Here is a 57,671-nt window from a genome sequence, read left to right as displayed (position 1 = left end):
TAAAACGCGATCCAACCTTAATTATCTGAGACACCTAGTTGGTCGAGATATAGAATTAATGCTAGATGTGGCACTAGAATTCAATTCGTTAGCACAATTAAAACCCTTCCTTAGTACCTTAGAGGCATTAGATTTTAAATGGATAGAAGCGCCATTTAACTTAGAAAACCTTGAAGATCACATTGCCTTAAAGCAGCTAACTCATATTCCGATAGGCGTCGGTGACCTTGGCATGACAACCTGCAAAGAGTTTCTACCCTATTTAGAAAAACAGTCATTTGATATCGCTCAACCGGATATCACCCTATTCGGAGGAGTCAGCGAAGTCATCAAGCTAAGAGGTTTAATGAATAAACAGAACAAACGTATCGTGCCTCATGCCTATAACACAGACATCACAATTGCAGTAAACAGCCACTTTTTATCAACCCAGAACAAACAAGAGCCTCTTGAATATTCCACCAGCCCATCTCTGTTGCGCCAACACCTAATCAAAAATCCTTATAGCATTGATCAGGATGGCATGGTTACAATAGATAAAGAACAAGATGGCCTTGGCATTAAGCTAAACTGGGATATTATTCAATCATGCACAACCCGTTAGAGAAAAGAACGAAAGCAGAAGTTGCAGCAGAGAAGTTAGAAGAAGCAATTGTCGATTGCCTCATTGAACCGGGCTCTGTTATGACAGAAACCGAAATCAGTGAGTTTCTCAACTTAGGTCGTACACCGGTACGAGAAGCCTTGATGAAGCTGGCCAATGAAAACCTAGTCCGCTTATCCCGTGCTGGCGTTGTCATTCCTGAGCTTAATCCTATGACTATGCTCAAACTGCTGGAGCCAAGATCTCTAATTGAAAGTCTATGTATTGATAAAGCCATTGATAGAATGAACGAAGCTGACAAGAGGGAAGTGGAAAAAGTCATCATGACCCTCACCCAGCTCGATGCTGAAGACAGAAATGGTTTTATGGATGTCTTACGCCAAATGCACCATATCTTGGCTCAATCTTCTAAAAATGAATTTATTCTTGCCTCGATCAAAACCACCCAAGCGCTCTCACGACGCTTTTGGTGCTACTACGCCACAGCGAAGGACCAAGCCTACTGTACAGACCTTTATATCAGACAGATGAACGCCCTACTTCTCTCGGATAAAGACACGGCCTTGAATGCATCGGCAGAATTAATTAGCTACCTGCAGGACTTTACTAAAGCTCAGTTAGAAGCCTTCAAGTCCACCAATTAATTGATAGCACTTAGCCTACAAACTCAATTTCACCAAGATAATTCACGGAGACGAATATGACCCAGCAGCAAACCGCCGACGAGTTTCTTATTTGGCTAAAAGGACAAATTCCGCTGATTAATCATATGGGCTTTGGTGATCTTGTTTATGATGGTCAGTCACTGCAAATGCCAGCGGCATTAACACCTAATGTGAATGATAAAGGTACGGGCTTTGGTGGTTCTCTTTCTACGGTTGCAACCTTATGTGGTTGGGCGCTGGTTACTCTCTACCTACGTGAACAAGGTCGAGATTGTGATGTTATGATCCGAGATAGCCAGATCAACTATCTCGCCCCTATCACAGATGATTTTTATGCCGAGACTTGCCTTCCGGATGAAACAGACTTAACCACATTTATGTCTTTCCTCGACAACAAAGGTCGTGGTCGCCTCAACCTAGAAATCGAGGTCAAACAAGGTGATCAGGTCGCTATGACACTGAAAGGGGCTTATGTGGCGGTGGAGAGAAAGCCTGATTAGCTTAGCTTGCTCTTAATTCCTCATTAGTAATAAAAAAAACAATACCCTGTCGGATATTGGTTCAATACCTACAGGACTTTGACAAAGCAAAGTTGAAAGTATTTAACGGTCAATATTCAAGCATCATTGAAGATATTAATAACTGGTTTTATTATGACAAATGAACAATCACAGTTATCAAGTTTCACTCAGGTAAAAAAGTAAATGAGAAGTTTAAATTAACTTGTTTACTCTAAAGTCCTTACATCCTTGATACCCATCAGGATTCCAAACACTCCCATTAATTTTATTCGAAGTTACCTTCCCTATAAAGCCAATTGTTGTATACGAACTCTTAGGTTTTACAATAAAATCATCTGGTCCTAAAGGTTTTAAATCAACATTACCACTTCTTGGAAAATATTTACCTGAAACTTCAAAACTTCCGTGTCTAAGTGTGGCTCCATCAAATCGATCCTTTTCAGAAAATGCCGCTTCCATCGTTAAATTAAATTCGCCATTTTTCTCTACCACTTCTTTTGTATACAATTCAAGGTGAATCCTTTCTGAGCCGATACACTTGTAACTTCCAACCCACTTATCATCTTCAGTAAAAACAGAATCATTACCTGAAGCCCAAAAGTAAAATTCATTTGTATAATCTAACAAAGTTATCACTGCAGTAATAAGTCCTAAAAAGAAAGCTATATTTTTAACTTTACTCTTCAAAAAGATCATATTCCATTAACCCTTTCTTACTTTTAAATTCATTCACTAAGATTTATGCGTTATTTTTTCTAATTATAGAGGAGCTATAAAAACGGAGAGACGATAACTCCAAAACAAAATCACATTTCTCTTTTTTGGAAATCACTCTAACATAAGAGATCTCAGACAATTTATCTGAGATCTCTTAAAATATCAATCCAGATCTACTTTAAGAGATAATACCCTAGCATCCAAAGCGTCTGTTAAACTCTATTAACTTTTTAAACTGAGATTTATTACAAAACCCATTAGACTTCCCTAATACCTCTAAAGCTTCTGTTAGAGAATAAGGAGCTCTATTGCTATTTTGATCAACAATAAGATCTAATAACTCGAGGGTTTCTATTGGAAATTTTTCCGATGTTTTCGACTGGGCCATTAAGCTAATAACATAATCCGGCTGTTTAACTTTTCCAATATAATCTTTCAACAGCAAAAAGGCATTTGGAAACTCATCGCCAGAATCTAAACAAAATCTTATCAATGAGTCTGAGATCTTAGGTGTCAGCTTATCTTTCGATTTTGGCCAAGCACTTTTCCATAGAGGGAGTACTCTATTCTTCCAAAGCTCTTCTTTTCTTTCTGAAGCACTAAGAATTTGATTTAGAATATTTGCAGCATTTTCTAAGGACTTAAGCGATAGTTTATTAAATACAAGATGAACTTCTTTATCGTTTAAAATCGCATTTTTCTCTAAAGAAATATGAATTAAAAATTCTATATACCTCCTTTCACCACCTTCTAAAAAAGGGAGCCTCATTGCTGTATCAATAAATGAATCTTTCAACTCTTCCATTAGCGGGAGGTATATTCTCGCTCCCCATAAAAAGCCGTTCCAAACTATACTAGCCACCCTCTCATTCTTGTCCCAGTCAAATAAAGGGACTAAATTATCTTTCGTCCAAATTGGGTCAACACGATACAAAGCCATAGCCCGAGACGCTACAATTACCTTTCCCTGATCAAAAGCATTGGTTTTATCAATACAAATAAGATGGAAAATTTGAGAAAAGTTTCCATCGATTTTTGTATTATCCTGCAACCCAGTAGTAAACCAGTAATTAAATAATGCTTCTGTTGATATGCCAACAGGATGATTAATAGCAGAAGAAACAGTTGCAACATTTCCTGTATTCTCACTTTCAGGGTAAATCGTTAATACTCGCTCTACTAAAAGAAGAAATTTTTCAGCATGTAATGTTACATTTTTAGATACAGCTTGAAGCCACCGGCCAATACCATGAATACATGTTACAAACTGGTCATCAGAGAATGTGACTATAATTGGAGCAGCTAATATCCACGAATCAGCTATTGTTTTATCGCTACACCAAGCTGAAAACGCAACATTCCATCGATGTTCAGGAAATTTTTTTCCATTAAATAAATCATAAAGAGAGTTGAAGGCTAAACTCATATCTTCTATGCAAACATCTCTCCAATTATCTCCATGTTCGAACGAATAATTAGACTTACTCTCCATCAGCCATTCCATTAAATCTAACTTCTTTGTTGGTGCCAATTCGTATGTTCGCTTATCCTCATAATCAGGATCACCCGAACCACTCATCCAATGGGAAAACTCATCTTTTTGATATTTATTATCAAGCTCCCATTTTGGATTATTAGATGATAACTCTTTGAAGTATGCTTCTGTGTTGTCTGAAAGATTTACTCCACCACTATCAAGCTTAGCTAAATGTAACCATATGGTATGTTCATTCATTTCTTGAAATTGGCTTACTTCCAAATCTTCTCGGAACATCCGACGAGGGAGACCTGATAGAATAGCCTCCTCTAAACAGGATTGACTGTGTTGATCTAAATTTTCACCTTGAAGCACCAGTAGCCTCATAGTTTCACGCTGAGTTTGTGTATCCCACAACCACCAAGCATCATTTTGACATAGCCAATCACACCATTGTTTTGGAGCAATAACCTGATCATAACTTGCAGCAAATAAAGCAAGCCTTTTAAAAACAGGGTAAGGTTTTTGAAACCATAGAATAGCTTTTTCCCTAGCTAATAAAATATTTTTAGACAAAACCTCTAACCAAGAGTCCCTCAACAGCTCGATTAAAATTATCCAGTCATGATAACCTCGATTTTGCATATGATGAGAAATTGATGGCAAGTCCCAGTGGGAATTATCTATGAGGTTATCAGCCTCCCCCATCTCTTGGGCCAAATCTAATGCGTCAACAAGCAGCACTTGAAAATCATCAAAGAGTTCTGCTAAATTTTCAGGCCCTATTAATGAGGTTATTTTCTCTATATCGTGTTTTAAATTATATGTTAGCTTTAATTCCCAATCATAACGTCGTGTACTCAAGCTATATGGCTTCTTAATGGATATTTTTGGAGCTAATAACTCTCTCAGCTCTAGCTTTAAGAGCGTATTAAAGCCATGTTGCTTTACTCGGCCTACCCAGTTATACAATCGAGAATCATTTGATGCTGTATGGATTCTGCCTGCTAGTAGCATTTTCCAAAGAGACAACATTTCATCATCAGGGATAGCGTTCGGTGAATTCTCTTGTAAAATCAGCTTTTCATTATCATCAAGCTTGTTTAACGCAGACAGTTTTCTTTCAAGGGTACTTTTAAAACTACTAGTAAGCTCGCCTCTATATTTTATTAACCAATATACAAGTCTCGGGTCGTTTAGATGCCTTAAAAGCCAGTTGCAAATTTGAGACATTACACGGTCCCAATTACTGTTTTCATAATGCAAAGAACGAATAGAGTCGTATATACTTTCGCTAGGAAGAGAAGGCCTTTCAACTAAACTAAAACTTAAGTCTGAATTACCCTCTGTTAATGTAGAAATGCCAAGTCGAGGTAAATCTTTTTTTGAGTAGCGTCTCTCCGAAATTATCTCAAGCCAATCTATGTGAGGGCAGGGATTTAGCTCAGAGAATCGTTTAACAGGTAAGCCATTTGGCTCAGATAATGCCCAGATAACCCTTCCTGCAAAGTCATCATTTTGAGTACTCGCTGTAGGTGGGAACATTGCATACTTTGCTACAATACTTTCTTTACCTAGAGATCCTTCTGAGTATGTTTGAGCCCAACTATCTAAGGTGTCATGTAATTTTGAATGATCTTCGTAGAGAATCGGAATTACATTCTTAGCCTTCCACTCATTCGCTGCGACTTCCTCATTACCAGCTTTAAAATCAGCAAAAGCATAAGCATCTGGTAGATCTTCTCCTAGCATACGGTCTGCAGCTAGTGCATCCATCATATATCTAAGTACCGGATCATTAATGCTATATCCAACAAAACAAATAACATAACTTCGGAATAATTCAGAGACAAAGCGCGATGCCCAACGTTCTGTTAAATAAGCCAGCCCAAAGTCACCACTAGTGAAAACTAGGCGATTTAAATCTGAGTAGTTTTCTTTGTCTGGAATCAAACCATGTAAGTAGACCAATCCATCCCAACGACTTTTTTTAGGTATTGGCAGTAATGGTGCAACAAAAGAGTTTATATCAAGCTTCCGCTGCTTTATAACCTTCTCAAAAATCCTGTCAAAGTTTGTTGTAACTAAACGAGTCATTCCTTCATTGTCGCAAGAAAGCTTCAAAAGAGACTCATGGGTGCGTAAAGCATGCTTTTTTCTGAAGTTTGGTTTTAAGCTTTTTAATAACGCTTTTCTAACAGTCTGCCTTTCACCAACAACTCTTCTTTCAAGAAGATCAAGAGTGCTATCAAATTGCTCACGGTCATAAACATTTGATTCTATTTCATTCTTAGTTTCACCAACCTCAAGATATATTTTATCCACTAGACCCTTAAAGCCTGGTAAATCGGCAGGATAAGATATACCAGCTCCACAGAAGAAAATGACATTGCCATCTTCATGCGCCTGAAGGAGTTCATCAGGTATATTTGGTCCGTTTTTAACAAATTGCATAAGTCCCTGCCAATCAATTATCTAACTATTTCAATAACTTAAATCATACTATAAAAAACACTCTACATTGAATAATAGCGACCGTACTTTACGGGTAAGATTTCAGCTCTATTTACAGCCCAAAAAAAGCCCCGCTAATTTAGCGAGGCTTTCTGTATTTCAATCTAGACAATCTGTTCCTTAGAAAGGAATGTCATCATCAAAATCATCAAAGCTAGGTGCTGCAGGCTTAGGTGCTGGTGCCGCTGGGCGTTGTTGAGCCTGTTGCTGTGGCGCACGCTGTTGAGGCGCAGCTTGCTGTTGATTTTGCTGTGGAGCAGCTTGTTGTGGTTGCTGGCCCCAGCTACCAAAAGATTGCGGCTGAGCTTGTTGCTGCTGCGGCGCTTGCTGTTGGAAACCATTATTTTGAGGCTGTTGGTTTTGCTGCGGTGCTTGTTGTTGCGGTGCACGCTGTTGGAAACCATTATTTTGTTGAGGCGCTTGTTGCTGAGGTGCTTGCTGGAAGCCACCTTGGTTCCCCATATTGTTCATTGCTGGCGCTTGCTGCTGTTGACCACCAAAACCACCGTTTTGTGCATTGTTGTCAAAACCACCTTGGCCAGCTTGATCGCCACGACCATCTAGCAATTGCATTTCGTTAGCAATGATTTCTGTGGTGTAACGTTTAATGCCGTCTTTTTCCCACTCACGTGTACGAAGAGAACCTTCAACATACACTTTAGAACCTTTCTTGATGTAGTCACCGGCAATTTGACCTAGGCGGAAGTTACCACGGTCCATAAAAGAAACACGGTGCCACTCAGTACGCTCTTGCATTTGACCTGTTGTCTTGTCTCTCCAGCTTTCTGTTGTTGCTAGGCTGACATTTGCAACCGCGCCACCAGAAGGCATATAACGTACTTCTGCATCATTGCCCGCATTACCGATCAAGATGACTTTATTTATTCCACGTGCCATGACGTTCTCCAAGTTTTCCTATTCGTTTAGCGTTTTATGCACTTGCTGTTTGCAGCAAATGGACGCCAAATTCGTTTTTTCTAAATTCGTTTTAGGCCAAGGCCAAATATGTGCCCTAGTTTACACTGAAACAGTGGGTGCTAGCTGCAGTAATTTATCTTTATCTAAGAGTTTTTTATCCACCTTGAGATAAGCCGTTTTTTCGTCGCTAAAGATTTGCATGTCTTCTACTCCATCCACATCAGATAAGTCATTGGCAAGCTTATCTATTTGCGTAAGATCTAGATGCTGCAAGCTAAATGCAAGGCTGGTTAAATGACGCGTTGGTGCTTGTCTCGTTGCAAGGAAGGTCCAAATAAACATAATCACGGCCACGGCCACAAAAAGTGTTTGGCTAGAATAATTTTGTAGTATCCAACCGCCGCCAATGCCGCCAACAAAAGCACCTAAGAATTGGTGAGTTGAGAAAATGCCCATGGCTGTACCGCGAAAGCCCACAGGGGATACTTTACTAACCAAAGATGGCAAGGTGGCTTCTAAGGTATTAAAACCAACAAAATACAGCCAAAGGGTAATGGCGAACAAGCTAACAGAAGAGCTAAAGCCCATCAATAAGGTACCAAACGCCAACATTAGAATGGCATAGCTAACCACTTGCTTCATTTTACCTTTCGCTTCAGCCACTATCACCATAGGTAACATGCCAACAAAGGCAAGCCCCATTACTGCCAGATACAACCAGCTGTGATTTGCCAGCGCTAAATCAAACTTAGTTAGCAGCAAGCTAGGAATACTTACAAATAGCGCAGTTAAGCTGGCATGTAGTATAAAGATACTCATATTCATAAAGCGCAGTGGCTTATTAGCAAAGACTTGCGTGAGAGCTTGTAAGGAAGGCGTGGTATCTCGTTTAAAGGTATGTTGCTTCACATTAGGAACAGCGAACAGGATTAGCCCCATGCCGATTACTGAGAAAGCCAAAGACAAATAGAATAAACCTGCTAGCCCTATCATGGAAAATAGCCAAGGCCCCATTACCAGTGACAGCATAAAAGACACGCCAATACTGATGCCCACAGTCGCCATAGCCTTGGTACGATTTTGCTCTCGGGTGACATCACTTAGCAAAGCCATCAAGGTACTCGCTATCGCACCAGCGCCTTGAATTGCTCGACCAACAATCAAGCTTGTCATGCTATCGGCATTAGCACAGATTAAGCTACCTAAAGCAAAAATTGTCAGGCCAATCAAAATAATAGGTTTGCGCCCTATTTTGTCTGACATCATCCCCATAGGAATTTGTAACAAAGCTTGGGTTAGTCCATACACCCCAATCGCGGCACCTATTAGTGCAGCATTAGCGCCAGTTAAGTCGTCCGCAGCAATGCTGATAATAGGCATAATAAGAAATAAGCCCAGCATTCTAAACAGGTATACGCTGGCCAAAGCCAGGACAGATCGACGCTCAAGTGCATCCATAAATAGGGAGACCAAACAAAATTAATGACAAAGGTTGGCAATTTTACAAAAAATACCGTTGAAGCTCCATTTGAACTACTGTAAAAATAGACAGTAATTTAAGATGAGTAGTAGATTAGTTGATAATATTCACTCTTTTACGACCTGTGTGATGCGCAAGTACTGTTTTTAGCCTCACCCATCTCTCTAACATTCGCACTTTTGAGCATAATAGGCACAAGATTAATGGATACCATTACTATACGTGGGGCACGTACTCATAATCTAAAAAACATAGATTTAGATATTCCTCGAGACAAACTCGTTGTGATTACCGGCTTATCTGGTTCAGGTAAATCATCACTGGCATTTGATACATTATATGCTGAAGGACAGCGTCGCTATGTAGAGTCTTTATCAACTTATGCGAGGCAGTTTCTCTCCATGATGGAGAAACCCGATATTGATCATATTGAAGGTTTATCCCCAGCGATTTCTATTGAGCAAAAGTCTACTTCCCACAACCCTCGCTCGACAGTGGGAACCATTACTGAGATCTATGACTATCTTCGCCTATTATTTGCTCGTGCAGGCCAACCACGCTGTCCAGAACATGGTGAACCACTAGAAGCTCAGACTATCTCACAAATGGTAGATAAGGTTATCTCCTTACCTGAAGACAGTAAGATGATGCTACTCGCCCCTATCGTAAAAGATAGAAAAGGTGAGCACTTACATACTATCAGTGATCTATTATCAAAAGGCTTTATTCGTGCACGTATCGATGGCCTCGTAGTAGATCTAGATGACGCTCCTGCGTTAGAGAAGAATAAAAAGCATACAATTGAAGTCGTCATAGACAGATTTAAGGTTCGCCCAGACTTACAACTACGTTTAGCTGAATCTTTTGAGACTTGCTTAGCATTGTCAGATGGCATTGCGATGGCAGTGAACATGGATGATGAAAAAGATGTGCATATCTTTTCCAGCAAGTTTGCTTGTCCAGTTTGTGGATATAGTTTGACAGAGCTTGAGCCAAGACTCTTCTCCTTCAACAACCCAAATGGTGCTTGTGGTACTTGTGATGGCCTAGGCACGCATCAATTATTTGATCCTGAACTTATCATTGTTGATGACACACTTACTCTGGCGGAAGGCGCTATTCGCGGTTGGGGACGTAGAAGTATCTTTTATTTCCAACAATTAAACGCCTTAGCAGATCATTATGGTTTTGATATCGAACTGCCTTATAAAGATATTCCAGATAAATTCAAAAAACGCATTCTGGAAGGCTCAGGTAAAGAAGAGCTGTCATTCACGTACATTAATGACAGAGGCGACAAAATAAGTCGCTCGCATCCATTTGAAGGTGTCCTACCTAACCTAAAACGTCGTTATCACGAGACAGAATCAGATAGCGTACGCCAAGATCTAACTCAGTATATTAGCGTGCAACCTTGTCCTGACTGCAAAGGTTCTCGTCTAAATAAAGCGGCACGTAATGTCTTTATAGAAGAGCAAACCCTGCCAGAAATCACAGTCATGCCTGTGGCAGCTTGTTTAGAGTATTTTGAGAACCTGCAACTCGCTGGTGCGAAAGGTGAAATTGCTAGCAAAATACTAAAAGAAATTCGCGATAGATTAACCTTCTTGGTTAATGTTGGTTTGGATTATCTCACCCTTGATCGTAAAGCGGATTCCCTTTCAGGTGGTGAAGCACAAAGAATACGCTTAGCAAGCCAAATAGGCGCTGGCCTTGTTGGTGTCATGTATATCTTAGACGAACCTTCTATCGGCCTGCATCAAAGAGACAATGAAAGACTCATTGCTACCCTAACTCGCTTAAGAGACTTAGGGAATACAGTAATAGTAGTGGAACATGATGAAGATGCTATTCGTGTAGCTGACTTTGTCGTTGATATCGGCCCAGGGGCAGGTGTTCATGGCGGTCAAGTTATCGCTCATGGTACGCCGCAGGACATAATGAATAATAAGAATTCGATTACAGGTAAGTACCTAAATGGCACCTTAGGTATAGACCTACCTGCAACACGTATTCCTGCTAAAAATAACGAGTACTTGGAACTTTCTGATGCTACTGGTAACAATTTGAGAAATGTTAATCTCAAAATACCAGCAGGAGTAATGACCTGTGTAACAGGGGTGTCTGGTTCAGGTAAATCAACTCTTATTAACAGCACCTTATATCCATTAGCTGCAACAGCACTTAATGGTGCAACGACTCTTAAAGCCTCTCCTCATGGAGAAGTAAAAGGTTTAGACCTATTTGATAAGTGTGTAGACATAGACCAAAGCCCAATTGGTAGAACACCAAGGTCAAACCCTGCAACCTACACAGGTATCTTTACACCAATGCGAGAGCTATTCTCGGCGACACAAGAAGCAAGATCTCGTGGTTATAAACCAGGTCGCTTTAGTTTCAACGTAAAAGGCGGCCGTTGTGAGGCCTGCCAAGGTGACGGTGTAATTAAGGTAGAGATGCACTTCTTACCTGATGTGTATGTGCCTTGCGATGTCTGTAAAGGTAAACGTTATAATCGTGAAACCTTAGAGATTAAATATAAAGATAAGAACATACATGAATGTTTAGAAATGACTGTAGAGGATGCGAGAGGCTTCTTTGACGCTATCCCATCTATTGCTCGTAAACTTCAGACACTAATAGATGTTGGACTTGGCTATATTCGCCTAGGACAAGCAGCAACCACACTTTCTGGTGGCGAAGCGCAAAGGGTTAAGCTTTCTAAAGAACTTTCTAAACGAGATACAGGTAAAACCTTGTACATCTTAGATGAGCCAACAACAGGTTTACATTTTGAAGATATCAAACAGTTATTAAAAGTTCTGCATAGGTTGCGTGACCATGGTAATACCATAGTCGTGATCGAACATAACTTAGATGTTATTAAAACAGCTGACTGGATTATTGATCTCGGCCCAGAAGGAGGTAGTGGTGGTGGTTATATCATTGCCGAAGGCACACCAGAAACAGTTGCTATGGAAACAAAGTCCCATACCGCTAGATTCTTAAAACCTTTGTTGAAGATGGACTAAAGAATAGAAGTAACTAAAAGACCTCCTCCGGGAGGTTTTTTTATGCCTTTAAAACTCATAGATAATGAAGTTAAAGCCATAAGGTAAGCCTTAAACAAAATTTAAAGCAAAAAAAACCGGACTATAAAGTCCGGTTTTTCATGTTACATACTCGGCTTATTCAGCTGAGTCTGCCGCTTCGTCAGCAACTGGTCTGTCGACCAATTCAACGTAAGCCATTGGTGCATTGTCACCAGCGCGGAAACCACATTTTAGGATGCGGATGTATCCACCTGGACGAGCTTGGTAACGAGGACCAAGTTCGCCAAACAATTTACCTACAGCAGCTTTGTCACGTGTACGTGCAAAGGCTAAACGGCGGTTCGCAACGGAGTCAACTTTAGCCATTGTTATCAATGGTTCAGCAACTCGACGAAGTTCTTTGGCTTTCGGCAACGTAGTTTTAATAACTTCGTGCTCAAATAAAGAAGCAGCCATATTTTTGAACATCGCTTTACGATGCGAGCTAGTACGGTTTAAGTGACGACCACTCTTACGATGACGCATTTTAAATTCCTTACCGAACTACGGTGGTCAGGGAACAATGACCTAGCGAGCTAGTACCTTGCTATCGTCTTTCAAACTAGCCGGTGGCCAATTTTCCAAACGCATTCCCAAAGACAAACCACGCTGTGCTAAAACATCTTTAATTTCAGTCAACGACTTCTTACCTAGGTTAGGCGTCTTAAGAAGCTCAACCTCAGTACGTTGAATCAAATCACCGATGTAATAAATGTTCTCTGCTTTCAAACAGTTAGCACTGCGAACGGTCAACTCAAGATCATCAACCGGGCGTAGTAATATTGGATCAATCTCATCTTCTTCTTCTTCAACAACTTGCTCGCTTTCGCTCTCAAGAGCAACAAACACAGCGATCTGTTGTTGTAAGATAGTAGCCGCGCGACGGATTGCTTCTTCTGGATCGATAGTACCGTTAGACTCGATGTCAATGACAAGCTTGTCTAGGTCAGTACGTTGCTCTACACGAGCATTATCGACGCTGTAAGAAACACGACGCACAGGGCTGAATGAGGCATCCAGTTGCAAGCGACCGATAGGACGAGTCTCATCATCACTTGCAATACGAGCATCAGCAGGCTCATAACCACAACCACGAGCGACTTTGATCTGCATATTTAGTTCTGCAGTATCATCTAAGTGCGCAATTACGTGATCAGGATTCGAGATCTCAGCATCTGCAACAAGCTGAATATCGCCAGCTGTTACAACACCAGGTCCCTTTTTACTTAAAGTAAGAGTTGCTTCATCTTGCCCGTGTAGAGCGATCGCAACTCCTTTAAGGTTAAGAAGAATTTCAATTACATCTTCTTTAACCCCTTCAATGGCGCTGTATTCATGCAATACACCGTCGATTTCTACTTCAACAATTGCACAACCAGGCATTGAAGATAAAAGAATACGGCGTAGCGCATTACCTAAAGTATGTCCAAAACCACGTTCAAGCGGTTGAAGAGTAACTTTAGAGCGTGTTTTACCTGCTTCTTGTACTTCAATGTTGCGTGGGGTTAACAATTCGCTCACTGAACGCTGCATAGATCCACCTATATCTAATCCTAATAGCCAGAACTTACTTAGAGTAAAGTTCGACGATTAGGTTCTCATTAATTTCAGCTGATAAATCGCTGCGCTCTGGAGCCGCTTTGAATACAGCTTCCAGTTTAGTCGCATCAGTTTCTACCCAATGTGTAGAAGTGCGATTTTTAGATAGCTCAATTGCATTTTGAATACGCAATTGCTTCTTAGCTTTTTCACGAACAGAAACAACATCACCAGCTTTAACTTGGTAAGATGCAATGTTTACTGTTGCGCCGTTAACTTGAATGCCTTTGTGAGCAACAAGCTGACGAGATTCCGCACGTGTCGCACCGAAACCAGCGCGATATACTACGTTATCCAAGCGAGACTCAAGAAGTTGCAGAAGGTTTTCACCAGTTGCACCTTTACCACGAGCCGCATCTTTGTAGTAGTTACGGAATTGCTTTTCTAGTACGCCGTAGATACGACGAACTTTTTGTTTCTCACGTAATTGTAAGCCGTAATCAGAAAGACGACCGCGACGTGCACCGTGCACACCAGGAACTGTCTCTGCTTTACATTTCGACTCAAGAGCGCGTGAACCGCTCTTCAATTGCAAGTCGGTACCTTCACGACGAGACAACTTACAAGTTGGACCTATATAACGAGCCATGTATCTGTCTCCTCAGTTAAACGCGACGTTTTTTCGGTGGACGGCAACCATTGTGTGGAATTGGCGTCACATCCGTAATGTTATTGATACGCAGACCTAATGCATTTAATGCACGAACTGCGGACTCACGACCAGGACCAGGGCCCTTGATCATAACGTCAACGTTCTTAAGACCGAACTCTTGAGCAACAGCACCTGCGCGTTCAGCAGCAACCTGTGCAGCGAACGGAGTACTCTTACGTGAACCGCGAAAACCAGAACCACCGGCAGTCGCCCAAGACAAAGCATTGCCTTGACGATCGGTGATAGTCACGATTGTATTGTTAAAAGACGCATGTACATGAGCAACACCGTCGACAACCGTCTTTTTGACTTTTTTCTTGGTATTGCGCGTAGCTGGCTTAGCCATATTGCACTTTCCTATTTAATGCTCAGCTCTAATTACCTGTAACTAGAGCGAAACGCGTTAAGATTACTTACGAATTGGCTTACGAGGGCCTTTTCGTGTACGAGCGTTCGTTTTGGTACGTTGACCACGAACTGGTAAGCTGCGGCGATGACGAATTCCGCGGTGGCAACCCATATCCATCAAACGCTTGATAGACATGCTTAGCTCACGGCGAAGGTCACCTTCTACAGTATACTTAGCAACTTCGCCACGTAACTGGTCTAGCACTTCATCGCTTAGAGATCCGATTTTAGCAGACTCTGCGACACCTGTTGACGCGCAGATTGCGCGAGAACGTGTGCGACCAATTCCGAAGATGTAAGTCAGAGAAATGACCGCATGTTTATTGTCAGGAATATTGACACCGGCTATACGAGCCATTCAACTTTACTCCGTTGTTAGGATGATAATTCATCACTTGCTTTCATAAGGGCGGCTGATTATGCCTAACTCTAGGCGAAAAATCAACCACCTTCCCATCATCGAGCGAACCCGACTCTAAATTAACCTTGACGCTGTTTGTGACGAGGCTCAGAGCAGATCACTCGAACTGAACCGTTACGACGAACGATTTTACAGTTACGACAGATTTTCTTTACAGATGCACGTACTTTCATGTTCAACTCCAACCTATGCTTAGCGCATTAGGCCATTTGGACCATAACCAGTCAGATTAGACTTTTTCATTAATGACTCATATTGATGACTCATCAGATGACTTTGTATTTGTGTCATGAAGTCCATAACCACAACTACTACGATCAGTAACGATGTACCGCCAAAGTAGAAAGGCACGTTCCAGAACACAACAAAGAACTGAGGCATCAGGGACACTAGCGTGATGTACAAAGCACCAAACAGTGTTAATCGAGTCATTACCCCATCAATATATCGAGCGGTATGATCGCCTGGACGAATACCCGGCAAAAACGCACCGGATTTCTTTAAATTATCTGCCACATCTTTAGGGTTGAACACCAATGCTGTGTAAAAGAAGCAAAAGAATACAATTGCTATAGCAAACAACAGCACATATAGAGGTTGCCCAGGTGCTAGAGCCAACGACATACCTTGAAGCCATTCCATACCTTCACCTTGACCAAACCATTGGCCAATCGAAGCAGGAAACAACAAGATACTTGAAGCGAAGATTGGTGGGATTACACCCGCCATATTCACCTTCAATGGTAGATGACTCTTTTGTGCAGCAAACACTTTTTTGCCTTGCTGACGTTTTGCATAGTTAACTGTAATGCGACGCTGTCCACGCTCGATGAAAACAACGAATGCGATGGTCGCAATAGCTAAAATGCCAATCAACAATAAGGCAAGGATATTTATATCGCCTTGACGAGCCGATTCGAATGACATACCAAGAGCAGAAGGTAGCCCAGCCACGATACCTGCAAAGATAAGAATGGAAATACCATTACCAATACCTTTTTCAGTAACTTGTTCACCCAACCACATAAGGAAGACAGTACCAGCAACAAGAGTAATAACTGCAACAGCATAAAACTCTAAACCAGAACTGAATGATATCCCTTGACTGGCTAGGCCAACAGCCATACTGGCTGATTGGACTAACGCAAGAAGGACGGTGCCGTAACGGGTATACTGAGTAATCTTACGACGCCCAGCTTCACCTTCCTTCTTAAGCTGCTCTAGCTGCGGGCTAACTACCGTTAACAACTGCATAATAATAGAAGCAGAAATATAGGGCAGAATACCAAGAGCAAAGATACTCATTCGTTCCAATGCCCCACCTGAGAATACGTTAAATAGACTCAGGATTGTGCCTTCATTTTGATCAAATAGTGCTGACAAACGATCTGGGTTAATACCCGGAACCGGTATATGAGCACCTATTCTGTATACAATAATTGCTAAGAATACGAAACGGATACGCGACCAAAGTTCGCCTAAACCGTTTTGCATTCCAGCTGGTAGTGAACCACGCTTAGCCATCTATTCCTCGATTTTTCCGCCAGCTGCTTCGATAGCTGCACGAGCACCTTTAGTCACTTTAAGACCACGAACGGTAACAGCTTTGTCGATAGAACCAGACAAGATTACACGTGCAGTTTTAATTTGATGACCAATGATGTCAGCGCCTTTCAAAGAAGCTAAATCTACAACTTCAGCATTTACTGCTGCTAGTTCATTCAAACGAATTTCAGCAACAAATTTAGCTTGACGTGAAGTGAAGCCAAATTTCGGTAGACGTTTCTGTAAAGGCATTTGACCACCTTCGAAACCAGGACGTACTGAACCGCCAGAACGAGACTTAAGACCTTTATGGCCACGTCCGCCTGTTTTGCCCAAGCCGCTACCCATACCACGTCCGCGACGTTTGGCAGTAGGCTTGCTACCTTCGGCAGGTCGAATAGTATTCAAGAACATTTTATTCTCCTACCACTTTAACCATGTAATAAACTTTATTGATCATGCCACGTACAGCTGGAGTATCTTCCAACTCGCGACGTTGACCAACTTTACGTAAACCCAAGCCATTAACGCTTGCACGATGTTTCGGAAGACGACCGATCGGGCTACGGGTTAGTTCTACTGTGATGGTATTTTTAGCCATTTCACATTACCCCAAAATTTGATCGACTGACTTGCCGCGTTTCGCTGCAATCTGTTCAGGAGAGTTCATGTCTTGCAAACCTTTAATGGTTGCACGTACAACGTTTACTGGGTTTGTAGAGCCGTAGCACTTAGCCAATACGTTGTGTACACCAGCGATTTCAAGAACCGCACGCATCGCACCACCGGCAATTACACCAGTACCTTGAGATGCAGGTTGCATGTAAACTTTAGATGCGCCGTGAACAGCTTTAACAGGATACTGAAGAGTATCGCCGTTCAACTGAACAGTAACCATGTTACGACGAGCTTGCTCCATCGCTTTCTGGATAGCTTGAGGCACTTCACGCGCTTTACCGCGACCAAAGCCTACTTTACCATTTCCGTCACCAACCACTGTTAACGCTGTGAAAGAGAAGATACGACCACCCTTTACAACTTTAGCTACACGGTTGACTTGTACTAGCTTCTCTTGGAGGTCGCTAGTTTGTTGATCATTAACTGCCATTTGCTACCCCTTAGAACTCTAGACCGGCTTCACGGGCTGCGTCAGCTAAAGCTTGTACGCGACCATGGTATTTGAAACCAGAGCGATCAAAAGCGACCGCAGTGACACCTGCTTCTTTTGCACGTTCAGCAATCAAAGCGCCGACTTTAGCAGCCGCATCTTTGTTACCAGTTGCAGAAGAACGAAGGCTTTCGTCCAAGGTAGATGCGCTAGCTAGCACTTGGCTACCAGAAGCCGAAATAACTTGAGCATACATGTGACGCGGTGTGCGGTGAACAGAAAGACGATTCGCACCCAACTCACGAATATGCAGACGTGCGCGTTGTGCGCGACGAATTCGAGATTGTTTTTTAGTGTTCATGATGTCTACCTATTTTTTCTTAGCTTCTTTACGACGAACATGCTCATCAGCGTAACGAACACCCTTACCTTTATAAGGCTCAGGAGGACGGAAACCGCGGATTTCTGCAGCCACTTGGCCAACAGCTTGCTTGTCGACGCCTGAGATTACAACTTCAGTCTGGCCGTTAACAACAGCGCTGATACCTTCCGGTAGGTCGTATTCTACAGGGTGAGAGAAACCAAGAGTTAAGTTAAGTACTGTACCTTTAACGGCAGCACGGTAACCAACACCTTGAAGCAATAATTTCTTCTCGAAACCTTGGCTAACACCAACAACCATGTTGTTGACCAAAGAACGAGTAGTACCTGCTAAAGCACGGCTCTGTTTTGCACCATCACGAGGAGCAAAAGTAATAACCTTATCTTCAACAGTTAGTTCAACGCTTTGATGCGCATTCAACTCTAAAGAACCTTTACCACCTTTAACTACAAGGTTTTGTCCTTTAAGAGTTACATCTACACCAGCAGGAAGCGTCACGGGACTTTTAGCAACACGAGACATACTAACTCCTAGAATACTGTGCAGATTACTTCGCCACCGATGCCTGCAGCACGTGCAGCACGATCGGTCATCACACCTTTAGAGGTAGAGATGATAGCAACGCCAAGACCAGCTTCTACTTTAGGTAGATCAACTGATGACTTGTATTGACGAAGACTTGGGCGAGAAGCGCGTTTAATTTCTTCGATTACCGGTTTACCTTCGAAATACTTAAGTTCGATAGTAAGAGTCGGTTTTGTTTCTTCAGTTACAGCGAAATCGGTTACATAACCTTCTTCACGTAGAACAGAAGCAACAGATACCTTCATTTTTGATGAAGGCATGCTCACAGATGTCTTAGACGCCATCTGCGCATTACGAATACGTGTAAACATATCCGCAAGTGTATCTTGCATACTCATTGAAGAGCTCCTAATTAAAAACCATTGTGCAGCAAATAGAGCTCGCGCATAGTACACAGCAGCAGACAGAATGTCCAGAACTAATCCAGACACCCCACCCACTGCCGTGTATTATGATCGTGATCTACTTGCTTACCAACTAGCTTTCTTCAAGCCTGGTACGTCACCGCGCATAGCTGCTTCACGTAGTTTGATTCTTGACAAACCAAATTTACGATAAACACCATGTGGACGACCCGTTACTTGGCAACGGTTACGCTGGCGTGAAGAAGATGAATCACGTGGAAGAGCTTGCAACTTAAGAGTTGCTTCCCACTTTTCATCATCCGATGCATTCACATCGCTAATTATTGCTTTTAGAGCTGCACGCTTTTCAGCGAACTTAGCTACTAATTTAGTGCGTTTTGCTTCGCGTTGAATCATTGAGATCTTTGCCATGATTCCTACCTCTTATTTCTTGAAAGGGAAACTAAAGGCTGCTAACAAAGCACGACCTTCCGCATCGGTACGAGCAGTCGTTGTGATGGTAATATCCATACCACGTACACGGTCTACTTTATCGTAATCGATTTCTGGGAAGATAATCTGCTCTTTAACACCCATGCTGTAGTTACCACGACCATCGAAAGACTTAGGATTAAGTCCACGGAAGTCACGGATACGTGGAATTGCTACATCAACCAAACGGTCGAAGAAATCCCACATACGCTCACCACGTAGCGTAACTTTACAACCGATCGGGTAACCGTCACGGATTTTAAAGCCTGCTACTGATTTACGAGCCTTAGTCACTACAACTTTCTGGCCACTAAGTGCTTCAAGGTCATTTACCGCATTTTCAAGAAGTTTCTTGTCTGCGATAGCTTCACCAACACCCATATTCAATGTAATTTTTGTGATTTTAGGCACTTCCATTACATTCTTGTAGCTAAACTCTTCAGTTAGAGCTGCTACAACTTGATCTTTATAAACTTGCTTAAGTCTCGCCATGGCTATAATTCTCGCTCTTAGGCGTCGATCGCTTCACTGTTAGATTTAAAGATACGTACCTTAGTACCATCTTCATTCACTTTAAAGCCGACGCGATCCGCTTTACCAGTAGCACCATTAAAGATAGCTACGTTAGAAACCTGGATAGGTGCTTCTTTCTCGACGATACCGCCAGTAGACCCTTTCATAGGGTTTGGCTTCTCGTGTTTCTTCATCATATTGATGCCAGAAACAAGAACTCGGTTTTCGTCTACAATTTTAACAACTTTACCGCGTTTGCCTTTATCTTTACCGGCAATCACAATAACTTCGTCGTTACTTTTGATCTTACGCATTTACGTCCCCTCCCTCTTACAGCACTTCAGGTGCAAGAGAAATAATTTTCATAAATTGCTCTGAACGCAATTCACGGGTAACAGGGCCAAAGATACGTGTGCCGATCGGTTGACCTGCTGCATTCAATAGAACCGCTGAGTTTACATCAAAACGGATTACTGAACCATCAGGACGACGAACACCTTTCTTAGTTCTAACTACTACTGCGTTAAGAACTTGCCCTTTTTTAACACGACCACGAGGGATCGCTTCTTTAACAGTGACCTTAATAATGTCACCGATACCAGCGTAACGACGATGTGAGCCACCCAGTACTTTAATACACTGAACACGCTTTGCGCCGCTGTTATCTGCAACATCAAGCATCGATTCTGTTTGAATCATAACTGCTCTCCAATAAAATTAGATAACAAGTCTCACGATGGGGCAGCTTAGATAGCTGCCGCTTTGTTAACAACTTGAACCAGGTTCCAAGTTTTAGACTTGGAGTAAGGACGTGTTTCCACAACCTTTACTGTGTCGCCAATGCGACATTCGTTGTTCTCATCATGAGCGTGTAATTTAGTAGAACGACGAATAAACTTGCCGTATAGAGCGTGTTTTTCAGTACGTTCTACTAGTACTGTGATGGTTTTATCCATCTTGTCGCTTACTACTTTACCAGTAGCTGTGCGAGCTTGAGTTTCTGCATTTGCCATTAGTTACCTGCCTTATCATTTAGCACGGTTTTAACACGTGCGATATTGCGGCGAACTTGAGGAAGCAAATGAGTTTGCGTTAGCTGGCCAGTAGCCTTTTGCATACGCAACGTGAATTGCTCTTTTAGCAGTTCAATCAAGCTTTCCTGTAGCTCAGCTACAGACTTTTCTTGTAAATCTTTTGCTTTCATCTACATCACCGTACGCGTCACGAAAGTTGTGGCCAGAGGAAGCTTAGCGGCTGCTAGTGCGAAAGCTTCGCGAGCTAGCTGCTCTGAAACACCCTCAACTTCATAAAGCATTTTACCAGGTTGAATCTGTGCAACCCAGTATTCTACGTTACCCTTACCTTTACCCTGACGAACCTCTAGAGGTTTCTGAGTAATCGGCTTATCAGGGAAAACACGAATCCAGATTTTACCACCACGTTTGATGTGACGAGTCATTGCACGACGCGCCGCTTCAATTTGACGAGCCGTAATACGACCACGTGCTGTGGATTTCAAACCAAATTCACCAAAGCTAACTTGGTTACCGCGTAATGCAAGACCACGGTTACGGCCTTTCTGCATTTTACGGAACTTAGTACGTTTCGGCTGCAACATATGCTACCCCCTACTTAGACTTCTTCTTTTGTGCGCCTTTATTAGCTCGCACTTGCTCAATACCGCCCAAGATTTCGCCTTTGAAGATCCACGTCTTAACACCAATGATGCCGTAAGTTGTGTTTGCTTCATAAGTAGCGTAGTCAATGTCAGCGCGTAGAGTGTGTAATGGTACACGACCTTCGCGGTACCATTCTGCGCGTGCAATCTCTGCACCACCCAAACGACCACTTACCTGAACCTTGATACCTTTTGCGCCTGCGCGCATTGCGTTTTGTACAGCACGTTTCATAGCACGGCGGAACATTACGCGACGCTCTAGTTGACCAGCGATGTTCTGAGCAACAAGTTTAGCGTCTAATTCAGGCTTACGAATTTCTTCGATGTTGATGTGCACTGGCACACCCATCATGTCAGAAACTGCGTTACGTAGCTTCTCTACATCTTCACCTTTCTTACCAATCACAATGCCTGGACGGGCTGTGTGGATAGTGATGCGTGCAGATTGAGCAGGACGTTGAATCTCGATACGAGAAACAGAAGCCTGAACTAGTTTACCTTCTAAGTACTTACGTACTTGAAGATCGTTTAATAGCAACTTAGAGTAGTTTTGATTATTCGCATACCAAGTAGAAGTATGGTCTTTAACTATCCCTAGGCGTATTCCAGTTGGATGAACCTTCTGACCCATTGGGTTTCTCCTAATTAGTCAGCGACTTTAACTGTAATATGACAACCGCGCTTCAAGATGCGATCTGCACGGCCTTTAGCACGTGGCATGATGCGCTTATACGTTGTAGCTTCGTCAACGTATACAGTTGAAACACGTAGGTCATCTATATCAGCACCTTCGTTATGTTCAGCATTTGCAACAGCTGATTCTAGTACTTTTTTAACTAGTACTGCTGCTTTTTTAGGGCTGAACGCCAAGATGTCAAGCGCCTCGCTAACAGATTTGCCGCGGATTTGATCTGCAACCAAACGGGCCTTCTGCGCTGAGAGGCGAGCACCTTTTAATGAGGCTTTAACTTCACTCATATTTATTACCCCTTATTACCGTTTGGCTTTCTTGTCCACGACGTGACCGCGATATGTGCGGGTCGGAGCGAACTCACCCAATTTATGACCTACCATGTCTTCAGTTACTAGAACTGGGACGTGTTGGCGACCATTATGGACAGCGATAGTCAACCCTACAAATTCAGGGAAGACAGTAGAACGGCGAGACCAAGTTTTGATTGGACGTCGATCATTCTTTTCTACCGCAGCCTCTACCTTTTTCAACAAATGAAGGTCGATGAAAGGACCTTTTTTTAGTGAACGTGGCACAGTCGTTTCCTCTTATTACTTAGTACGACGACGTACAATAAGTTTATCGGTACGCTTATTACTGCGTGTCTTGTAACCTTTGGTTGGCATACCCCAAGGACTAACTGGGTGGCGACCACCTGAGCTACGACCTTCACCACCACCATGTGGGTGATCTACCGGGTTCATCGCCGCACCGCGAACGGTAGGACGAACACCACGCCAGCGACTAGCACCAGCTTTACCTAGCACGCGTAAGCTATGCTCGGAATTGGATACTTCACCAAGAGTTGCACGACATTCAGTCAATACTTTACGCATTTCGCCTGAACGTAGACGAAGAGTAACGTAACGACCTTCACGAGCAACAAGCTGAGCAGAAGCACCAGCAGAACGTGCTACTTGAGCACCTTTACCTGGCTTAAGCTCGATACAATGCACAACACTACCAACAGGAATATTTTGCAATGGCAAAGTGTTACCTGGCTTGATAGGTGCATCAGCACCGTTAGAAACAGTGGTTCCTGCTACCATGCCTTTAGAAGCAATGATATAACGACGTTCACCGTCAGCATATAAAACCAATGCTATGTTTGCAGAACGATTTGGATCATATTCCAAACGTTCAACTACCGCTGGAATACCATCTTTGTTACGACGGAAATCAACCATACGGTAATGCTGCTTATGACCACCACCTACGTGACGCGTAGTGATGCGACCATTGTTGTTACGACCACCAGATTTGCTCTTCTTAGAAAGAAGTGGTGCATATGGTGCGCCTTTGTGTAGATTTTCACCTACAACTTTAACAACGTGACGACGGCCTGCAGACGTTGGCTTACATTTTACAACAGCCATTGACCTATCTCCCCTTATTCAGCTAAGAAATCAATTTCTTGGCCTTCAGTCAAACGTACGTACGCTTTTTTAACGTCGTTACGCTTACCAAGACCACGAGCAGTACGCTTAGTCTTACCTTTTTGGTTCAAGGTACGAACAGTGTCTACTTTGACTTCAAATAGAGCTTCGATTGCTTGTTTAATTTCAGTTTTTGTCGCATCACCAACTACACGAAAAACATACTGACCATTGCCTTCAGCAACGATAGTAGCTTTTTCAGAGATGTGTGGTCCTAACAAAACCTTATAAATACGTTCGCCGATCATGCTAATGCCTCCTCAACTTGCTTAAGAGCACCAACAGTCACCAACACTTTGTCGTAAGCAATCAAGCTAACTGGATCGATAGACGCCGCATCGCGTACATCAACATTTGGAATGTTACGTGCTGCTAGGAAAAGATTCTCATCTAATTCAGCAGAAACGATTAAAGCATTCTCAATATTCAATTCAGCCATTTTAGCTTTGAAAAGCTTAGTTTTTGGAGCTTCCAAACTAAGTTCTTCAACTACAACAAGACGGTCTTGACGTACTAGCTCAGACCAGATGGTGCGCATTGCTGCACGATACATCTTCTTGTTCACTTTTTGTGAATGGTCTTGTGGACGAGCAGCGAAAGTTACGCCACCGCTACGCCAGATAGGACTACGAATAGTACCTGCACGAGCGCGACCAGAACCCTTTTGTTTCCATGGCTTGCGACCACCACCGGCAACATCAGAGCGAGTTTTTTGAGCACGTGTACCTTGACGAGCACCAGCCAAGTAAGCAGTAACCACTTGGTGAACTAGGGCTTCGTTGTATTCACGAGCAAAGGTAACTTCTGAAACTTCTAGAGTTCCTTCAGTTCCTGTTAGATTCAAGTTCATTGTCTACCCCTTCTAGCGAGCTTTAACAGCTGGTTGAAGAATAACATCACCATTAGTCGCGCCAGGAACTGCTCCTTTCACGATGATTAGGTTACGTTCTAAATCAACGCGAACCACTTCTAGTGATTGAGTAGTTACTTGAGCTGCGCCCATGTGACCCGCCATTTTTTTGCCTTTCCAAACACGACCAGGTGTTTGACATTGACCAATGGAACCAGGTGCACGGTGAGACAATGAGTTACCATGGGTTGCATCTTGCATACTGAAATTATGACGCTTGATTGCACCCTGGAAGCCTTTACCTTTTGATTGACCAATAACGTCAACAGTAGTAATAGACTCGAAATCAGCAACAGTTAGCTCATCACCAACATTGATTTCTTTTTCGTCACCAGAAAGACGGAACTCCCATAAACCACGACCTGCTTCAACTTTCGCTTTTGCAAAGTGACCTGCAGCTGCTTTATTGACGCGACTCGCACGGCGAGAACCAACAGTTACTTGAACAGCTGTATAGCCATCAGTATCTGCAGTTTTTACCTGAGTTACGCGGTTCGGTTCTACTTCGATGACGGTTACTGGCACGGATACACCATCTTCATTGAAGATACGTGTCATTCCGGCTTTGCGTCCGACTAATTGAATAGCCATTTTATACCTCGTTTGCCAGTTGTGTAAGGGGCTATCACCCGCTACGGCTGATCATTCCAGATCATTCCACTAATGTGCATAAGCCGATTGATACCAATCGGTTCTCGCACCCCAATCTTTAAGGATTAACCTAAAGAAATTTGTACTTCCACGCCTGCCGCAAGATCTAGCTTCATTAGAGCGTCAACAGTTTTTTCTGTTGGCTCAACGATGTCTAGAACACGTTTGTGTGTACGGATTTCATATTGATCACGCGCATCTTTGTTTACGTGAGGAGAAATCAGTACTGTATAACGTTCTTTGCGAGTAGGAAGTGGAATAGGTCCACGTACTTGCGCACCTGTACGTTTCGCTGTTTCCACAATCTCTTGTGTTGAAGCATCAATCAGACGATGATCAAATGCTTTCAAACGAATACGAATTTTTTGGCTTTGCATTTCCAACTCCAAATACAGTGTTTTTTTGACAACAAAATCTCAATAACTAAGCTGCCTTCCTCTTTTGAGGACGGCGAATCTTATCGATTTGCAAACTGGTTGTCAAGTAACCAATTTAACAAATCATTTTATGCTCATCTTGATTCCACATAAAAAAGGGCCACCCTTTCGGGCAGCCCTTTGAAACCATTAATATTTTACTATTTAACTAGTAAATTATTTGATGATTTTAGCAACAACACCAGCACCAACTGTACGACCACCTTCACGGATCGCGAAACGTAGACCTTCGTCCATCGCGATTGGGTGAATTAGGGAAACAGTCATTTGAACGTTGTCACCAGGCATTACCATTTCAACGCCTTCAGGTAGCTCACAAGCACCAGTTACGTCAGTTGTACGGAAGTAGAACTGTGGACGGTAACCTTTGAAGAATGGAGTATGACGACCACCTTCATCTTTGCTCAATACATATACTTCTGCTGTGAAGTCAGTGTGAGGATTGATAGAACCAGGCTTAGCCAATACTTGACCACGCTCAACATCTTCACGCTTAGTACCACGTAGAAGTGCACCAATGTTCTCACCAGCACGACCTTCGTCAAGAAGCTTACGGAACATTTCAACACCAGTACATGTAGTAGTTGTTGTTTCTTTAACACCAACGATTTCTACAGCATCACCAACGTTCACGATACCACGCTCAACACGACCAGTTACAACAGTACCACGACCCTGGATAGAGAATACGTCCTCGATAGGCATGATGAATGCACCGTCGATAGCACGCTCTGGCTCTGGGATGTAGTTATCTAGAGTTTCAACTAGCTTCTTAACAGCAGTTGTACCCATTTCGTTGTCATCTTCACCGTTCAATGCCATTAGAGCAGAACCAGGGATGATTGGAGTGTCGTCACCAGGGAATTCGTATTCAGAAAGAAGATCACGAAGTTCCATGTCAACCAACTCTAGCATTTCAGCGTATTCTTCAGAATCCGCACCGCCACAGTCTTCAGCTAGTAGGTCAGCTTTGTTTAGGAAAACAACGATGTAAGGTACACCTACTTGACGAGAAAGTAGGATGTGCTCACGTGTTTGAGGCATAGGGCCGTCAGTTGCACCACATACCAAGATAGCACCGTCCATTTGAGCAGCACCAGTGATCATGTTTTTAACATAATCGGCGTGTCCTGGGCAGTCTACGTGTGCGTAGTGACGAATTGTTGAATCATACTCAACGTGTGAAGTCGCGATTGTGATACCACGCTCACGCTCTTCAGGAGCGTTATCGATACCAGCGAAATCAACAGCTTCACCACCGAAAACTTCAGCACATACACGAGTAAGTGCTGCAGTTAGAGTTGTTTTACCGTGGTCAACGTGACCGATTGTGCCAACGTTTACGTGTGGCTTATTACGTTCAAACTTAGCTTTTGCCATGATACATACACCTTATAAGATCTGTAGGTAGATGATTAATATTCTTTATTGATGATCGCATCTGCCACACTTGACGGCGCTTCAGCGTACTTCTCAAATTCCATTGCATAACTTGCACGACCTTGCGACAAGCTACGTACATCGGTAGCATAACCGAACATCTCACCCAAGGGCACTTCTGCTCGAATTACTTTACCAGACGGAATGTCATCCATCCCTAACACCACACCACGACGACGATTCAGGTCACCCATCACATCCCCCATGCAGCTTTCAGGAGTAACAACCTCCACCTTCATAACAGGCTCTAAAAGACAAGCATCGGCCTCAACCGCGCCCTTCCTTAGTCCCTGAGATGCGGCTATGTGAAAAGACATATCACTTGAGTCAACATCGTGGAAAGAACCACCGACCAATACAACCTTCAGCCCCAAAATTGGGAAGCCGCCGATTACACCGTTCTTCATTTGCTCGGATACACCCTTCTCTACCGCTGGGATGAATTCCTTAGGGATTTCACCACCAACAATCTCGTTGACAAATTCCAACCCTTCTTCAACAGTCGGGATAAGTTTCATTACAACGTGACCGTATTGTCCTTTTCCGTTAAATTCACGGATGAACTTTTGGTCAATTTCAACTTCTTTACGAAGCTTTTCACGATACGAGACTTGAGGATTACCAATGTTCGCCTCAACCTTGAATTCACGCTTCATACGTTCAACAAGGATATCTAAATGCAGCTCACCCATACCAGATATAATGATTTGACCCGTCTCTTCATGCACTTCTACACGAAACGATGGATCTTCTTGCGCCAACTTAGCTAACGCAACATTCATTTTATCCTGATCAGCTTGTGATCTCGGCTCTACTGCAACTGAAATGACCGGCTCAGGAAAGTCCATACGCTCCAATACAATCGCCTTATCTGGGTCACACAAGGTGTCACCAGTTGTAATATGTTTAAGGCCAATTATTGCAGCGATATCACCCGCCCGAACTTCTTTAATCTCTTCTCGATTATTCGAGTGCATCTGAACCATACGACCAATACGTTCACGCTTTCCTTTAACGGAATTATAAACAGCATCGCCAGAATTCAATACACCAGAGTAAACGCGAACGAAGGTTAACGTACCTACGAATGGATCAGTAGCAATCTTAAAAGCAAGCGCAGCAAAAGGTGCTTTATCGTCTGCTTCTCGATCATCTAATGTTTCACCATCCTCTAGCGTACCCTCAATAGCCTTCACCTCTAATGGTGACGGCAGATATTCAACCACTGCATCAAGTACAGCCTGAACACCCTTATTCTTGAAAGCTGAGCCACAAGTTACCAAGACTATTTCATTAGCTAGCGTTCTAGCACGCAAGCCCATCTTGATATCTTCGACAGACAATTCACCTTCTTCAAGGTACTTATCCATCAACTCATCATTTGCTTCAGCCGCAGCCTCAACAAGCTTTTCACGCCACTCTTCTGCAGTATCAAGTAGACCAGCAGGAATCTCTTCGTATTCGAAGGTCATACCCTGATCATCTTCATTCCACATAATAGCTTTCATCAATATCAAATCGATAACGCCTTTAAAGTCGTCTTCAGATCCAATATTAATATTAATAGGCACAGCATTTGCTCCAAGACGCTCCTCAAGCTGCTCAACTACATTAAAGTAATTAGCACCAACTCGGTCCATCTTATTAACAAACACCAATCGCGGAACTTCGTATTTATTGGCTTGACGCCATACTGTTTCAGTTTGAGGCTGAACACCTGAAGATCCGCAAAGTACGACAACCGCACCATCCAACACTCGCAAAGAACGCTCAACTTCAATAGTGAAGTCCACGTGCCCAGGCGTATCAATTATATTGACTCTGTGTTGATCAAACTGCTTACTCATCCCACCCCAAAAACAGGTAGTGGCAGCAGATGTTATGGTAATACCGCGCTCTTGCTCTTGTTCCATCCAGTCCATGGTGGCAGCGCCATCATGAACCTCACCAATTTTGTGGGATAGACCAGTATAGAAAAGAACACGTTCAGTTGTCGTCGTTTTACCAGCGTCAACGTGTGCACAAATACCAATATTGCGATAGCGATTGATAGGTGTTGTACGTGCCACGATTTACTCTCCGAATTTTTAGAAACGGTAATGCGAGAACGCTTTGTTAGCTTCTGCCATGCGATGAACGTCTTCACGTTTCTTAACAGCAGAACCTTTATTTTCAGCAGCATCTAAAATTTCGCCAGCTAGACGAAGTGCCATTGATTTTTCCCCACGCTTACGTGAAGACTCAACCAACCAACGCATAGATAGAGCTGCACGACGTGCAGGACGTACCTCAACAGGTACTTGGTAGGTAGCACCACCAACACGGCGAGATTTAACCTCAACCATAGGCTGGATAGATTCTAGTGCTTTTTCGAAGATAGCCATTGGCTCTTCTGTTTTTGCGCGAGTTGCAACAGTTTCTAGTGCATTGTAAACAATACTCTCTGCTACAGACTTCTTGCCACTAACCATTACATGGTTAATAAATTTAGCAAGAAGTTGGCTTCCATGTTTAGGATCTGGAAGTACTTCACGCTTTGCGACGACGCGTCTTCTTGGCATGTCTATATCCTTCTTCAGGTTAGTCCGAGACAAAACATTGTGCTCGGCCTTACTGTATTAAAATTTTTGTCTAATCGTTCAACTAAGTTAGTAAAAAACTTACTTAGGACGCTTAGTACCGTACTTCGAACGGCCTTGCTTACGATTTTGTACGCCTGAAGTATCAAGACTACCGCGAACTGTGTGGTAACGAACACCTGGCAAATCTTTTACACGACCGCCACGGATCAAAACAACACTGTGCTCTTGTAGGTTGTGACCTTCACCACCAATGTAGGAAGTTACTTCAAAGCCGTTAGTCAAGCGAACACGACATACTTTACGCAAAGCCGAGTTAGGCTTTTTAGGTGTAGTAGTATATACGCGTGTGCAGACACCGCGGCGTTGCGGACAAGCTTGTAACGCAGGTACGTCACTTTTTGCCACTTTACGTTTACGTGGTTTACGAACCAACTGGTTAATGGTTGCCATTAAACAAGCTCCACTGAATCCAACATTAAAAGGCGGAAATCGCCAATATTTAGGATGCGCAAGTTTAGTTTGCGCTTATAAAACAGTCAATAGGGAGGCGACTAAAAAATCGCCTCCCTACCCAATTTGCATCGAATTTTAGTCTTTTAGTGCCGCACTTAGCGCTTCTTCTACATCAGAAGCACTAATTGTTGCTGAACCTTCTTTCTCTGCGCGCGCAAGCTCTTTCTTATTCTTGCGCTCACTGTGGTAAGCCAAACCTGTTCCGGCTGGAATCAGACGACCTACTACAACGTTCTCTTTCAAGCCACGCAAATGGTCTTTCTTACCTGTTACCGCACCTTCTGTTAACACGCGAGTTGTTTCCTGGAAGGATGCTGCAGAGATAAATGACTCAGTTGCCAAAGAGGCTTTAGTGATACCAAGCAAAACACGCTCGTATTTAGCAATGAATTTCTGTTCAGCTTCCGCTTCTTCATTTGCTTCAAGTACTTGCGTTAACTCAACCTGATCACCTTGAATCAAGTTAGTATCACCTGATTCAGAAATATCTACCTTGCGTAGCATTTGACGAACGATAACCTCAATGTGTTTATCGTTGATCACAACACCCTGTAGACGGTAAACCTCTTGAATCTCACTAGTTATGTATTCAGCCAATGCCGCCACACCCTTCAAGCGTAAGATATCATGTGGGTTTAATGGACCATCGGCAATAATTTCACCACGCTCCACTTCTTCACCATCAAAGATGTTGATTTGACGCCACTTAGGAATCAAGGTCTCAATTGGATCAGATCCATCTTGAGCATTGATTACCAAACGAATCTTACCTTTCGTCTCTTTACCAAAGCTAACCACACCAGAAGCCTCAGCCATAACAGCTGGATCTTTAGGGCGACGCGCTTCAAATAAGTCAGCAACACGAGGTAGACCACCGGTAATATCCTTGTTACCAATTGTTTCTTGAGGAATACGTGCAAGTACCTCACCAGACTGAATGCTGGCACCATGATCCAAGCTCAATAGTGCTTTTTCAGGCAACATGTACTGCACTGGAGAATCCGTACCTGGAACAAGTACTGGCTCACCGTTTTCATCAACTACAGCAATCATAGGACGTAAGTCCTTACCTGCAGCTGGACGATCTTTGATCTCAAGAATTTCAATTGTTGTCAAACCAGTCATTTCATCTGATTGACGACGAATTGTTTGACCTTCTTCCATACCACTGAACTCTAGACGACCTTGCATCTCAGAGACAATTGGGTGCGTATGCGGATCCCAGTTAGCAATAACTTGGCCTGCAGATACTTCTTCGCCGTCTTTAACAGTCAACAAAGCACCATATGGAAGCTTATAACGCTCTTTCTCACGACCCGCTTCATCAGCAATCGCCAATTCAGAAGAACGAGAAACAATTACTAGGTTACCATCAGGACGAGTGATCGACTTCATTTTATGGAAGCGAACAGTACCAGCACTCTTAACCTGCACACTATCAACAGCAGACGCACGAGACGCCGCACCACCGATGTGGAAGGTACGCATTGTTAGCTGAGTACCGGGCTCACCGATAGACTGAGCAGCAACAACACCGATTGCTTCACCAATGTTAACCAAATGACCACGACCTAGGTCACGACCATAACAAGTACTACATACACCGTGCTTAACATCACAAGTAATAACAGAACGTACAAGCATCTCATCCACACCAGCAGATTCAATTGTGCGCACGTGATGCTCATCAATCAAAGTACCGCCAGGTAAAACAACATTACCTTTACTATCCATTACATCTGTTGCTGCTACACGACCTAGTACACGCTGACCTAGTGGGATTACAACATCGCCACCTTCAATCATTGCACTAGCGATCAAGCCTCGCTCAGAACCACAATCAACATCTGTTACCACAAGGTCTTGCGCTACATCTACAAGACGACGAGTTAGGTAACCAGAGTTAGCTGTTTTCAAAGCGGTATCGGCCAAACCTTTACGTGCACCGTGAGTCGAGGTGAAGTACTGAAGTACTGATAGACCTTCACGGAAGTTAGCTGTGATAGGTGTCTCGATGATGGAACCATCCGGTTTCGCCATTAGACCACGCATACCACCTAGCTGACGCATCTGAGCAACACTACCACGAGCACCGGAGTCGGCCATCATATAAACTGAGTTAAATGATTGCTGCTCAACAGTTTCACCTGCTTTGTTAGTAGTCTGCTCTTTCGCCAAGTTTTTCATCATGGCATCAGTTACTTTCTCGTTGGTACGAGACCACAAGTCGATAACCTTGTTGTATTTCTCGCCTTGAGTTACAAGACCATCAGCGTACTGATATTCGATCTCTTTAACTTCAGACTCAGCCTGCTCAATGATTTCTGCTTTTTCAGGCGGGATAACAAAGTCATCTACACCAACAGAAGAACCTGATGCTGTTGCATACTGGAAGCCGGTATACATCAATTGGTCAGCAAAGATACAGCTCTCTTTCAAGCCAACTTTACGGTAACACTCATTGATCAGGTTAGAGATCGCCTTCTTCTTCATTGTTTGGTTAACAACAGAGAATGGTAGGCCATCAGGCACAATATCAAACAATAAAGCACGACCAACAGTCGTATCAGCAATAAAGGTAGAAGACACCTTTTCACCTTCGATTGTTGTATCTACTTGATTGATGCGAACTTTAACTTTGGCATGCAAAGCAACTTGCTTAGCACCATATGCACGATGAACCTCTTTAATGTCAGAGAACATCATACCTTCACCTTGCGCGTTAATTTTATCACGCGTCATATAGTAAAGACCTAGTACAACGTCCTGAGAAGGAACGATGATAGGCTCACCATTGGCTGGAGAAAGAATGTTGTTAGTCGACATCATAAGCGCACGCGCTTCCAACTGAGCTTCAATAGTCAGTGGTACGTGTACCGCCATTTGGTCACCATCAAAGTCAGCGTTATATGCCGCACACACAAGTGGGTGCAACTGAATCGCTTTACCTTCGATTAGCATAGGCTCAAATGCCTGGATACCTAAACGGTGAAGAGTAGGCGCACGGTTAAGCATAACCGGGTGCTCACGAATCACTTCATCTAGGATATCCCAAACTTCTGGTGTTTCACGCTCAACCATTTTCTTCGCCGCTTTAATGGTAGTAGCCATACCGCGAAGCTCTAATTTAGAGAAAATAAATGGTTTGAATAATTCAAGCGCCATCTTCTTAGGAAGACCACACTGATGTAAGCGTAAAGATGGACCTACTGTGATTACAGAACGACCAGAATAATCTACACGTTTACCCAACAAGTTCTGACGGAAACGACCTTGCTTACCTTTGATCATATCAGCAAGAGATTTCAGAGGACGCTTGTTAGAACCAGTAATCGCACGACCACGACGACCATTATCCAATAGCGCATCAACAGATTCTTGCAACATACGTTTTTCGTTACGTACGATGATATCTGGCGCAGCCAATTCCAATAGACGTTTTAGACGGTTATTACGGTTGATAACGCGACGATACAAGTCATTCAAATCAGACGTCGCAAAACGACCACCTTCAAGTGGTACTAGAGGACGTAGATCCGGCGGAAGTACTGGAAGCACTTCAAGCACCATCCACTCTGGATTATTACCAGAATGATAGAAAGCTTCTACCAACTTAAGACGCTTAGATAGCTTCTTGATACGTGTTTCAGAGTTAGTAGCATTCAACTCTTCACGCATTGTCTGTATTTCAACAGGCATATCAAGGTCGCGTAATAGCATTTGGATCGCTTCAGCACCCATACGGGCATCAAATTCATCACCAAATTCTTCTAGCGCTTCAAAGTATTGCTCATCATTAAGCAACTGGCCTTTATCAAGCGTTGTCATACCTGGATCAATCACGATGAAAGATTCAAAGTACAATACGCGCTCAATGTCACGTAGCGTCATATCTAGGATAAGACCAATACGAGAAGGCAAAGATTTTAGGAACCAGATGTGAGCAACAGGTGAAGCTAGCTCAATGTGTCCCATGCGCTCACGACGCACTTTAGACAAAGCAACTTCAACACCACATTTTTCACAAATAACACCACGGTGTTTCAAACGCTTATATTTGCCACACAAGCACTCATAGTCCTTGATAGGACCAAAGATTTTTGCACAGAACAAACCATCGCGTTCAGGTTTAAAGGTACGATAGTTGATGGTTTCTGGTTTTTTAACTTCACCAAAAGACCATGAACGAATCATATCTGGCGACGCTAGACCGATACGGATTGTATCGAACTCGTCTGATTGTCCTTGTGATTTTAGAAGACCTAATAAGTCTTTCATAGAAAATCGCCCCGTACGTAAGGCTGGGAGAATCACTCTCCCAGCAGGTCAAATATAATTCGTGCTTAATCTACTTCAAGTTCAATATCGATACCAAGAGAGCGAATCTCTTTGACCAATACATTGAAGGATTCAGGCATACCTGGTTCCATTCTGTGATCACCATCTACGATGTTTTTATACATCTTAGTACGGCCATTCACATCATCAGATTTCACTGTTAGCATTTCTTGCAATGTATATGCAGCACCATAAGCTTCAAGTGCCCACACCTCCATCTCACCGAAACGCTGACCACCGAATTGAGCTTTACCACCCAACGGCTGCTGTGTAACCAGACTGTATGAACCAGTAGAACGCGCGTGCATCTTATCATCAACCAAGTGGTTCAACTTAAGCATGTACATGTAACCAACAGTTACAGGACGCTCAAAAGATTCACCGGTACGACCGTTGAACAATTTGATTTGTCCGCTTTCATTGATACCAGCAAGACGTAACATACGCTTGATCTCCGACTCTTTAGCACCATCAAAGGCACCAGAAGCCATCGGAATACCGCCTTTCAGATTACCCGCTAACTCCATGATGTCATCATCAGAGAAGCTATCAAGATCTTCTGAACGAGCACACTGCACACCACCTTCATGACCGTTATACACTTCATCAAGGAAAGTACGCAATTCAGCAACATGTCCCGCTTTCTCGCGCTCAACTTCTAGCATTTCATTGATCTTACGACCAAGGCCTTTAGAAGCTGCACCCAAGTGAGTCTCAAGTACCTGACCAACGTTCATTCGCGAAGGTACACCCAATGGGTTTAGTACGATATCAACTGGGTCACCATTTTCGTCATACGGCATATCTTCAACAGGCATGATCTTAGAGATTACACCCTTGTTACCGTGACGGCCGGCCATTTTATCACCAGGCTGGATGCGACGCTTGATCGCTACATAAACTTTAACAATCTTAAGTACGCCAGGCGCAAGATCATCACCGCTTTGTAGTTTACGTTTCTTATCTTCGAACTTCGCATCTAACTCTTTACGACGCTCAACTAGAGCAGCTTGCGCCTTCTCTAATTGCTCACTCGCAACTTCGTCAATTACGCGAATCTTGAACCACTCAGAGTGCTCAAGCGCCTCTAGATAATCAGCAGAGATAATTGAGTTCTTAGCTAGCCCAGGACCGCCTTCAACAGCTTGTCCCACTAGAGCTTCAGCCAAACGCTCAAAAGTTGCTTGCTCAACAATACGGAATTCTTCATTCAAGTCTTTACGAACTTGATCTAACTGAGATTTCTCGATTGATTTAGCACGCTCATCTTTATCAATACCATCACGTGTAAATACTTGAACGTCGATAACTGTACCGCGCGTACCTGTTTTAACACGTTGCGATGTATCTTTAACATCAGATGCTTTTTCACCGAAGATAGCACGTAATAGCTTCTCTTCTGGTGTTAGTTGAGTTTCACCTTTAGGAGTTACTTTACCAACTAGGATATCGCCTGGTTCAACTTCAGCACCGATATAAACGATACCTGATTGATCAAGCTTAGATAACGCACCTTCACCAACATTTGGAATATCCGCTGTGATTTCTTCTGGCCCAAGCTTAGTATCTCGAGCAACACAGGTTAGTTCCTGAATATGGATAGAAGTGAAGCGATCTTCTTCAACAACGCGCTCAGATACTAGGATCGAGTCCTCGAAGTTGAAACCGTTCCAAGGCATGAAAGCGATACGCATGTTTTGACCAAGAGCCAATTCACCCATATCAACAGAAGGACCATCAGCCATGATGTCACCAGAAGCAACACTCTCACCTTTCATTACCAAGGTGCGCTGATTAATACAGGTATTTTGGTTAGAGCGTACATATTTAGTTAAGTTATAAATATCTACACCCGCCTCACCTGCAAGCGTCTCTTCAGAGTTAACACGAACCACAATACGGCTAGCATCAACTGCTTCGATCACACCACCACGGCGTGCAACAATACATACACCAGAGTCTTTAGCTACATTACGCTCCATACCTGTACCAACAACTGGCTTATCAGCCTTAAGTGTTGGAACCGCTTGACGTTGCATGTTCGAACCCATCAAAGCTCGGTTAGCATCATCGTGCTCTAGGAATGGAATCAATGAAGCAGCCACAGAAACGACCTGACGCGGTGACACGTCCATTAGGTTCACTTTCTCTTTCTGGATCAATGTTGTTTCATGCATGTGACGAACCTGAACCAGTTCATCAGTTAGACGACCTTCACCATCTACTTTTACAGACGCTTGAGCAATTACGTACTTAGCTTCGTCGATAGCAGATACATAGACAGTCTCATCTGTCATCTTGCCATCAACAACCTTACGGTATGGCGTTTCTAAGAAGCCATAACTATTTGTACGCGCGTAAGTAGAAAGGGAGTTAATCAAACCAATGTTTGGTCCCTCTGGTGTTTCGATAGGACATACACGACCATAGTGAGTCGCATGTACGTCACGTACCTCAAAACCAGCACGCTCACGAGTTAGACCACCGGGGCCTAATGCAGAAACACGACGCTTGTGAGTAATTTCAGACAATGGATTGTTTTGGTCCATGAACTGAGACAACTGACTAGAGCCGAAGAATTCTTTGATTGCAGCAGCAACAGGTTTCGCGTTTAGCAAGTCTTGTGGCATTAGGCCATCAGCTTCTGCCATAGACAGACGCTCTTTCACTGCACGCTCAACTCGTACCAAACCAACGCGGAATTGGTTTTCTGCCATTTCACCAACAGAACGAATACGACGGTTACCTAGGTGATCGATATCATCAACCATGCCATTACCGTTACGGATATCAAGCAGGGTCTTAAGAACAGCGACGATATCGTCGTTATCCAAAATGCCCGCACCCGTATCTTCATCACGGCCTAGACGGCGGTTAAACTTCATACGACCAACGCCAGATAGATCATAGCGATCTTCTGTGAAGAACAAGCCTTGGAATAGACCTTCAGCAGATTCTTTAGTTGGTGGCTCACCAGGACGCATCATACGGTAGATTTCTACCAACGCTTCTAGTGGGTTGTTTGTTGGGTCGATACGTAAAGTATCAGAAATGAAAGGACCGTGATCCAAATCATTTGTATATAGCGTTTCGATTTCTTTAATGCCAGCCGCTACTAATGCTTCCAACAATTCAACTGTCAATTCAGTGTTTGCTTCAGAAATCAATGCACCCGTTGCAGAGTCCACTAAATTAGTCGCAGTTACTTTACCCAGCATATACTCTAGCGGAACGCTCAAGCGCTCAACGCCTGCTTTATCCATAGCTCGGATATGCTTAGCAGTAACACGACGACCTTCTTCAACAATAACCTTACCTTCAGTATCGGTAATGTTAAACATTGCAGTCTCGCCACGCAGACGATTTGCAATCAACTCCATCTCAAAGCCATCACGGCCAAGATAGAATTTCGTTGTTTCGAAGAAAGTTTCTAAAATTTGCTCAGTGTTATAACCCAAGGCACGTAGTAAAATTGTTACTGGCAATTTACGACGACGGTCGATACGTACGAAGACGCAATCTTTTGGATCAAACTCGAAATCCAACCAAGAACCACGGTATGGAATTACACGGGCAGAATGAAGCAATTTACCTGAAGAGTGTGTCTTACCACGATCGTGATCGAAGAAAACACCAGGTGAACGATGCAACTGAGATACGATTACACGCTCAGTTCCATTAATAACAAAAGTACCATTTTCTGTCATGAGCGGAATTTCGCCCATGTAGACTTCTTGCTCGCGAATATCTTTGATGGCTTTATTAGACGATTCTTTATCATAAATGATAAGTCGTACGCGCACTCTCAAAGGAGCAGCATAAGTCACACCACGAAGTTGACATTCTTTAACATCAAAAACTGGCTTACCTAAACGGTAATCAACATATTCTAGCGCTGCATTGCCGGAAAAGCTGACCATTGGAAAGACAGATTTAAAGGCCCCATGCAGACCTAAGTCCCCGCGCTCTGCAAGAGGTTTCCCTTCTTGCAAGAAATTACGATAGGATTCAAGCTGAATTGCCAGCAAGTATGGCACATCCAAAACGGGCGGCAGTTTACCGAAATCCTTACGGATACGTTTTCTCTCAGTGTATGAGTAAGCCATCAGCATTCCCCAGCTTGTGCACATTGACGCAAAAGGCCCTCAAACAGGCCTTACCGAAATAAGAGACATTCTCTTACTTTAAAAATTCAAAATTTATTTAGGTGTAAACCTAAAAAGGCCGGTGACATAAAGTCACCAGCCATTCCGACTAAAAGTCGAAGTGCGAAAATACAAGTAGCATTACTTGATTTCGACAGAAGCACCAGCTTCTTCAAGAGCAGTTTTAAGAGCTTCAGCATCTTCTTTAGATACAGCTTCTTTAACTGTTGCAGGAGCGCCGTCAACCATGCCTTTAGCTTCTTTCAAGCCAAGACCAGTAGCTGCACGTACTGCTTTGATTACGTTTACTTTCTTATCGCCAACAGCAGTAAGAACAACGTCAAATTCAGTTTGTTCTTCAGCAGCCGCACCAGCATCGCCAGCAGGACCAGCAGCTACAGCAGCAGCTGCAGATACACCGAATTTTTCTTCCATTGCTGAAATTAATTCAACAACATCCATTACAGACATTTCTGCTACTGCATTGATGATATCTTCTTTAGATAGAGCCATGACTCAGATTCCTAGCATTTTTTAACAATATTACCCGTAGGCAATTAAACAAAATAAATTCAAAAAGCGCGCTTATTACGCTGCTTCTTGCTCTTTCTGATCGCGAACTGCTGCAAGTGTACGTACGAATTTGCTTGTTGCGCCTTGAATAACACTCATCAAGCGTGCAATTGCTTCGTCGTATGTAGGCAGAGTCGCCAAACGATCAATGTCGCCAGCTGGGATCAACTCACCGTTGAACGCCAACGCTTTAACTTCTAGTTGATCATTTTCTTTTGCAAATTTCTTAAGCAGACGCGCTGCAGCACCTGGGTGCTCGTTAGAAAATGCAATCAGAGTAGGACCAACAAAGCTATCTTGCAAGCATTCGAAGTCTGAACCTTCAACAGCACGTTTAGCTAGAGTGTTACGTACTACACGTACATAAACACCAGCTTCACGAGCTTCTTTGCGCAATGCAGTCATCGCACCCACGGTAACACCGCGAGAGTCAGCAACAACCGCAGACAACGCAACTTTGGCAGCTTCGTTTACTTCGGCAACAATGGCTTTTTTGTCTTCTAGACCTAATGCCACTGGTTTTCTCCTGGATTGACAGGGATAAAAGCATCCCCAATTTTACCAATTCCCCAACTAAATGTTGGAGTACTCACTGGTGAGCTGGATCCAGTTAATCTGAATCGGGACCACACCATCTGCGCAGGACAAACATTTCACAATGTTTAATTAAACCTTTCGATTCCTACGGTCTTTGACGGCCTCTGAATTATATTTATATATAAAACACAGAGACCCCAAAGTTTGATTTAGAAGCTCAAAGAACCTAAATCAAGTACCAAACCAGGTCCCATTGTAGAGGACAAGGTTACTTTCTTCATGTAGACACCTTTAGCAGAAGCAGGCTTAGCGCGACGTAGGTCACCCAATAGCGCTTCAAGGTTGCCTTTAACAGCATCAGCAGTAAAGTCGATAGAACCAACACCTGCATGGATGATACCGTTTTTGTCTGTGCGGTAACGCGCTTGACCAGCTTTAGCGTTCTTAACAGCCGTTGCAACATCAGGAGTTACAGTACCCACTTTCGGGTTAGGCATAAGACCACGTGGACCAAGAATCTGACCCAACTGACCAACAACACGCATAGCGTCTGGAGATGCGATTACAACATCAAAATCCAACTCGCCTTCTTTAACTTTTGCTGCTAGGTCATCAAAACCTACAACATCAGCACCAGCAGCTAGAGCAGCTTCAGCATTTGCGCCTTGAGCGAAAACAGCAACACGTACATCTTTACCAGTACCATTTGGTAGCACAGTAGCACCACGAACAGCTTGGTCAGATTTACGTGGGTCAACACCCAAGTTTACAGATACGTCTACAGATTCTTTAAACTTAACAGTAGAAAGCTCAGATAAAAGCGCTACCGCTTCTTCAACAGAGTACTGTTTAGTAGATTCAACTTTTTCAGCGATCAAACGAGCGCGTTTAGTTAGCTTAGCCATTAGTTAACACCTTCTACATCAAGACCCATAGCGCGTGCGCTACCAGCGATAGTACGAACTGCCGCATCCATATCAGCTGCAGTCAGATCTTCTGCTTTAGCTGTAGCAATCTCTTCAAGTTGAGCACGTGTAACAGTACCAACTTTTTGAGTGTTTGGACGTGGAGAACCACTCTTAAGGCCAGCTGCTTTCTTAAGAAGCACTGAAGCAGGAGTAGATTTAGTTTCGAAAGTGAAACTACGATCACTGTAAACAGTGATAATTACAGGTGTTGGAAGACCTGGCTCAACGCCTTGAGTTTTAGCATTGAACGCTTTACAGAATTCCATGATATTCACACCATGTTGACCTAGAGCAGGACCAACTGGCGGACTTGGGTTCGCTTGACCCGCTTTAACTTGTAGCTTGATATAAGCTTCGACTTTCTTAGCCATTTTTTAACTCCGTTTGGGTCACAGCCCTAAGGCTACCCGGTTATAAATATCAGGACTTTTCGACCTGACTAAATTCCAAATCAACAGGTGTTGAGCGTCCGAAGATAAGCACAGCAACCTTGATTCGGCTTTTATCATAGTCCGCTTCTTCAACAACACCGTTAAAGTCAGCAAATGGACCATCAATCACTCGCACAACCTCACCCACTTCGAACAATGTCTTAGGACGAGGATTATCAGCGCGATCACTAACACGCTGCAATATCGCATCAGCTTCTCTTTCTGTAATTGGAGAAGGCTTATCAGCTGTTCCACCAATAAAACCTAGCACACGACTAGTACCCTTCACCAAGTGCCAAGAGTCGTCGTTCATATCCATCTGAACTAATACATAGCCAGGATAGAACTTTCTTTCGCTCTTGCGCTTTTTGCCATCTCGAATCTCAACTACTTCTTCAGTTGGGACCAAGATTTCACCAAAATAGTCTTCCATGCCCATGATCTGAACCCGTTCTGTAAGCGAACGCATCACGTGCTTTTCATACCCTGAGTACGCATGTACTACATACCAATGTTTCGCCACGAACAACTCCTAACCTATTACCGCAGAGACAATCCAGCCAAGAAGCGAATCAACTCCCCACAGCACAAGAGACATAAAAATTACAACTGCCAACACGATCAAAGTTGTTTGAACGGTTTCTTGTCTTGTTGGCCATACAACACGGCGAATTTCTGTCTTTGCTTCACGAGCCAACACAGAGAACGCCTTACCTTTAACCGTCTGCAAACCTATAAAACCAGCCAAACCAGCTAAAACTAAAATAGCTATCAGCCTATACAGCAACGATTCTTCAGAAAAATAGTTATTACCGACCACAGCAACAGTGACCAGCAGCACAACAGCAACCCACTTAAAAACATCAGCGCGAGGTGCTTGAGCTTCAGTACTTGAACTCATATTTCAGGTGATCCCTAGCAAAGAATTAGGATGTGAAATTGGCAGGCCAGGAGGGATTCGAACCCCCGACATTCGGTTTTGGAGACCGACGCTCTACCAGCTGAACTACTGGCCTACATTCACATGGGCGGTGGATGATACCGACTTACAAAGTAATTCGCAAGTGGTTTTGCCCAAAAAACAGACAATAAAAAAGGCGTATCGCCACCCTATTTATTTTTTGAAGTAACACTGGAGCTCATGAGCAGATTTGAACTGCCGACCTCACCCTTACCAAGGGTGTGCTCTACCAACTGAGCTACATGAGCAATTGGAGCGAGTAGCGGGAATCGAACCCGCATCATCAGCTTGGAAGGCTGAGGTTCTACCATTGTACCATACTCGCAAATTGGTGGAGGGAGGTGGATTCGAACCACCGAAACTTTCGTGGCAGATTTACAGTCTGCTCCCTTTGGCCACTCGGGAACCCCTCCACTACTGCAACTAACTCTTGCAATAACCCCAAAAGGTGCGAGTCATTATATGAATAGAAAATGCAATTGCAACACCTAACAAGGATTTTTTTCTAACTTTATCATCATCTTGCCGAAATTAATTTGTCCAATGAACTTCTTCCACTCGGATTCATTAATACCCTGACTAATTTCTATCACAGAGAGAGGCACTTTTCTTAAGTGCGGATACACCCTAACATCAAAGCCAGATAAATCGCTGATTCTAAGGCGCTCTTTTTCTGCTGTAACTGCAACTGAATATAAACCCAAAGAGATACGATTTTTCATCTCTCCGCGGTTAATAATGAAACTATCGATATCCCGCACTTTGAGTGCTCTTACTACCCTATTTGCCTGTTCTCGAGTGTCTGGAGCGCTTATGTAAAGCCAGAACTTTTGCCTCTCTCCTTCCATTTTAGACTCGATGTACTGCCAACCTAAAGCATCAATCTGCGGTAGAAAAGCGCGCTTATCTTGCTCTTTCTCAAACTCAATATGAGGGCAATACATTTGATTAGCATCAAGCGAACTTAACTGTTCAAACGCACCTGTAATCTCTCTTAACTCTTGCTCAACAGCCTTAAATTCAATTTGTTTTGCTGTTGGCTCTGGTTTTTTAACCACTTTTGGCACTTCGCTGAGTGTCAGTATCTTTTGACTAACAGGTGGCGCATAAACAGGCTCGGCTGCGACTTCTTTATTAATCGCTACGAAATTAAACCAACCAAAAACACCGATATTGCTAATCACTAGCAATAGAAATAACCACTTCATGCTTGGCTCACCCACTCATCACCTAATTTTTTTGCCCCTAAAAGAACTAAGTTAGGCTCAAACAACCCTTCAATACCCAGTGCTTTCATAATCCTCTCACCATTTCCCCCTGTGAATACACAGCGGCTTTCTTTATTCTGAGCACACACTCTCTCAACTAACGCCAAGGTCATTTCCCAACAACCTAGATGCACTGCCAAGCCAGTATTATTGATAATGCCTTGATAGTCTTTTAAATCTTCCTCATTAAAGCGAATTTTTCCTGTATTCGCCACCAGCATACTTTCCATCATGGCTTGCCCTGGAACGATATAACCGCCTTGATACTGGCCAGTAGCAGGAACAAACTCTACCTTTAGCGCGGTTCCCGCATCAATAACTAGGGTATCCTGAGTGTTATCATAAGCGGCGAGAACAGTTAACCAACGATCCACACCTAAACGAGACACATCCTCATAAGAGTTTTTTACACCACATGAGTAAGGTTCGCTCTTAAGCTCATAACAAGGAGCACCAGAAAACTTGTCTGCTATGAAGTTTCTCAACAACGCTTCTTGTTCTGGGCTTCTAACACTCGCAAAATAAATACTATCCGGCTGGTAAGCTAAAATACTTTCTCCCGCCTCATCAATTGACTCAGCAGGATACAACTGAATATCGCGTCCAATTAGCAATAAGTCTTCTCCGTCAAATGCAGCCCACTTTACACAAGTATTCCCTGCATCAACCACAAGTACCCTATTGTTTACGGACACTAGCTTCTCCTCCGTGCAAGGCCTTAACTACGCCCTCTTGCTCGAATAACAAAGCCCCTTTCGCATCAATTCCGCGAGCAATACCAAACTCTTCAAGCTTACCATTGATCATTTTGATAGGCTGATTTTTCAACACGTCTTGCTGCATCCATTCAGTTAAATAGGCAGCCAAACCATCTCCTTGATCGAACGTTTTACAAACGATCTCCAGCTCACTTACCAAATCAGCAAGTATTTGGTTACGACTGACTGTTTGAGATGTTTCGTGTCTAACATCAGTCCATGGTTGCTCAACATCTGTCATATCCTGTTCTGACATGGACACATTTAACCCAATTCCAATAATGACATCGCAAATATCCTGATCAGCCACCATCTCTAGTAAAATGCCACAAATCTTTCGGCCTTCAACTTGAACATCATTGGGCCATTTCAAACCGACAGACTCAACACCATGCTTTTTCAGCACTCGAGCAACAACAGCCCCAACAGCAAGACTTAGACCTTCAACCGCCGAAATACCACTTTCAAAACGCCAACCAAATGACATCATGATATTTTTGGCAACACCGCCCTGCCATTGACGCCCACGACGCCCCTTACCCTGATTTTGAATTTCAGTCGCTATAACGATAGGGAGCCCTGAGCCTGAGCTAATATGTTTTTTTACATCATCGTTAGTGGATTTAGTTTCAAAGCAAACTTTAATTGGCACATTCAACCCCATACCATCTAATTTGGTCTGGTCTAAAAGCTCAATTTCATGGGGGAGTCGATAACCTCTTCCTTTTACTGAATGCAATTTAATACCTAGAGTCTCAAGCTTTTTTAATTTCTTCCAGATAGCCGCTCTAGTCACACCGAGTGCTTCCCCTAGCTCTTCTCCTGAATGAAACTGACTATCTGCCAACAAGAGCAATAGATCACGCATGCTTTTCTCCAAACTTTATCTATCTGGGTAACTAGCTCTTAAGTGCTAGTCCCCACTAACGAAGCGAAATTTTATCGTATTTTTATGATTGGGTGTTGATGAATTGCGCTATTTGATCAACCAGACGATTAAAGTCAGGGTTCCAACTTAGGCGCCCACCATAGGGACTTTTTTCATTCAAAAGTTCACCCTTTTCACCCAACCAATTCATTTTATCTTGCTTACAGCTTTTTAATTCTTCTTCTTGATACCAAGAACACACTCGGTACTGCCCATTCTTTCCATAATAGGTATCGTTAGGGTCCATATGCGCGGACATATGAGATAGCCCAGTAATTCTTAAATCTTCGTTATAAGCATTAAACTCTTGCACCCTAGCATCATCAAAATCAACGGCATGATTTGAGTAAAGCCACACTTTTGAATGAGCATTGACCATGGTGCGCTTAAAGTAGTCCAAGGTAACATGGCTATCTACCGTAGAATCTTCTGCCGACATAACAACAAAAGTAGGCAGTGTCATATTCTGATCTTCTAAGCCATCTCTTACTTCTGCCGCCAGTTCATAAGCTTGCGCGATAGCAGGTACGGGAATAGAGGCGTATTTAGCATAATCATCACTTTCTTTATGCTCTAGCCAAGTCAAAACCGGCGCTAAGTAAGGTGATAACCAATCAATACTCGAATTGATCTTTAGTAGTGGCGAAAATAACACCAAACCTTTTACATCTGCTGTATTTTGCTTCACATAATCTAATGCCAACGCAGCACCTGTAGAGAAGCCAGCAAGGTAAAGACTGTCTGTTTCAGCCGCAAAGTTTTCTATGGCAACCCTGGTAGTCTGCCTCCACTCGCTGCGATCAACATCAATCAGATCTTCCGCTTTTGTTCCATGCCCTGGCAATAGCACAGCTCTAACCCACAAACATTGCTGAGCAAGAGCTTCTCCCATGGAGCGCAAAGAATAAGGGGAATCAGATAAGCCATGTAATAATAAAACCCCAACATTCTGCCTTTCACAGCTCTCGGCTGGTTTAATTTCAAATGGCATTACCGCGGCCTTCTCAATGGTTTTATTATTTGGGTCTAACCACTTTTTGTTATCAGACAAAAATGTATCGGCTGTTACCAAATAATCAGCAAATGTCTGACCGGGTAGCGGCATAACCGATTCACTCGCGACTAACTGAGAAAAACCGGTCACGCTTAATAGCGCTCCTAAAACTAATTGCTTTCTAATTTTTAAGAAGTGCTTCATTCACTCGCCTTTATTACTTTAAGGTTAAAATAGGCTGCTCACTAGCAAGCAGCCCATTAGTTTAATTTAGGTTCAGATTTGCATCAGATTTAATGTAATGCGCAATCTTATCCACCAGCTGGTCAAAGTCAGGGTTCCAACTTAAACGTGCTCCGTACTGACTTTTACTGGTAAGCAACGCCCCTTTTTCACCAGACCAGCCTTGCTTATCTTTTTTACACTCTGCCAAAGCATCACCTTTGTACCACTGACATACACGGTACTCCCCGTTTTGACCGTAATAAGGGTCCTTTGGGCTCATGTGCACTGACATATGCGAAAAGCCTGTAATCTTTAAGGCTTCATTATAACTATTAAACTCGGTAATACGCTTATCAGGGAAACTCACTTTTTCATTAGCGTAGAGCCAAAGCATGGATTTGGGGTTCACCATATTCTGATTGAAAAGCTTTAAAGTTGTTTGACTATTTACCGTATTATCTTCAGCTGACATAGCAACAAACACAGGGATGTCTATCGACTTTTGCTTCAACCCCCTTCGAACTTCTGTCGCTAAATGAAACACTTGCGCCATAGCAGGCACAGGAATTGATGCGTACTTAGCGTAATCATCCGGCTTTTTGTAATCCAACCAAGTTACGAATGGCGCTAATATAGGTGTTAACCAATCTGCATTAGTATTAATCTTTAGCAATGGCGAAAACAATATTAAGCCGGACAATGACACTTCAGGGCGGCTCATATAATCTAATGCAAGCGTACCTCCTGTCGAGTAACCAGCAACATAGAGAGAGTCCGTTTGTTGAGCGAAATTATAAATTGACGCCTTAACCGCCTCACGCCATTCACGACGATGAAGGTCAATAAGATCCTCTGCTCTTGTTCCATGTCCTGGCAATAGTACAGCCCTAACCCAAAGACACTCTTTAGCTAAAGCCTTCCCCATAGACTTTAGTGAGTAAGTTGAATCGGATAAACCGTGCAACAGAAGAACACCCTTACCATTTTGCTCACAAGTTGCACTTGGCTTTATTTCAAACGGCATGACAGCATCTTTCTCAAGCTGTTTATTAGCGCTTACCAACCACTCTTTATTTTGCTCTAGGAAACGATCAGTCTCAACAAGGTAGTCAGAAAATTCTTGGCCTTCTTGAGGAATCGGCCACTGTGATTGAGCAATTACAAGGCTTGAAAAAATGCTTCCAAACAAGCAAAAAAGCAATCCAATTTGCTTCATACAATTCAACATACCCTTCATGATTTAATCCCTACCATACCTTTATAGAATCAAGCTAACTCCTTAACCTAATAAGAAGATTGAAAACTTAGGCTTAATCCTATCAAATATAAGCTTATCTAAACCCATTTATTTGAAACTCCATAATTCACACACATCTAAACCCACTTTATGCCAAGCACTCTCACTCACAAGCTTATAGATAAATTGCACTTTCCCCTTGCGAAGAAGTTTTACCAAGCACATTACCCATCAGGTAAAGCGAATAAAGCAGACCCTATTTGGGCGCTTACGGAAGGCTATCAGATACGTGTTTGTCTACGTCTAAAGCAGTTCGAGGATTGTCAGCTTTTAACCGCTATGGTTACCCATCCTAATTTTCGCAAACAAGGACTAGGAAAAAGCCTATTAACGGCATTAATAAGTGATAGCACCCGGCCTCTATTAACAAAGCCCTGCTATTGCTTTGCCTTCACTCATTTAGAGGGTTTCTACCAAAAAGCAGGCTTTACTAGCATCACAGTTGAGGAGCTTCCAATAGCGCTCAAATCTAGGTATTTAGCTTATACTCAATCAGGCAAAGCCCTGATACCTATGAAGTTCGCATTACTTATCCGCAGCTCTTAATATCTTAAGAGCCTTAATCTACTTAATTTTCTTAAACCTCTTAATTTAGATATCGCTTACTTGCATCCTAACGCCCATTCTTTTTAACTCATTCCATTAAGTAGATACTAATGGAGCCCTTTACATGTCCATCTCATTACCAAGCAACTCACCATTATTACAATCAAACTTTACCTTTGGCGTTGCCACGGCGGCATTCCAGATTGAAGGAGCTAACCAACTCGATGGCAGAATTGAATCTATCTGGGATAGGTTTTGCGCGACACCTGGCAAAGTACTGAATGGTGATGACGGTAGCATAGCTTGTGATCATTACCACAAATGGCAAGAAGATATAGACCTAATCAAATCCTTGGGTGTGGATGCCTATCGTCTATCCATCGCTTGGCCACGACTAATGGATAAAGAAGGTAAAGCCAATCCGAAAGGCATCTCCTTTTATCGCAATCTATTAGAGCAGTTGAAAGCCAACCAAATTAAAACCTTTATCACACTTTACCACTGGGATTTACCTCAACATTTAGAAGAAAAGGGTGGTTGGCTTAACCGAGAGACAGCTTACAAGTTTAAAGAGTATACCCAGCTTGCTGCTGAAGAGCTTGGTCAGTGGGTAGATGTTTGGACAACCTTTAATGAACCTTGGTGCACCAGCATTCTAGGCTATGGTGAAGGCATTCATGCACCGGGTTTAAAAGATGCAGTTAAAGCAAGACAAGCTGGCCACCACGTTTTACTCGCCCATGGTTTAGCTATGCCGATTCTTAAGAAAGTTTGCCCAAATGCCCAAGCAGGTATTGTACTGAATATGAGCAAGGCTTACCCAGCTGATAATGAAGCAAGTAGCAAGATGGCAAGCCTATATGCTGAAGCCTTGGATAACCATTTCTTCATTGAGCCTTTACTAAAGGGCCAATACCCAAACATTATCAAAGCCCTATCTCCTGAGTTAATCCCTCAGATAGAAAAAGGCGATATGGATATCATAAGCCAACCTATCGACTATCTGGGTTTAAACTATTACACCTGTAATCACGCAAAATGGCATCCAGAGCTGAAACGCCAAACAATCTTAAAGCCTGTAACAGAGGTCGAATATACTCACATTGGCTGGGAGGTTAATCCAGAATCCTTAACCCAACTTTTGCTTGAACTGAACAAAGAGTACGCTCTTCCTCCTATTTATATTACGGAAAACGGTGCGGCTTGTGATGACAAGTTGATAGAGGGTGAAGTTCATGATGAGCAGCGTGTACGTTATTTAAATGCCCACCTAAATGCGATTCACAACGCCATCACAGAAGGAGTCGACATTCAGGGGTATTTCGCCTGGAGTTTAATGGACAACTTTGAATGGGCTGAAGGCTATAGCAAACGTTTTGGTTTAGTGTATGTTGATTATGGAACACAGAAGAGAAGCTTGAAAGCCAGCGCTAAAGCTTATAAAGAACTCTTGTGTTCACGCTAAATAATTAATCTTGTTTAGCAAAACCATCAAAAAAAATGTGCAAAAAACAATCAAATTAAGGCGCTTTATTGTAAAGGTGCCTTTTTTGATAGGACATATCCCTCACTATTAGCTAGCCTTTTTTATGCCAAACGGCCTCAATTTTGATTTCTATTAGGGAGTGATGCAATGCAGGTTTCAGACTTATCCCCAAAGACTCACCCAGTAAAAGACAATAAGTTAACCCCAGATCAAATCCCTCAAGAGGCGTTTGATTGGTACGATGAGTACGCTCATGGAGACATTGATAGACGCACTTTTTTAAATAGATTAGGCGCCCTTGGTGTTGCAGGTTTAAGTCTTGGTGTACTCACGAGTGCTCTTACACCTAATTACGCTCTTGCAGAGCAAGTCTCCTTTAATGATCCAGACATAACCGCCAGCTACCTGACTTTTGACTCTCCGAAAGGTTACAAAGAAGGGAAAGGCTATCTAGTTACTCCTAAGAACTTATCAGGTACAGCTCCTGCGGTACTCGTCATTCATGAAAACCGTGGCCTCAATCCTTACATTAAGGATGTCGCTAGGCGCTTAGCAAAAGCAGGCTTTGTCGCTTTTGCACCCGATGCACTGCACCCTCTTGGAGGTTACCCGGGTAATGATGATGAAGGGCGCAGCATGCAGAAAAGTCTAGATAGAAGCAAAATAGAAGCCGACTTTATGGCGGCGGCTAAAATGCTAAAAGCTCATCCGGCAAGTTCAGGCAAACTTGGTGTAGTTGGCTTCTGCTTTGGCGGCTATGCAAGCAACATGTTAGCAGCACGTTTACCAGATGTGATTGATGCAGCTGTTCCCTTCTATGGCACACCACCAAAAGAGGCTTATATTAAAGATATAAAAGCACCTCTCATGCTGCAATTTGCTCAGCTTGATAAACGCGTAAACGCCACTTGGCCTGCTTATGAAAAAGCATTAAAAGCGAATAAAGTTGACTACCAAGCCTTTATTTATGAAAAAACTAACCATGGTTTTCACAATGATTCAACAGGCCGTTACGATGAGTCCCAAGCAGAACTTGCTTGGTCTCGTACACTCGATTTCTTTAAGAAACAACTCTCCTAAAGCTTAACCAAACGCACCAGCAACAAATGTTGCTGGTGCTCTAAACTCGTTTTAATGACACTTAATTTTCTTAAATCAAAACAAACCCAAATCTGCTACTAAAATGTCATAACTAAATCCATTCCATTCAGTTTTGGCACTAGATGCCAAGAAACGGTTTCTTTTTCTATATCAGAAAAGTGCGCCTGATAAGCTTGCCACTTCTGGCTCGCTTTGGTTGGCTGAGTCCAAATAGCCAACTCACCCATCCCGATTCCGAGTGCAGCGGAACCTAAAGCATCATCACTATCACCCCATGCAGCTATCGCAGCAGCTGCAATTAAATTCACGCCTATGGTTGTTGCATGTGTTTGCCATTGGTACCTTTCGTCACTTCTTAAAGCTGTCGAACTTAACTGGGCTTCGTACTCTTTTAGCTTATATAGCTTAAGAGCCCGTTGCTCTTGTGCTGTTTCGTTTGCCAGTTCACTCACATCAGGCTCAGATAACAAAGGGACTGGTTCTAATAACATCTTTGCTAAAGCGGCGGAGGACTTCAAGCCAGACACCCAAGCGAACACTTCTTCATCATGATCATCTTCATCCAGCGCTGTTGAGAAGTTACTAATTGCACTCACCGAATAGAGCCCACTCCAGCCATATTGCCAATAAGCATAAGGACTCGAAACATCATTTATGCTCTGCTCCAAATAATTTAATCTTTCATCGATCTCAGCATCACTCATTAACGCATGCTCTGATGCAAATAAATGGCCTGATGCAGCAATACTGACACCAATACCAACACTCACCAGCCAGGTCTTTTTTATTTTATTTAGTCTCATTTGGCCTTCCTCTTTATTTTTATCATCATGAATAGGTCAAAAAAGAAGCTATCACACTATCAACAAAACACATATCTCTATACAAAATCATTACATTTAGTAATCTAAATTGGTTAGATATTTTTACCGTTTTTAGGCAAAAAATATCAATTGTTCCGCACCCTTAAGCCTATTAATCTGATTTGATCACCCAACCACTCGCTTAATTATGGAAGTCGTCCTTATGCAGCAAATAGATCAAGTTTACATAGGCGGAAATTGGCGCCCAACACAAAGCTCATCTCTTTACTCTTTGATTAATCCTGCTACCCAAGATGGCATAGCCCAAGTCAATATGGCATCACCGCAAGATGTCGAAGATGCCGTAGCGGCGGCACATAAAGCATTCGCTTCTTGGTCAAATACCAGCGTTCAAACTAGAGCAGACTATATGAATGCCATCGCTGATGGGATGCAGGCTCGCTATCAGGACTTAATTGAAGCTCATGTACTTTCTATGGGCTGCCCCGCTCACTTAGTAGGTGCCTACCATCTAGATTGTGCTATCGATGCCATGCGTTACTATGCAAAGCTTGCTTTCAACATGGAGAAAGAAACAACTAGAGAAGGCGTATTACTGACCCAAAAAGCCATAGGTGTCTGCGCACTTATCAACCCTTGGAATTACCCATTGCATCAGCTTATCGGAAAGCTCGCTCCGGCCTTAGCAGCAGGCTGCACCTTGATTGAAAAGCCTGCCGAACAAACCCCGCTAACAGACATCATCATGGCGGAGATTATGCACAAAGTTGGTCTACCTGCCGGCGTTTTTAATCTAATCTTTGGACATGGCCATGAAATAGGCCCACTACTGGCAGAACACCCCAAAGTTAATATGGTGTCTTTCACTGGCTCCACAAGAGCAGGAATAGAAGTCGCTAAGAACGCTGCCACAAGTGTTAAGCGAGTATGCCAAGAGCTAGGGGGCAAGTCGGCTTTTATCATTACCCAAGATGCTGATATCGAAGCGGCTGTTCGATATGGTGTAGAAGATGTCATGGCAAATACAGGTCAGACCTGTAATGCACTCACTCGTATGTTAATACCAAAAAGCCAATATCAAACAGTCATAAAAGTTGCTAAACAAGTCGCACTAGAACAAAACGTCGGTGACCCTAGATTAGCAGAAACCAGCATGGGGCCGCTTGCGTCAGCAAAACAGCATCAGGTGGTAAAAGACTATATTCAATTAGGCTTAGAAGAAGGTGGCAGTTTATTAACAGGAGGAGCTGAATTACCTGAGCATCTAGACAGAGGTTATTACATAAAGCCCACCATCTTTACCCAAGTCACCCCAAAAATGCGCATCGCACAAGAAGAGATCTTTGGCCCTGTGCTTTGTATCCTTACCTATGATGATATAGGGGAAGCCATAGCAATCGCCAATGATAGCCAATACGGCTTATCCTCTGCGGTTTACGCCAAGGATCCAGAATCAGCCTTAACCATTGCTAGACGATTAGAAGCAGGACAATGCTATATCCAAGGGAGCTACTTCTCCATGCACGCGCCTTTTGGCGGTGTAAAGCAATCTGGTAATGGCCGTGAATGGGGGGAAGAAGCACTAGAAGAGTATATTGAAACTCAGGCTATCATTTACCCTAGCTAATATAAGAAAAGAATAAACGCCTTCAAGGGATCAACATAGATAAGAAGCAAAAGAGAAAACAAAAAAGCTTAGTGAGCAAGAACCACTAAGCCTTTTTTCTTGAACTGCAATTTAGTTGTACTTTTAATAATCCATTCTTAGAGGAATTTTCACCTCATAACCTCTTTCTTCTTTTTCATCATCTTTCATTTGAGCGGGAAAACCTTGCCCTAATACTTTTACATCACAAGCCTCTTCTAAACGACGAATGATATTTGGCGAGAATTCCCTATCGCCATAACGGGACTGCCCATCCTTAAAGATGTCCACCACAAGAGGCGCCAGCTCTAGCGGTAAACCATGGCGTTTAGCTACTTGATCAAATAAGCCTACATCCTTAGTGACTAGATCCATCGTAAAACTGATATCACGACTACCGTTTAAAATGACTTGAGATTCGGTTTCATGCACAAAGGAATTACCAGAAGAAGCCTTGATTGCTTCGTAAGTCACGTTCATATCCAACCCCATCACCTTAGATGCCGTTAAGGCTTCAGATAGAGCAATCAGATGCACACTACATAAGTAATTCGTCACTACTTTAAGTTTTGAGGCACTACCCAGTGGGCCTGTGTGAATAATACGACGTCCCATGGTAGTTAAAATAGGTAATACTCGATCAAATGCAGCACGCTCACAGCCAGCAAAGATAGAAATGTTTCCCGTTCCCGCTCTATGACAGCCACCTGAAACAGGGCAATCAACCGCCATCCCACCTCGTGTTTCTACCTCGTCGGCAATACGCCTAACTTCTGCTTCATCTGTAGTACTCATTTCTAACCAGATAGCACCTGCTTTCAGACCTGCAATAACCCCATCATCGGCTTCCATCACTTGGGCACAGATAGCAGGCGAAGGCAAACAGGTAATAATCACATCACATGCTTGAGCAAGCACCTTTGCCGATTCAGCTGTCTTGGCACCTTTTTCTGCAAAACTTGCCATTAAGTCTTCATCAATATCTCTCACCATGAGGTCCATACCATTTCGCAGTAAACTCCCTGCCAGTTGACCTCCCACATTACCCAAGCCTACAAAACCTACTTGCATAAAAACCTCCAAATACTTGATTAGAAAAGCTTACTCACAGCAAAAGCATCAAACCTTAGACACTATGTACTGGCCTAGAATCAGAGTACCCGTGAGTTGAAAGAGGAAAATTTGATCTTTTTTTGACACTTCGGTAAAAAAAATCTTCCAATCATTTACGTGAATAGATAACGTGCTTAGTGAAAACTTAGGTAGGTAATGGGACATATAAACCAATAGGAAGAAGGTGACAGTGAAAGAGCATCGAAATGAATCTGCATTCGAACAAATCGACTTACGCAAACTTCCTCCTCTTAAAGCATTAAAAGGGTTTGAAGCCACTGCTCGTCTAGCCAGTGTTAGAGGTGCAGCAGAAGAACTAAACCTCACTCACCCAGCAATTAGTCACCAAATACAAACTTTAGAAGAGAGCCTAGCCTGTAAACTTTTTATTCGAGAAGGAAGAACTATTCGCCTTACCGAAGCAGGCTCACGCTATTATCAGTTTGTTCGACAAGCATTAAACATCCTCATAGCTGGCACAGAAGAAGTTAGAAATAACACCAGCCAGCCCCCACTTAGAGTACAGACCTATGTAACCACTTCAATTCGCTGGCTCGCACCACGTCTAAATAGGTTTCGTCAGCAGCACCCAGATATCACATTGCAAGTGAGTACCTATAGCGCAGATTGGCGCTTTGATGAAAAACACGCAGACATTGCCATTATCTATAAAACCCAACCCTTGCCTGAGCATTTAAGTTGGCAACCCTTTTTTCAGTCAAAAGTCTTCCCGGTTTGCAGCCCTGAATTCTTAGCAAAGCTACCTAGCCAGCTAGAAACCCATGACCTTAAAAACTATCCTTTGATTTCAGTCTATACCGAAAACAAATACTGGAGTTGGCAGAACTGGTTTGAATCAGCAGGCATTGATCACAAGCCTGACAACAAGGCTCAAACAAGCTTAAACTGTATGGATGTGGATACCTTGGCAGCGGCTCTAGAAATGGCCATCATCGGAGAAGGCATCGCTCTAGTAAATGGACCTTTTGCAGATAAAGATCTCGCTAGTGGTCGTTTAGTCATTCCAGTGGAGCACACAGCAAAAGGGTTTGGCGAGTGGGGCATTGTTTGCCATAAAAACCTAGTAGAAGATAAACGTATTAAGGCCTTTATTGCTTGGCTTTTAGACGAGCAATAACTTCTGCTCTTAAGGTGTTTCTTACTTATGATGAGTATCATGATAACCAGTTTAAAACTGAATTAAATAAAGGAGTGTTTCATTATGAAGCCTTGGTTAGTCACATTGACACCTGCACTGCTTTTCTCCTCTGTGCTGTCTGTTTCTCTTCTTTCCCTCTCAGTATTTTCTGGTTCAATACAAGCCGCTTCCATAAAGACAAAAACACTTTATCAAGACACGCTATTAAAAGCAGATCTTGTGAGCGAATTAGATGGTGTTATCTGGGGGCTTGCGCTGATTAATGATACAGAGGCGGTACTTACCTTAAGAAAAGGCCAAGCCTTTCACCTAGATTTAATCACTGGCAAACAAACTAAGTTATCTGGCTTGCCTAAAATTGCCACCCGTGGCCAGGGCGGTTTGCTAGATGTGGCAGCTTTCCCAGAATATGACGAATCTGGCTGGCTCTATTTCACCTATAGTAAACCTATGACTCAAGGTGCCACAGTGACCTTGGGCAGAGCCAAGCTTAGTGGTTCACAATTAATCAATTGGGAAGATGTTTTCATTACCCAGTCCGCCTCCTCTTCTGGCCAACACTTTGGCTCTCGTATTGCCTTCGATAATCAAGGTTATCTTTACTTTGGTATCGGTGATCGAGGTGAAAGACCCAATGGACAGAATCTTCAAAATCATGCGGGGTCGATTCTTAGATTACATCCGGATGGACGTATACCTAAGGACAACCCATTCGTTGGGACAGCAGCAGCTCAAGATGCGATTTGGAGTTATGGCCATAGAAACCCGCAGGGTCTCTTTTTCGATAAAGTCACCAACACGCTTTGGTCAAACGAACATGGCCCACGAGGTGGTGATGAGATAAACAAAATCAAACGCGGTGCTAATTACGGCTGGCCTATCGTCTCCCACGGTAAAGAATACTGGGGCCCAATTAGCGTGGGCGATGGCACAGAAAAAGAAGGCATCGAAAATCCATTAAAAGTCTTTATTCCTTCAATCGCACCAAGCGCCTTACACATATACCAAGGACAATTATTCGATGGCTGGCAAGGTAACCACATTTCCCTAGCATTGGCCAAAAGACACTTAAACCTAGTAACCTTCAACAGCCAAGGCGAACCAACAGAAAACCGCTATCTAGGTGAACTAGATGAAAGGTTTAGATCCATTGCGGAAGACTCAAAGGGATATTTATACATAGGAACAGATTCGGGCAAGTTGATCAGATTGTCTCGCTCTGAGAGGTAGAAGGCTTTAAGGCTATCGGCTTATTCAAGCGCGTGTTAGCGCGTCTAGCCACAAAAGCCAGCAGAGCTGGCGAATATGCATTCCTACGAAAGATCATGGGAACGAGAGATAGGCGGCTTATGATGTGTCTTTCAATAAATTTCAGATAAAAAAACCTGATCAGTGATCAGGCTTCTTACTTATCTTTAGAGAGTAATCTTGATAACGAGCCCTTTGACCCCTTAGCACCTCTCCTTGAAGAAAAGAGCCACCATCGGCGATGTCACTTCTGTAACTTTTCGGGGGGATTACCCCGGGATTACAATGTGTCTTTCGATAAATTTTAGGCAAAAAAAAAGCCTGATCATAAGATCAGGCTTTTCATATTTTAATCTTGATAACGACCTACTCTCACATGGGACCTCCCACACTACCATCGGCGATGTCACTTTTCACTTCTGAGTTCGGGATGGGATCAGGTGGTTCAACGACTCTATGATTATCAAGAAAACTGTTTTGAGGTTTATGAGTCTTAATGTCTCTTTAGACGGCTCATTCACACTCGAATACGGTGTCTTTAACAATAACTTTCTGAATAGTTTTCTCTTTATTAGAGAAGTTAACGATAACCAAGCCTCAAACCAGCTTTATCGTAATATAACGCTAAACCATTTTGGCGTTATATGGTCAAGCCTCACGAGCAATTAGTACTGGTTAGCTCAACGCCTCACAACGCTTACACACCCAG

The 57,671-nt window shown here is 43.0% G+C and carries 61 protein-coding genes, 4 tRNA genes and 1 rRNA gene (1 of these 66 running past the window's edge); 10 read left to right on the top strand and 56 right to left on the bottom strand.

Annotated elements, in window-relative coordinates; translation table 11 throughout:
- The 3 genes in view from OA91_RS22040 to OA91_RS22030 are tightly spaced (at most 56 nt apart) and all read left to right on the top strand, a layout consistent with a single transcriptional unit that may run on beyond the window.
- A protein-coding gene (locus tag OA91_RS22040; protein WP_063339859.1) for a mandelate racemase/muconate lactonizing enzyme family protein crosses the window boundary here: on the top strand, positions 1-604 show its 3' portion. It extends 536 nt beyond the left edge of the window; the window shows 604 of its 1,140 coding nt (coding positions 537-1,140); the start codon falls outside the window, past its left edge; it ends in the stop codon at positions 602-604.
- Entirely contained in the window at positions 589-1,248 is a 660-nt protein-coding gene (locus OA91_RS22035; protein WP_063339858.1) for a GntR family transcriptional regulator, read from the top strand. Before OA91_RS22040 ends, OA91_RS22035 begins: the two co-directional genes overlap by 16 nt.
- 56 nt (positions 1,249-1,304) lie before the next feature.
- Positions 1,305-1,769 carry a YiiD C-terminal domain-containing protein gene (locus OA91_RS22030; protein ID WP_063339857.1) on the top strand — a complete coding sequence of 155 codons (465 nt, stop codon included), beginning with the start codon at positions 1,305-1,307 and terminating at the stop codon, positions 1,767-1,769.
- Positions 1,770-1,982: 213 nt separating this feature from the next.
- Here OA91_RS22030 and OA91_RS22025 read toward each other — a convergent pair whose 3' ends face one another.
- The 4 genes from OA91_RS22025 to OA91_RS22010 form a co-directional block, all read right to left on the bottom strand.
- Positions 1,983-2,486, bottom strand: a complete 504-nt coding sequence (locus OA91_RS22025; RefSeq protein ID WP_063339856.1) for a hypothetical protein — start codon at positions 2,484-2,486, stop codon at positions 1,983-1,985.
- Positions 2,487-2,700: 214 nt separating this feature from the next.
- On the bottom strand, positions 2,701-6,438 hold the full coding sequence (gene dsr1, locus OA91_RS22020; protein WP_063339855.1) for an anti-phage defense-associated sirtuin Dsr1: 3,738 nt from the start codon (positions 6,436-6,438) through the stop codon (positions 2,701-2,703).
- A 180-nt stretch (positions 6,439-6,618) separates the two neighbouring features.
- Positions 6,619-7,395: a single-stranded DNA-binding protein gene (ssb, locus tag OA91_RS22015; RefSeq protein ID WP_046019609.1), complete on the bottom strand. Its 777-nt coding sequence runs from the start codon at positions 7,393-7,395 to the stop codon at positions 6,619-6,621.
- Positions 7,396-7,515: 120 nt separating this feature from the next.
- On the bottom strand, positions 7,516-8,874 hold the full coding sequence (locus tag OA91_RS22010) for an MFS transporter (RefSeq protein WP_063339854.1): 1,359 nt from the start codon (positions 8,872-8,874) through the stop codon (positions 7,516-7,518).
- A 225-nt stretch (positions 8,875-9,099) separates the two neighbouring features.
- On the opposite strand from OA91_RS22010, the gene uvrA reads away from it, so the two are divergent.
- The gene (uvrA, locus tag OA91_RS22005) at positions 9,100-11,928 is read left to right on the top strand and encodes an excinuclease ABC subunit UvrA (RefSeq protein WP_063339853.1); all 2,829 of its coding nucleotides are present in this window, start codon (positions 9,100-9,102) and stop codon (positions 11,926-11,928) included.
- 156 nt (positions 11,929-12,084) lie between these two features.
- Here the strand turns inward: uvrA and rplQ are convergent, their stop codons facing one another.
- The 49 genes from rplQ to OA91_RS21765 form a co-directional block, all read right to left on the bottom strand.
- The gene (gene rplQ, locus OA91_RS22000; RefSeq protein ID WP_009836287.1) at positions 12,085-12,474 is read right to left on the bottom strand and encodes a 50S ribosomal protein L17; all 390 of its coding nucleotides are present in this window, start codon (positions 12,472-12,474) and stop codon (positions 12,085-12,087) included.
- Between the two features lie 42 nt (positions 12,475-12,516).
- On the bottom strand, positions 12,517-13,521 hold the full coding sequence (locus tag OA91_RS21995; RefSeq protein WP_009836288.1) for a DNA-directed RNA polymerase subunit alpha: 1,005 nt from the start codon (positions 13,519-13,521) through the stop codon (positions 12,517-12,519).
- Between the two features lie 34 nt (positions 13,522-13,555).
- Positions 13,556-14,176: a 30S ribosomal protein S4 gene (gene rpsD, locus OA91_RS21990; protein WP_009836289.1), complete on the bottom strand. Its 621-nt coding sequence runs from the start codon at positions 14,174-14,176 to the stop codon at positions 13,556-13,558.
- A gap of 16 nt (positions 14,177-14,192) precedes the next feature.
- Positions 14,193-14,585 carry a 30S ribosomal protein S11 gene (rpsK, locus tag OA91_RS21985; protein ID WP_009836290.1) on the bottom strand — a complete coding sequence of 131 codons (393 nt, stop codon included), beginning with the start codon at positions 14,583-14,585 and terminating at the stop codon, positions 14,193-14,195.
- 63 nt (positions 14,586-14,648) lie between these two features.
- Positions 14,649-15,005 carry a 30S ribosomal protein S13 gene (gene rpsM / locus OA91_RS21980; RefSeq protein ID WP_009836291.1) on the bottom strand — a complete coding sequence of 119 codons (357 nt, stop codon included), beginning with the start codon at positions 15,003-15,005 and terminating at the stop codon, positions 14,649-14,651.
- Positions 15,006-15,127: 122 nt separating this feature from the next.
- The gene (gene rpmJ / locus OA91_RS24135) at positions 15,128-15,241 is read right to left on the bottom strand and encodes a 50S ribosomal protein L36 (protein ID WP_055462823.1); all 114 of its coding nucleotides are present in this window, start codon (positions 15,239-15,241) and stop codon (positions 15,128-15,130) included.
- Positions 15,242-15,260: 19 nt separating this feature from the next.
- Positions 15,261-16,592, bottom strand: a complete 1,332-nt coding sequence (gene secY / locus OA91_RS21975; RefSeq protein ID WP_046019612.1) for a preprotein translocase subunit SecY — start codon at positions 16,590-16,592, stop codon at positions 15,261-15,263.
- Positions 16,593-17,027, bottom strand: coding sequence for a 50S ribosomal protein L15 (gene rplO / locus OA91_RS21970; protein WP_046019613.1), 435 nt, complete (start codon positions 17,025-17,027; stop codon positions 16,593-16,595).
- 1 nt (position 17,028) lies between these two features.
- Positions 17,029-17,214 carry a 50S ribosomal protein L30 gene (rpmD, locus tag OA91_RS21965; RefSeq protein ID WP_046019614.1) on the bottom strand — a complete coding sequence of 62 codons (186 nt, stop codon included), beginning with the start codon at positions 17,212-17,214 and terminating at the stop codon, positions 17,029-17,031.
- 6 nt (positions 17,215-17,220) lie between these two features.
- Positions 17,221-17,721, bottom strand: a complete 501-nt coding sequence (rpsE, locus tag OA91_RS21960; protein WP_046019615.1) for a 30S ribosomal protein S5 — start codon at positions 17,719-17,721, stop codon at positions 17,221-17,223.
- 10 nt (positions 17,722-17,731) lie between these two features.
- On the bottom strand, positions 17,732-18,082 hold the full coding sequence (gene rplR / locus OA91_RS21955) for a 50S ribosomal protein L18 (protein ID WP_046019616.1): 351 nt from the start codon (positions 18,080-18,082) through the stop codon (positions 17,732-17,734).
- A 9-nt stretch (positions 18,083-18,091) separates the two neighbouring features.
- Entirely contained in the window at positions 18,092-18,625 is a 534-nt protein-coding gene (gene rplF / locus OA91_RS21950; protein ID WP_046019617.1) for a 50S ribosomal protein L6, read from the bottom strand.
- Positions 18,626-18,633: 8 nt separating this feature from the next.
- Positions 18,634-19,026, bottom strand: coding sequence for a 30S ribosomal protein S8 (gene rpsH, locus OA91_RS21945; RefSeq protein WP_036180589.1), 393 nt, complete (start codon positions 19,024-19,026; stop codon positions 18,634-18,636).
- 132 nt (positions 19,027-19,158) lie between these two features.
- Positions 19,159-19,464, bottom strand: coding sequence for a 30S ribosomal protein S14 (gene rpsN, locus OA91_RS21940; protein WP_009834612.1), 306 nt, complete (start codon positions 19,462-19,464; stop codon positions 19,159-19,161).
- Between the two features lie 12 nt (positions 19,465-19,476).
- The gene (gene rplE / locus OA91_RS21935) at positions 19,477-20,016 is read right to left on the bottom strand and encodes a 50S ribosomal protein L5 (RefSeq protein ID WP_009834613.1); all 540 of its coding nucleotides are present in this window, start codon (positions 20,014-20,016) and stop codon (positions 19,477-19,479) included.
- Between the two features lie 17 nt (positions 20,017-20,033).
- Positions 20,034-20,351 (bottom strand): 50S ribosomal protein L24, encoded by a 318-nt coding sequence (rplX, locus tag OA91_RS21930; protein ID WP_009834614.1) that lies wholly within the window; start codon positions 20,349-20,351, stop codon positions 20,034-20,036.
- 16 nt (positions 20,352-20,367) lie between these two features.
- Entirely contained in the window at positions 20,368-20,736 is a 369-nt protein-coding gene (gene rplN, locus OA91_RS21925; RefSeq protein ID WP_046019618.1) for a 50S ribosomal protein L14, read from the bottom strand.
- Between the two features lie 47 nt (positions 20,737-20,783).
- Entirely contained in the window at positions 20,784-21,050 is a 267-nt protein-coding gene (gene rpsQ / locus OA91_RS21920; protein WP_009834616.1) for a 30S ribosomal protein S17, read from the bottom strand.
- Entirely contained in the window at positions 21,050-21,241 is a 192-nt protein-coding gene (rpmC, locus tag OA91_RS21915) for a 50S ribosomal protein L29 (RefSeq protein WP_009834617.1), read from the bottom strand. The genes rpsQ and rpmC overlap by 1 nt, the downstream gene beginning before the upstream one ends.
- Complete coding sequence (rplP, locus tag OA91_RS21910; protein ID WP_009834618.1) at positions 21,242-21,655, bottom strand: 50S ribosomal protein L16; 414 nt, start codon at positions 21,653-21,655, stop codon at positions 21,242-21,244. It abuts the gene before it with no gap.
- A 10-nt stretch (positions 21,656-21,665) separates the two neighbouring features.
- Positions 21,666-22,346 carry a 30S ribosomal protein S3 gene (gene rpsC, locus OA91_RS21905; RefSeq protein WP_009834619.1) on the bottom strand — a complete coding sequence of 227 codons (681 nt, stop codon included), beginning with the start codon at positions 22,344-22,346 and terminating at the stop codon, positions 21,666-21,668.
- A 14-nt stretch (positions 22,347-22,360) separates the two neighbouring features.
- Positions 22,361-22,693 carry a 50S ribosomal protein L22 gene (gene rplV, locus OA91_RS21900; protein ID WP_009834620.1) on the bottom strand — a complete coding sequence of 111 codons (333 nt, stop codon included), beginning with the start codon at positions 22,691-22,693 and terminating at the stop codon, positions 22,361-22,363.
- A gap of 15 nt (positions 22,694-22,708) precedes the next feature.
- Positions 22,709-22,984: a 30S ribosomal protein S19 gene (rpsS, locus tag OA91_RS21895; RefSeq protein ID WP_009834621.1), complete on the bottom strand. Its 276-nt coding sequence runs from the start codon at positions 22,982-22,984 to the stop codon at positions 22,709-22,711.
- A gap of 15 nt (positions 22,985-22,999) precedes the next feature.
- Positions 23,000-23,824 (bottom strand): 50S ribosomal protein L2, encoded by an 825-nt coding sequence (gene rplB / locus OA91_RS21890; RefSeq protein ID WP_046019619.1) that lies wholly within the window; start codon positions 23,822-23,824, stop codon positions 23,000-23,002.
- A 14-nt stretch (positions 23,825-23,838) separates the two neighbouring features.
- Positions 23,839-24,132 (bottom strand): 50S ribosomal protein L23, encoded by a 294-nt coding sequence (gene rplW / locus OA91_RS21885; protein ID WP_009834623.1) that lies wholly within the window; start codon positions 24,130-24,132, stop codon positions 23,839-23,841.
- The gene (gene rplD, locus OA91_RS21880) at positions 24,129-24,734 is read right to left on the bottom strand and encodes a 50S ribosomal protein L4 (RefSeq protein WP_009834624.1); all 606 of its coding nucleotides are present in this window, start codon (positions 24,732-24,734) and stop codon (positions 24,129-24,131) included. The genes rplW and rplD overlap by 4 nt, the downstream gene beginning before the upstream one ends.
- A gap of 12 nt (positions 24,735-24,746) precedes the next feature.
- Entirely contained in the window at positions 24,747-25,385 is a 639-nt protein-coding gene (rplC, locus tag OA91_RS21875; RefSeq protein WP_046019620.1) for a 50S ribosomal protein L3, read from the bottom strand.
- Between the two features lie 125 nt (positions 25,386-25,510).
- A complete protein-coding gene (gene rpsJ / locus OA91_RS21870) occupies positions 25,511-25,822 on the bottom strand; it encodes a 30S ribosomal protein S10 (RefSeq protein ID WP_009834626.1) in 312 nt (103 codons plus the stop codon).
- A gap of 216 nt (positions 25,823-26,038) precedes the next feature.
- Positions 26,039-27,262, bottom strand: a complete 1,224-nt coding sequence (tuf, locus tag OA91_RS21865; protein WP_063339852.1) for an elongation factor Tu — start codon at positions 27,260-27,262, stop codon at positions 26,039-26,041.
- 35 nt (positions 27,263-27,297) lie between these two features.
- Positions 27,298-29,391, bottom strand: a complete 2,094-nt coding sequence (fusA, locus tag OA91_RS21860; RefSeq protein WP_063339851.1) for an elongation factor G — start codon at positions 29,389-29,391, stop codon at positions 27,298-27,300.
- Positions 29,392-29,409: 18 nt separating this feature from the next.
- The gene (rpsG, locus tag OA91_RS21855) at positions 29,410-29,883 is read right to left on the bottom strand and encodes a 30S ribosomal protein S7 (RefSeq protein WP_046019623.1); all 474 of its coding nucleotides are present in this window, start codon (positions 29,881-29,883) and stop codon (positions 29,410-29,412) included.
- A 99-nt stretch (positions 29,884-29,982) separates the two neighbouring features.
- Positions 29,983-30,354, bottom strand: a complete 372-nt coding sequence (gene rpsL, locus OA91_RS21850) for a 30S ribosomal protein S12 (protein WP_009834607.1) — start codon at positions 30,352-30,354, stop codon at positions 29,983-29,985.
- A gap of 138 nt (positions 30,355-30,492) precedes the next feature.
- On the bottom strand, positions 30,493-34,695 hold the full coding sequence (gene rpoC / locus OA91_RS21845) for a DNA-directed RNA polymerase subunit beta' (RefSeq protein WP_046019624.1): 4,203 nt from the start codon (positions 34,693-34,695) through the stop codon (positions 30,493-30,495).
- A gap of 65 nt (positions 34,696-34,760) precedes the next feature.
- The gene (gene rpoB, locus OA91_RS21840; protein ID WP_063339850.1) at positions 34,761-38,861 is read right to left on the bottom strand and encodes a DNA-directed RNA polymerase subunit beta; all 4,101 of its coding nucleotides are present in this window, start codon (positions 38,859-38,861) and stop codon (positions 34,761-34,763) included.
- A 180-nt stretch (positions 38,862-39,041) separates the two neighbouring features.
- Positions 39,042-39,413 carry a 50S ribosomal protein L7/L12 gene (gene rplL, locus OA91_RS21835; RefSeq protein WP_009834603.1) on the bottom strand — a complete coding sequence of 124 codons (372 nt, stop codon included), beginning with the start codon at positions 39,411-39,413 and terminating at the stop codon, positions 39,042-39,044.
- A gap of 75 nt (positions 39,414-39,488) precedes the next feature.
- Positions 39,489-39,989 carry a 50S ribosomal protein L10 gene (rplJ, locus tag OA91_RS21830; protein ID WP_009834602.1) on the bottom strand — a complete coding sequence of 167 codons (501 nt, stop codon included), beginning with the start codon at positions 39,987-39,989 and terminating at the stop codon, positions 39,489-39,491.
- Positions 39,990-40,219: 230 nt separating this feature from the next.
- Positions 40,220-40,915 carry a 50S ribosomal protein L1 gene (gene rplA, locus OA91_RS21825; protein WP_046019626.1) on the bottom strand — a complete coding sequence of 232 codons (696 nt, stop codon included), beginning with the start codon at positions 40,913-40,915 and terminating at the stop codon, positions 40,220-40,222.
- Entirely contained in the window at positions 40,915-41,349 is a 435-nt protein-coding gene (rplK, locus tag OA91_RS21820; protein ID WP_046019627.1) for a 50S ribosomal protein L11, read from the bottom strand. Before rplK ends, rplA begins: the two co-directional genes overlap by 1 nt.
- Before the next feature lie 49 nt (positions 41,350-41,398).
- Positions 41,399-41,932, bottom strand: coding sequence for a transcription termination/antitermination protein NusG (nusG, locus tag OA91_RS21815; RefSeq protein ID WP_036180585.1), 534 nt, complete (start codon positions 41,930-41,932; stop codon positions 41,399-41,401).
- A 9-nt stretch (positions 41,933-41,941) separates the two neighbouring features.
- Positions 41,942-42,310 (bottom strand): preprotein translocase subunit SecE, encoded by a 369-nt coding sequence (gene secE / locus OA91_RS21810; RefSeq protein ID WP_046019628.1) that lies wholly within the window; start codon positions 42,308-42,310, stop codon positions 41,942-41,944.
- Between the two features lie 39 nt (positions 42,311-42,349).
- A tRNA-Trp gene (locus tag OA91_RS21805) sits at positions 42,350-42,425 on the bottom strand.
- A gap of 117 nt (positions 42,426-42,542) precedes the next feature.
- Positions 42,543-42,618: transfer RNA gene (locus OA91_RS21800), tRNA-Thr, on the bottom strand.
- Positions 42,619-42,621: 3 nt separating this feature from the next.
- Positions 42,622-42,695, bottom strand: a tRNA-Gly gene (locus tag OA91_RS21795).
- Positions 42,696-42,699: 4 nt separating this feature from the next.
- Positions 42,700-42,783: transfer RNA gene (locus OA91_RS21790), tRNA-Tyr, on the bottom strand.
- Positions 42,784-42,858: 75 nt separating this feature from the next.
- Positions 42,859-43,578 (bottom strand): hypothetical protein, encoded by a 720-nt coding sequence (locus tag OA91_RS21785; protein ID WP_063339849.1) that lies wholly within the window; start codon positions 43,576-43,578, stop codon positions 42,859-42,861.
- Positions 43,575-44,333: a type III pantothenate kinase gene (locus OA91_RS21780; RefSeq protein ID WP_063339848.1), complete on the bottom strand. Its 759-nt coding sequence runs from the start codon at positions 44,331-44,333 to the stop codon at positions 43,575-43,577. Before OA91_RS21780 ends, OA91_RS21785 begins: the two co-directional genes overlap by 4 nt.
- Positions 44,317-45,264, bottom strand: a complete 948-nt coding sequence (locus OA91_RS21775) for a biotin--[acetyl-CoA-carboxylase] ligase (protein ID WP_063339847.1) — start codon at positions 45,262-45,264, stop codon at positions 44,317-44,319. The genes OA91_RS21780 and OA91_RS21775 overlap by 17 nt, the downstream gene beginning before the upstream one ends.
- An 82-nt stretch (positions 45,265-45,346) precedes the next feature.
- The gene (locus OA91_RS21770) at positions 45,347-46,522 is read right to left on the bottom strand and encodes an alpha/beta hydrolase (protein WP_063339846.1); all 1,176 of its coding nucleotides are present in this window, start codon (positions 46,520-46,522) and stop codon (positions 45,347-45,349) included.
- A gap of 61 nt (positions 46,523-46,583) precedes the next feature.
- Entirely contained in the window at positions 46,584-47,759 is a 1,176-nt protein-coding gene (locus tag OA91_RS21765) for an alpha/beta hydrolase (RefSeq protein WP_063339870.1), read from the bottom strand.
- 171 nt (positions 47,760-47,930) lie between these two features.
- On the opposite strand from OA91_RS21765, the gene OA91_RS21760 reads away from it, so the two are divergent.
- From OA91_RS21760 to OA91_RS21750, 3 genes are all read left to right on the top strand, one after another.
- Positions 47,931-48,386: a GNAT family N-acetyltransferase gene (locus OA91_RS21760; RefSeq protein ID WP_063339845.1), complete on the top strand. Its 456-nt coding sequence runs from the start codon at positions 47,931-47,933 to the stop codon at positions 48,384-48,386.
- Positions 48,387-48,510: 124 nt separating this feature from the next.
- Positions 48,511-49,851, top strand: coding sequence for a GH1 family beta-glucosidase (locus OA91_RS21755; protein ID WP_063339844.1), 1,341 nt, complete (start codon positions 48,511-48,513; stop codon positions 49,849-49,851).
- A gap of 168 nt (positions 49,852-50,019) precedes the next feature.
- Positions 50,020-50,952, top strand: coding sequence for a dienelactone hydrolase family protein (locus OA91_RS21750; RefSeq protein ID WP_063339843.1), 933 nt, complete (start codon positions 50,020-50,022; stop codon positions 50,950-50,952).
- Between the two features lie 98 nt (positions 50,953-51,050).
- Here the strand turns inward: OA91_RS21750 and OA91_RS21745 are convergent, their stop codons facing one another.
- On the bottom strand, positions 51,051-51,776 hold the full coding sequence (locus OA91_RS21745; RefSeq protein ID WP_063339842.1) for a hypothetical protein: 726 nt from the start codon (positions 51,774-51,776) through the stop codon (positions 51,051-51,053).
- 223 nt (positions 51,777-51,999) lie between these two features.
- Between OA91_RS21745 and OA91_RS21740 the strand changes: the two genes are divergently transcribed.
- Positions 52,000-53,424 carry an aldehyde dehydrogenase family protein gene (locus tag OA91_RS21740; protein ID WP_063339841.1) on the top strand — a complete coding sequence of 475 codons (1,425 nt, stop codon included), beginning with the start codon at positions 52,000-52,002 and terminating at the stop codon, positions 53,422-53,424.
- Between the two features lie 123 nt (positions 53,425-53,547).
- Here OA91_RS21740 and OA91_RS21735 read toward each other — a convergent pair whose 3' ends face one another.
- A complete protein-coding gene (locus OA91_RS21735) occupies positions 53,548-54,513 on the bottom strand; it encodes an NAD(P)-dependent oxidoreductase (protein ID WP_046019642.1) in 966 nt (321 codons plus the stop codon).
- Between the two features lie 232 nt (positions 54,514-54,745).
- Between OA91_RS21735 and OA91_RS21730 the strand changes: the two genes are divergently transcribed.
- Together OA91_RS21730 and OA91_RS21725 are read left to right on the top strand one after the other, a co-directional pair.
- On the top strand, positions 54,746-55,693 hold the full coding sequence (locus tag OA91_RS21730) for a LysR substrate-binding domain-containing protein (protein WP_231870437.1): 948 nt from the start codon (positions 54,746-54,748) through the stop codon (positions 55,691-55,693).
- A gap of 84 nt (positions 55,694-55,777) precedes the next feature.
- Positions 55,778-56,944: a PQQ-dependent sugar dehydrogenase gene (locus OA91_RS21725; RefSeq protein ID WP_063339839.1), complete on the top strand. Its 1,167-nt coding sequence runs from the start codon at positions 55,778-55,780 to the stop codon at positions 56,942-56,944.
- Between the two features lie 371 nt (positions 56,945-57,315).
- Here the strand turns inward: OA91_RS21725 and rrf are convergent.
- Positions 57,316-57,430: ribosomal RNA gene (rrf, locus tag OA91_RS21720) — 5S ribosomal RNA — on the bottom strand.
- Between the last annotated feature and the right edge of the window lie 241 nt (positions 57,431-57,671).

Source organism: Marinomonas sp. SBI8L, assembly GCF_001624705.1.
Taxonomy (GTDB): domain Bacteria; phylum Pseudomonadota; class Gammaproteobacteria; order Pseudomonadales; family Marinomonadaceae; genus Marinomonas.
This window is presented reverse-complemented; position numbering and strand designations above follow the sequence as displayed.

Excerpts from the sequence above, each read along its gene's own strand:
- rpsM (WP_009836291.1), bottom strand. The coding sequence starts at position 15,005 with ATGGCTCGTATAGCCGGTGTCAATATTCCTGACAATAAACATGCGGTC.
- rpsJ (WP_009834626.1), bottom strand. The coding sequence starts at position 25,822 with ATGCAAAGCCAAAAAATTCGTATTCGTTTGAAAGCATTTGATCATCGT.
- rpsD (WP_009836289.1), bottom strand. The coding sequence starts at position 14,176 with ATGGCTCGTTATATAGGTCCAACTTGTAAGTTGTCTCGTCGTGAAGGT.
- OA91_RS21735 (WP_046019642.1), bottom strand. The coding sequence starts at position 54,513 with ATGCAAGTAGGTTTTGTAGGCTTGGGTAATGTGGGAGGTCAACTGGCA.
- uvrA (WP_063339853.1), top strand. The coding sequence starts at position 9,100 with ATGGATACCATTACTATACGTGGGGCACGTACTCATAATCTAAAAAAC.
- rpsQ (WP_009834616.1), bottom strand. The coding sequence starts at position 21,050 with ATGGCAAATGCAGAAACTCAAGCTCGCACAGCTACTGGTAAAGTAGTA.
- OA91_RS21740 (WP_063339841.1), top strand. The coding sequence starts at position 52,000 with ATGCAGCAAATAGATCAAGTTTACATAGGCGGAAATTGGCGCCCAACA.
- rpmD (WP_046019614.1), bottom strand. The coding sequence starts at position 17,214 with ATGGCTAAAAATACCATCACAGTAGAACTAACCCGTAGCCCGATCGGT.
- ssb (WP_046019609.1), bottom strand. The coding sequence starts at position 7,395 with ATGGCACGTGGAATAAATAAAGTCATCTTGATCGGTAATGCGGGCAAT.
- OA91_RS21785 (WP_063339849.1), bottom strand. The coding sequence starts at position 43,578 with ATGAAGTGGTTATTTCTATTGCTAGTGATTAGCAATATCGGTGTTTTT.
- OA91_RS22025 (WP_063339856.1), bottom strand. The coding sequence starts at position 2,486 with ATGATCTTTTTGAAGAGTAAAGTTAAAAATATAGCTTTCTTTTTAGGA.
- OA91_RS21775 (WP_063339847.1), bottom strand. The coding sequence starts at position 45,264 with ATGCGTGATCTATTGCTCTTGTTGGCAGATAGTCAGTTTCATTCAGGA.
- rplK (WP_046019627.1), bottom strand. The coding sequence starts at position 41,349 with ATGGCTAAGAAAGTCGAAGCTTATATCAAGCTACAAGTTAAAGCGGGT.
- rpmJ (WP_055462823.1), bottom strand. The coding sequence starts at position 15,241 with ATGAAAGTACGTGCATCTGTAAAGAAAATCTGTCGTAACTGTAAAATC.
- OA91_RS22030 (WP_063339857.1), top strand. The coding sequence starts at position 1,305 with ATGACCCAGCAGCAAACCGCCGACGAGTTTCTTATTTGGCTAAAAGGA.
- OA91_RS21725 (WP_063339839.1), top strand. The coding sequence starts at position 55,778 with ATGAAGCCTTGGTTAGTCACATTGACACCTGCACTGCTTTTCTCCTCT.
- OA91_RS21760 (WP_063339845.1), top strand. The coding sequence starts at position 47,931 with ATGCCAAGCACTCTCACTCACAAGCTTATAGATAAATTGCACTTTCCC.
- rplN (WP_046019618.1), bottom strand. The coding sequence starts at position 20,736 with ATGATTCAAACAGAATCGATGCTTGATGTTGCAGATAACAGCGGCGCA.
- OA91_RS21750 (WP_063339843.1), top strand. The coding sequence starts at position 50,020 with ATGCAGGTTTCAGACTTATCCCCAAAGACTCACCCAGTAAAAGACAAT.
- rpsK (WP_009836290.1), bottom strand. The coding sequence starts at position 14,585 with ATGGCTAAGCCAGCTACGCGCAATACCAAGAAAAAAGTCAAAAAGACG.
- OA91_RS21995 (WP_009836288.1), bottom strand. The coding sequence starts at position 13,521 with ATGCAGCGTTCAGTGAGCGAATTGTTAACCCCACGCAACATTGAAGTA.
- rpsH (WP_036180589.1), bottom strand. The coding sequence starts at position 19,026 with ATGAGTATGCAAGATACACTTGCGGATATGTTTACACGTATTCGTAAT.
- secY (WP_046019612.1), bottom strand. The coding sequence starts at position 16,592 with ATGGCTAAGCGTGGTTCACTACCAGCTGGAATGCAAAACGGTTTAGGC.
- rplP (WP_009834618.1), bottom strand. The coding sequence starts at position 21,655 with ATGTTGCAGCCGAAACGTACTAAGTTCCGTAAAATGCAGAAAGGCCGT.
- OA91_RS21745 (WP_063339842.1), bottom strand. The coding sequence starts at position 51,776 with ATGAGACTAAATAAAATAAAAAAGACCTGGCTGGTGAGTGTTGGTATT.
- rpsN (WP_009834612.1), bottom strand. The coding sequence starts at position 19,464 with ATGGCAAAGATCTCAATGATTCAACGCGAAGCAAAACGCACTAAATTA.
- rplV (WP_009834620.1), bottom strand. The coding sequence starts at position 22,693 with ATGAGTGAAGTTAAAGCCTCATTAAAAGGTGCTCGCCTCTCAGCGCAG.
- rpsL (WP_009834607.1), bottom strand. The coding sequence starts at position 30,354 with ATGGCAACCATTAACCAGTTGGTTCGTAAACCACGTAAACGTAAAGTG.
- rplD (WP_009834624.1), bottom strand. The coding sequence starts at position 24,734 with ATGAACTTGAATCTAACAGGAACTGAAGGAACTCTAGAAGTTTCAGAA.
- tuf (WP_063339852.1), bottom strand. The coding sequence starts at position 27,262 with ATGGCAAAAGCTAAGTTTGAACGTAATAAGCCACACGTAAACGTTGGC.
- rpsC (WP_009834619.1), bottom strand. The coding sequence starts at position 22,346 with ATGGGTCAGAAGGTTCATCCAACTGGAATACGCCTAGGGATAGTTAAA.
- rplL (WP_009834603.1), bottom strand. The coding sequence starts at position 39,413 with ATGGCTCTATCTAAAGAAGATATCATCAATGCAGTAGCAGAAATGTCT.
- rplE (WP_009834613.1), bottom strand. The coding sequence starts at position 20,016 with ATGGCGAGACTTAAGCAAGTTTATAAAGATCAAGTTGTAGCAGCTCTA.
- rplQ (WP_009836287.1), bottom strand. The coding sequence starts at position 12,474 with ATGCGTCATCGTAAGAGTGGTCGTCACTTAAACCGTACTAGCTCGCAT.
- secE (WP_046019628.1), bottom strand. The coding sequence starts at position 42,310 with ATGAGTTCAAGTACTGAAGCTCAAGCACCTCGCGCTGATGTTTTTAAG.
- rpsE (WP_046019615.1), bottom strand. The coding sequence starts at position 17,721 with ATGGCAGTTAATGATCAACAAACTAGCGACCTCCAAGAGAAGCTAGTA.
- OA91_RS21770 (WP_063339846.1), bottom strand. The coding sequence starts at position 46,522 with ATGAAGCACTTCTTAAAAATTAGAAAGCAATTAGTTTTAGGAGCGCTA.
- OA91_RS21755 (WP_063339844.1), top strand. The coding sequence starts at position 48,511 with ATGTCCATCTCATTACCAAGCAACTCACCATTATTACAATCAAACTTT.
- rplX (WP_009834614.1), bottom strand. The coding sequence starts at position 20,351 with ATGCGTAAGATCAAAAGTAACGACGAAGTTATTGTGATTGCCGGTAAA.
- OA91_RS22035 (WP_063339858.1), top strand. The coding sequence starts at position 589 with ATGCACAACCCGTTAGAGAAAAGAACGAAAGCAGAAGTTGCAGCAGAG.
- rplB (WP_046019619.1), bottom strand. The coding sequence starts at position 23,824 with ATGGCTGTTGTAAAATGTAAGCCAACGTCTGCAGGCCGTCGTCACGTT.
- rplR (WP_046019616.1), bottom strand. The coding sequence starts at position 18,082 with ATGAACACTAAAAAACAATCTCGAATTCGTCGCGCACAACGCGCACGT.
- rpoB (WP_063339850.1), bottom strand. The coding sequence starts at position 38,861 with ATGGCTTACTCATACACTGAGAGAAAACGTATCCGTAAGGATTTCGGT.
- rplA (WP_046019626.1), bottom strand. The coding sequence starts at position 40,915 with ATGGCTAAGCTAACTAAACGCGCTCGTTTGATCGCTGAAAAAGTTGAA.
- rplW (WP_009834623.1), bottom strand. The coding sequence starts at position 24,132 with ATGATCGGCGAACGTATTTATAAGGTTTTGTTAGGACCACACATCTCT.
- dsr1 (WP_063339855.1), bottom strand. The coding sequence starts at position 6,438 with ATGCAATTTGTTAAAAACGGACCAAATATACCTGATGAACTCCTTCAG.
- rplO (WP_046019613.1), bottom strand. The coding sequence starts at position 17,027 with ATGTTCTTGAATACTATTCGACCTGCCGAAGGTAGCAAGCCTACTGCC.
- rplF (WP_046019617.1), bottom strand. The coding sequence starts at position 18,625 with ATGTCTCGTGTTGCTAAAAGTCCCGTGACGCTTCCTGCTGGTGTAGAT.
- rpoC (WP_046019624.1), bottom strand. The coding sequence starts at position 34,695 with ATGAAAGACTTATTAGGTCTTCTAAAATCACAAGGACAATCAGACGAG.
- rpsG (WP_046019623.1), bottom strand. The coding sequence starts at position 29,883 with ATGCCAAGAAGACGCGTCGTCGCAAAGCGTGAAGTACTTCCAGATCCT.
- rpmC (WP_009834617.1), bottom strand. The coding sequence starts at position 21,241 with ATGAAAGCAAAAGATTTACAAGAAAAGTCTGTAGCTGAGCTACAGGAA.
- rplC (WP_046019620.1), bottom strand. The coding sequence starts at position 25,385 with ATGGCTATTCAATTAGTCGGACGCAAAGCCGGAATGACACGTATCTTC.
- OA91_RS21765 (WP_063339870.1), bottom strand. The coding sequence starts at position 47,759 with ATGAAGCAAATTGGATTGCTTTTTTGCTTGTTTGGAAGCATTTTTTCA.
- OA91_RS22010 (WP_063339854.1), bottom strand. The coding sequence starts at position 8,874 with ATGGATGCACTTGAGCGTCGATCTGTCCTGGCTTTGGCCAGCGTATAC.